The organism is Cryobacterium sp. TmT2-59 (genome assembly GCF_004403545.1).
Taxonomy (GTDB): Bacteria; Actinomycetota; Actinomycetes; order Actinomycetales; family Microbacteriaceae; genus Cryobacterium; species Cryobacterium shii.
On record NZ_SOGM01000005.1, the window covers coordinates 1 to 43,983 of the forward strand.

Here is a 43,983-nt window from a genome sequence, read left to right on the forward strand (position 1 = left end):
CCTTGAACTCCTGGGTAAATTTCCGACGTGATGCGGTCATGCTGATCTCTACTTTCAGTAGTCCCTCATTTTAAGAGGGCCCACTGTCCGAGAACTCCGCGGCAGGTCAGCCGCACCCGCCACGCGCCCCGCCCGCCCGCCACGCCGAACGCGCCCCGCGCGCCACATCCGCGCCCGGCAGGCCGTTAGCAATGATAACGATTTGCCATCTCCTCGTAAGATGGAATCGCGCAGTCAACGCCCCGAACAGTGCATGGAGGCACCCAATGGTTGAATCGTCCGGTAAACCCTTTGTCTGGCCAGTCAGCTCACCGCATCCGCTCAGCGCCGAAGCGCTGGAAAGCGTCGATGCATGGTGGCGGGCGGCCAATTATCTTTCCGTCGGGCAGATCTATCTGCTGGACAACCCGTTATTGCGCGAGCCGCTGACGCGGGAACACATTAAACCTCGACTGTTGGGCCACTGGGGAACGACCCCGGGGCTCAATTTTCTTTATGCCCACCTGAACCGCGTCATCCAGGAACGCAAAATCAGCACCCTGTACGTCACCGGCCCCGGCCACGGCGGTCCCGGCATGGTCGCCAACGCCTACCTCGACGGCACCTATACCGAGATCTACTCCGGCATCGAACAGTCCGAGCAGGGCGTCAAGGCACTGTTCCGCCAGTTCTCGTTCCCGGGCGGCATCCCCAGCCACGCCTCACCCGAGACCCCCGGCTCCATCCACGAGGGCGGTGAGCTCGGCTACGCGCTCAGCCACGCCTATGGCGCCGCCTTCGACAACCCCGATCTGCTCGTGGCCGCGGTCGTCGGCGACGGCGAGGCCGAGACCGGCCCGCTGGCCACCAGCTGGCACTCGAACAAGTTCATCGACCCGCTGCAGGATGGCGTCGTGCTGCCGATCCTGCACCTCAACGGGTACAAGATCGCCAACCCCACCGTGCTCGCCCGCATCCCCGAAGAGGAACTACTCGACCTGATGCGCGGCTACGGCCACACGCCCCACATCGTCGCCGGCGGTTTCGACGGCGAAGACCCGCTCCTGGTGCACCAGCGGATGGCCGAAACGCTCGACGTCGTGCTCAACGAGATCGCCGAGATCAAGGCCCGCGCCCTCGCCGGCGACACCGAGCGGCCCCGCTGGCCGATGATCATCCTGCGCACGCCGAAGGGCTGGACCTGCCCGGCCGTCATCGACGGCGTGCAGGTCGTGGACTCCTGGCGTTCGCACCAGGTGCCGCTCAGCAACGCCCGCGACACCGAGGCGCACACCCGCGTGCTCGAGCAGTGGCTCGCGTCCTACAAACCAGAGGAACTCTTCGACGAGTCCGGGGCCCCGATGCGGAGCATCACCGCGCTCGTCCCCGACGGCGACCTGCGGATGAGCGCCAACCCGATCTCCAACGGCGGGCTGCTCCGGCGGGCGCTGAAGCTGCCCGACTTCCGCGACTACGCGGTCGAGGTCCCCTCCCCGGGCGCCACCACCGATGAGGCCACCAAGGTGCTCGGCACCTGGCTGGCCGACGTCATCCGTGACAACCCCGACAACTTCCGCATCTTCGGGCCCGACGAGACGGCATCCAACCGCCTCGCCCCGGCCGTCTACGAGGCCACCGACAAGCAGTGGAACGCCGAGTACCACGAGGGCGACACCAACCTCGCGCGCGCCGGCCGGGTGATGGAGATGCTCTCCGAGCACCAGTGCCAGGGCTGGCTGGAGGGCTACCTGCTCACCGGGCGCCACGGCCTCTTCAACTGCTACGAGGCCTTCATCCACATCGTGGACTCCATGTTCAACCAGCACGCCAAGTGGCTCAAGGTCACCCGCGAGATCCCGTGGCGCCGCTCCATCTCGAGCCTGAACTACCTGCTCAGCTCGCACGTCTGGCGCCAGGACCACAACGGGTTCTCGCACCAGGACCCCGGCTTCATCGACCACGTCGTCAACAAGAGCGCGGATGTCGTGCGCGTCTACCTGCCGTTCGACGCCAACACCCTGCTCGCCACCTACAACCACTGCCTGCGCAGCGTGGACTACGTCAACGTGGTCGTCGCGGGCAAGCAGCCGGCCCCGAACTGGCTGAACATGGACCAGGCCGTCGCGCACTGCAAGCGCGGCCTCGGCATCTTCGACTGGGCGGGCACCGAGAAGTTCGGCACCTCACCCGACGTCGTGCTCGCCGCCGCCGGCGAGGTGCCCACGCTCGAGGTGCTGGCCGCGGCCTCCATCCTGCGGGAATGGCTGCCCGACCTCGCCGTGCGCGTCGTGAACGTCGTCGACCTGATGCGCCTGCAGTCCGAGGCCGACCACCCGCACGGTCTCAGCGACCAGGAGTTCGACGCGATCTTCACGGCCGACAAGCCGATCGTGTTCGCCTACCACGGGTATCCGTGGCTGATCCATCGCCTGACCTACAAGCGCAACGGGCACGGCAACCTGCACGCCCGCGGCTATAAGGAGAACGGCACGACCACCACGCCGTTCGACATGGTCATGCTCAACGACCTCGACCGGTACCACCTGGTCATGGACGTCATCGACCGCGTTCCCGGACTCGGCGCCCGCGCCGGCCTGTTGCGCCAGGAGATGCAGGATGCCCGCTTGCGGGCCCGCTCGTACACCAGAGACCACGGGGAAGACATCCCCGCCGTCACCGAATGGGTCTGGGACGCCACTGGCGTCGGCGTGACCCCCAACAATGCCGGTGTGTCTACCGGTGGAGACAACGTATAACCGTGGCTGACAGCATTTACATCACCTCTCCCGAGGGAAATACCGGAAAATCCACCATCGCGCTCGGCGTGCTCGACACCCTGCTCCGCTCGGTCGAGCGGGTCGGCGTGTTCCGGCCCATCGCCCGGTCGGTGCACCACCCCGACTACGTGCTCGAGCTGCTGCTCTCGCACCTGTCCTCCGGGGCCGCCCCCAGCCCGCTGCCTCCGCTCAGCTACGAGGAGTGCGTCGGCGTCACCTACGAAGAGGTGCACCTCGACCCCGATGCCGCCCTTGGCAAGATCGTGCAGCGGTACAAGGCCGTCGAGGCCCAGTGTGACGCCGTCGTCGTGGTCGGTTCCGACTACACGGATGTCGGCAGTCCCACCGAACTTGCGTTCAACCTGCGCATCGCCGCCAACCTGGGGGTGCCGGTTCTGCTGGTGCTCGGCGGCCGGGTCGGTCCCGGCCAGGGCGACGGGCGCGACCAGGGTGCAGCGATCGCCCCGGGCGACCGCAACGACCGTCAGCTCGGGCAGAGCGACCCGCGCACGCCGGAGGACATCCGTCAGCTGACCGACGTCACGCTGGCCGAACTGCGCGAGGAGCACGTGTCCCTGGTGGGCGTCATCGTCAACCGGGCCGACCCGGCCCGGCTGGACGAGCTCATCGCCGCCGTGCGCGGTGTCATCGACGCCGGCATGTTGCCCGGCAAGGGGCTGAACGCGGTGCCGGTCTGGGCGCTGCCCGAGGACCCGTTCCTCGTGGCGCCGAGCATGAAGAGCATCCTCAAGGCCACCAGCGGCACCCTCGTCAAGGGTGACCAGGCCCTGCTCAGCCGCGAGGCGCTCGGTGTGGTGGTCGCGGCCATGTCGATGGTCAACGTGCTGCCGCGCCTGTTCGAGGGCGCCGTGGTCGTGGTTCCCAGCGACCGACCGCAGGTGCTGCTCGCCGTGCTGATGGCGAACTCCTCCGCGACGTTCCCGTCGATCGCGGGCATCGTGCTGGTCGGCGGGTTCGCCCTGCCCGAGGAGATCGAACGGCTCGTCGAGGGCCTCGCACCGTCGGTGCCGATCATCCGCACCGAGCTCGGCTCGTACGACGCGGCGCTGCGCATCACGCACACGCCGGGCCGGATGGCCGCGGATTCCCAGCGCAAGCGCGACACCGCGCTGGCCCTGTTCGAAGGCCACGTGGACGCATCCGTTCTGCTGGACCGGCTCGAAGTGAGCCGCGCCGACGTGGTGACCCCGCTGATGTTCGAGTACACGCTGCTCGAGCGCGCGCGCACCAACCGCAAGCGGATCGTGCTGCCGGAAGGGGACGACGACCGCGTGCTGCGCGCCGCCGCGACCCTGCTGGCCCGCGACGTGGCCGACATCATCATCCTGGGTGAGGAGTTCGAGGTGCGCTCGCGCGCGATCGGCCTCGGGCTCGACATCTCCCGGGCCCAGGTCGTGAGCCCCTTCGACGACGTGCTGCGGCACAAGTTCGCTGAGGCCTACGCGAAGCTGCGCGCCCACAAGGGCGTCACGGTCGAGCAGGCCATGGAGCAGGTCACCGACGTGTCCTACTTCGGCACGATGATGGTGCAGCTCGGCCTGGCCGACGGCATGGTCTCCGGCGCCACCCACACGACGGCGCACACCATCCGGCCCAGCTTCGAGATCATCAAGACCCGGCCGAACGTCTCGGTCGTGTCGAGCGTGTTCCTGATGGCGCTCGCCGACAAGGTGCTCGTCTACGGCGACTGCGCGGTGAACCCTGACCCCACCGCGGAGCAGCTCGCCGACATCGCCATCTCCGCGTCGGAGACGGCCGTGGAGTTCGGCATCGAGCCGCGAATCGCGATGCTCTCGTACTCGACCGGCGAGTCCGGCCAGGGTGCGGACGTCGACAAGGTTCGCGCCGCGACCGCCCTCGTGCGGGAGCGTCGCCCCGACCTGTTGATCGAGGGACCGATCCAGTACGACGCGGCAGCGGATGCCGCCGTCGCCGCCACGAAGATGCCCGGTTCCGCCGTCGCCGGCCGCGCCACCGTCTTCATCTTCCCCGACCTGAATACGGGCAACAACACGTACAAGGCCGTGCAGCGAAGCGCAGGTGCCGTCGCCATCGGCCCCGTGCTGCAGGGGCTGCGTAAACCCATTAATGACCTTTCTCGAGGAGCACTTGTGCAGGACATCGTCAACACCGTAGCCATCACCGCCATCCAGGCCGCGACGCTGTCCGCAGCTGCCGCTGCGACTGCTGTTCCGGCGACTGCCGCGGCGGTGTCCGCATGACCGCCGTCCTGGTCGTCAACTCGGGCTCGTCCTCGTTCAAGTACCAGCTGCTCGACATGGACACCGAAACCGAGCTCGCCAGCGGCCTCGTCGAGCGCATCGGTGAGCCGATCGGTCACGCACGGCACAACGTGGGCACGTCCAAGGACGGCCGCACCGAACGCGACCTGCCGATCGCGGACCACACCGCCGGCTTCGCCGTGATGCTCGAGGCCTTCGCCGAGCACGGACCCCAGCTCTCCGAAGCCGACCTGATCGCCGTGGGCCACCGCGTCGTGCAGGGCGGGAACCGGTTCTTCGAGCCGACCGAGGTCACCCACCTGGTCGAGCTGAACATCGAGGACCTGTCCGAGATCGCGCCGCTGCACAACCCGGGCGCCGTTCAGGGCATCCGTGCCGCTCGTGCCAGCTTCGCAAACGTGCCTCACGTTGCCGTCTTCGACACCGCGTTCCACCAGACGCTGCCGCCGGCGGCCTACACCTACGCCATCGACAAGGATCTGGCGACGCGCTACCGCGTGCGCAAGTACGGCTTCCACGGCACCTCGCACAAGTTCGTGTCGGAGGCCGTGGCCACCTTCCTCGACCGGCCGCTGGCCGAGCTGAAGACGATCGTGCTGCACCTGGGCAACGGGGCATCCGTGTGTGCCGTCGACGGTGGAAACTCGATCGACACCTCCATGGGCATGACCCCGCTGCAGGGGCTCGTCATGGGCACCCGCTCGGGCGACATCGACCCGGCCGTGATCTTCCACCTGCGCCGCCGGGCCGGGATGACCACCGCCGAGCTCGACGACCTGCTGAACCGCCGCGGCGGCATGCTGGCGCTGGCCGGCAACGGCGACATGCGCGACGTGGAGAACGCCGCGGTCGCGGGCGACCCGGTGGCCCAGGCCGCCCTCGACGTGTACTTCCACCGGATCAAGGGGTATGTCGGCAACTACTACGCCCAGCTGGGCGCGGTCGACGTGATCGTCTTCACCGCGGGCGTCGGCGAGAACTCGCCGATTGTGCGCGCGGGCGCGCTGGCCGGACTCGAGGGCATGGGGATCGAAATCGACCCCGAGCGCAACGAGGCGAAGTCGCGCAAGCCGCGCGTGATCTCCACGGACAACTCGCGCGTGACCGTGCTCGTCATCCCGACGAACGAGGAGCTGGAGATCGCCCGCCAAACGCTGGCGACGATCAGCCGCACGCATCCGTCGCTGTAGTCAGGTTCCGGTGATCGCCCTCCGGTGATCGCCTGCCGGTGATCGCCCTCCGGTGATCCCGCTGTACTGATCGGATCGGCCGCTCCCGCGCTGGGGGCGGCCGATTTGCGTGTGTGCCGTCCAGCTCCGTCGAGCCGCGCCGATTGTGCCGAGAGTCGCCGTTCCACTGGCGAGTCTCGGCGCATTCGGCGATTCTCGGCGCCGAGTTCGTCACTTGCGGTCGAGTTCGCCGGGCACAGATGGCGAACTCGACCGGAACTGCCGAAGAGGGTGCACCATCCGGTGGCGACGGATGCGGCGTGTTGCGAAATCGTCCGATGTTACGTCGGTCCCGAGCGACCGGAAAGCACGCGCCACGCCATGGCACTTCTCCCGGAAGCCCGCGGGCGGACTGCTAGTGTTTCGCCCACGGCGCGTATGCCGACAGTAATGGGGCTGTTGTACGCAGCTCCCCACGAGGGGGAACACATGAGCTGGCTCGACCGCGAACGCACGATTGCACCTCCTGGATTCAACCGCTGGCTCATTCCGCCATCCGCCCTCGCCCTGCACCTGTGCATCGGTCAGGCGTACGCGACCAGCGTGTACAAGACCGCCCTCGTCGCCCACTTCGGTGTCAGCCTGACCCAGATCGGCCTGATCTTCTCGATCGCCATCGTCATGCTCGGACTGTCCGCCGCGCTGATGGGAACGTGGGTCGACACACAGGGCCCGCGCAAGGCGATGTTCGTGTCGGCGCTGTTCTGGTCCGGCGGATTCCTCGTGGGCTCGCTCGGCATCTTCTCCGGCCAGCTCTGGCTGGTCTACCTCGGCTACGGCTTCATCGGCGGGATCGGCCTGGGCATCGGCTACATCTCCCCGGTTTCGACCTTGATCAAGTGGTTCCCTGACCGTCCCGGGCTGGCCACCGGCATGGCGATCATGGGATTCGGCGGCGGCGCCCTGATCGCCAGCCCGGTCTCCACGGCGCTGCTCGCACTCTATGACCCCAACTCGGGTGCGGAGGGCTGGGTGGCCAGCGGAGACGCGGTCGGCAAACTCTTCCTCACCCTCGCCGTCGTGTACCTCGCGTACATGATGTTCGGCGCGTTCACGATCCGCGTTCCCGCCGCCGGCTGGAAGCCGGACGACTTCGACCCGGCCACGATCAAGGCGAGGCCGCTCGTGACGGACAAGAACGTGTCGGCGGCCAACGCCATCAAGACCCGCCAGTTCTGGCTAGTCTGGGTCGTACTCTTCTGCAACGTCACGGCCGGCATCGGCATCCTCGAGCAGGCGGCGCCGATGATCCAGGACTTCTTCCGCCAGCCCGACGGCACCTCCACCGTGTCGGTCGTCGTGGCCGGCGGCTTCGTCGGCCTGCTGTCCATCGCCAACATGGGCGGCCGATTTGTCTGGTCCGCGACATCCGACAAGACGGGGCGCCGGAACATCTACATGGTCTATCTGGGCGTCGGCTCCGTTCTCTACCTCCTCCTCGCCCTGTTCGGGTCCAGCACAACCGCGCTCTACGTTCTGCTGGCCTTCGTCATCATCTCGTTCTACGGCGGGGGTTTCGCGACCGTGCCCGCCTACCTGCGGGACCTCTTCGGCACCTTCCAGGTCGGCGCCATCCACGGCCGGCTGCTGACCGCCTGGTCCGCGGCCGGGATCGCCGGACCGCTGATCGTCAACGGTTTCCTCGACGCCCAGGGCACCCCGGGCGCGCTCACCGCCCAGGCCTACCAGCCGGCACTGCTCACCATGGTGGGACTGCTGGTGATCGGCTTCCTGGCGAACCTGATGGTGCGGCCGGTCCAGGCCACATTCCACGAAACGGTCACCGCTCGCCCGGTGGTCGGCCAACCAGCGATGGAGTCCTGACATGAAGAGCGCACAACTCACAATCGCCTGGGCGCTGGTCGGGATCCCGCTGGCCTACGGCGTGTTCATGACCCTGACCAGGGTCGCCGCGCTCTTCGGGTAGTCGGCACGGCGCGGTTCGGCGCGGTCCGTGCCGTCCGTGCGGTTCGTGCCGTCCAGCACCTGTGCCGTCCAGCACCTGTGCCGTCCAGCACCTGTGCCATCCAGCACCTGTGCCGTCCAGCACCATCCGTACCGTCCAGCACCTGTGCCGTCCAGCACCATCCGTGCCGTCCGCACGCGGGCCGTGGCATCCCCTCGCCGTCCAGCACCGTCCACTTGCGCCAATTGCGCCGAGAGTCGCCGTTCCACCGGCGATTCTCGGCGCATTCGGCGATTCTCGGCGCCGAGTTCGCCACTTCCGGTCGAGTTCGCCGGGCAAACCAGGCGAACTCGACCGCAACTGACGAAGTGGGCGCACCGACCGGGCCCGCCCGGCGCGACAACGGATGCCCGCCCGGCGCGACAACGGATGCCCGCCCGGCGCGACAACGGATGCCCGTTGCCGCCCTTCGAATCGCCGAGTACGCCACTTCAGGTCGAGTTCGCCCGGCACACCAGGCGAACTCGACCGCAACTGACGAAGTGGGCGCGCCGACCGGGCACGCACGGCCCGCCACCGGATGCCCGCCCCCGGCGCCAACGGATGCCCGGCCCACCACCCCGGACCCCACTGTCAGTGGCTCCGACTACGATTGACCCCGTGGTTACCGCCCTGTATCGCCGCTACCGGCCCGAGACCTTTGCCGAAATGATCGGTCAGTCTCAGGTGACGGATCCCCTGATGACTGCCCTGCGCACGAACCGGGTGAACCATGCCTATCTGTTCAGCGGCCCCCGCGGCTGCGGCAAGACGACATCCGCCCGTATTCTCGCGCGCTGCCTGAACTGCGCCGAAGGTCCGACCGACACTCCGTGCGGGGTCTGCCCGAGCTGCGTGGAACTGTCCCGCGACGGCGGCGGCTCCCTCGACGTGGTCGAGATCGACGCGGCCAGTCACAACGGCGTCGACGATGCCCGCGACATCCGTGAGCGCGCGATCTTCGCGCCGGCCCGCGACCGCTACAAGATCTTCATCCTCGACGAGGCGCACATGGTGACGCCGCAGGGGTTCAACGCCCTGCTGAAGATCGTCGAAGAGCCGCCCGAACACGTCAAGTTCATCTTCGCGACGACGGAACCCGAAAAGGTGATCGGCACCATCCGTTCGCGCACGCATCACTACCCGTTCCGGCTCGTGCCGCCGGGGCCGATGCTCGAATACGTGCAGCAGATGTGCGAGACCGAGAAGATGACCGTGGCGCCCGGCGTGCTGCCGCTGGTCGTGCGGGCCGGCGGCGGGTCGCCGCGCGACACCCTGTCCCTGCTCGACCAGCTGATGGCCGGCTCCGACGGGCACTCGGTCGAGTACGAGCGGGCCGTGGCGCTGCTCGGCTACACGAACGCGTCCCTGCTCGACGAGTCGATCGACGCGATCGCCGACCGCGACCCGTCCGCCGCGTTCGACGCGGTCGACCGGGTCATCCAGACCGGCCAGGACCCGCGCCGCTTCGTTGAAGACCTGCTCGAGCGCCTCCGCGACCTGATCATCGTGGGCGCCACGTCCGCGGCCGGGGCCGCCGCCGTGCTCCGCGGCGTGCCGCAGGATGAACTCGACCGCATGGCCGTGCAGGCCGCCAAGTTCGGCCCGGCCGAGCTGTCCCGCACCGCCGACGTGATCAACGCCGCCCTCACCGAGATGACTGGCGCCACCTCGCCGCGCCTCCACCTCGAACTCATGATCGCCCGCGTGCTCATCCCCGCCAGCGACGACTCCACCCGCGGCGCGCTCGCCCGCGTCGAGCGCCTCGAGCGGCGCATCGGCGTGGGTGCCGTCAACAGCGTTGGTGCCGTCAACAGCGTTGGCGCTGGCAACGCTGACGTCGCCGATTCCCGGGTGACGGATGCCCCGGCCCCGCCCGCCGGGTCGGCCTCGCCGCCCGCCCGTGGTGCCGACGTCGCCTCGTCCGTTCCGACTTCCACTGCGCCGGGTTCAGCTGCACCCGTTTCTGCCGCGACGACTTCTGCGGCGTCGTCTTCGACCGCACGTTCCGCTGGTGCGTCGCCTTCTGGCGCGCCGACGCCGGTCCCCGCCCAGGCCTCCGCTTCGACCCCGGCCTCCGCGCCGACCCCTGATCCGGTCGCAGCCGAGAAGCCGCGCCCGGTCGGACCGGTGACCTTCCAACAGGTCAAGGATGCCTGGCCCGAGATCCTCGAGGCGGTCAAGGTCGCCAAGTTCAACGCCTGGCTGGTGCTCTACACGGCACGGGCCATCGAGCTCCGCGACGGCGACCTGCTCGTGCTCTCGTTCCCCAGCCAGAAAGACGTCGAGGGACTCAGGCCGTCCACCGCACCCGGACCGGGCGTCGGCGACCACCTCAAGAAGGCCGTCAACGACGTGCTCGGATTCACGCCGAGGCTCACCGCGAAGGTGGATGCGCCCCCGATCTCCGGCGGCCGCGAAGCCCCGGCGGGCGTCGCGGCGACTCCGCCGGCGCCGTCCGCGGTGGCGCCCACGGTGACAACGCCAACGTCAGCTCCGACATCTGCGGCCCCAAGCGCTGCAGCCCCGTCGCCTGCAGCCCCGTCATCTGCTGCCGCGCCGCTCACCTCGACCCCGACGGTCGGCCGAACCGGATCAACATCCTCCGAGACCAGGACAGCCCCCGAGAGTCCGGCATCGACACCGACCGAGGCCGACACCGACGCGGAACCCGACCCGGCCGGAGTTTCCGTCGCCGCAGAAGTCGAAGTCGGTGCCAACGGCGCGGGTGCTTCCGAAAACACCTCGGCCTCCGCGAGTATCTCCGCGCCCCTGAACACGACCGCGTCCGCAACCACGGGGGCACCCGCTGAAGCCCCCGCCTCCGCGCCCGCAGCCACTTCGGCACCTACCTCTACCTCCGCACCCGTGCCCGCCTCCGCACCGGCGAAGGCCGCGGCACGGGCATCCGTCGCACCGGAACCCTCCCCCGGGGGATGGGTGACGGCCACGATTCCCAGCTCCCCGGCGGCAGACAGCGGCTGGGCCACGGTGGTCATCCCCGGATCCGGCGGTGCGGCCGCGCAGGCGACGCCGGCGCAAGCTCCGGCGGCCCTCCGTCCGGCCGACGCGTCCCGCCCCGCGCCGACCGTTGTGCGCACGCCCGAACGCGCATCCGAGCAGGAGCCGCCCTTCGACGAAGAGCCCCCGCCGTTCGACGACGAATTCCCGCCGGACGTCCACGCCGAACGCGCTCAGTCCGCGCGCTTCCAGGCCGCGGGGCCGACCTCGGGCGCACGTGCCGCGGCGCCCACTGCCACCGCCCCTCCCGCCGCCCCTCCCACCGCCCCGCCCGCGCCCACCGCCCCGACCCAGGCCACGGGCGGAGCGGCATCCGTTGCCCGTCGTGGTCCCGCCTTCGCCGAGAAGCAGCGTTACGGTGAGTCGGTGGTGCGTGAGATCCTCGGGGCAACGTTCCTCGAAGAACAGCCGCACGAGCCGGCCTCGCGCCAGAGAGGCGAGTAACCCATGTATGAAGGCATCGTTCAGGAACTGATCGACGAGCTCAACCGCCTGCCCGGAATCGGGCCCAAGTCGGCTCAGCGCATCGCGTTCCACATTCTGCAGACCGAGGCGTTCGACGTGACCCGCCTCGCGAACGTGCTCCTCGAGGTGCGCGACAAGGTTCGTTTCTGCGAGATCTGCGGCAACGTCTCCGAGCAACAGACCTGCCTGATCTGCCGTGACCCGCGCCGCAACCCCGCGATGATCTGCGTGGTCGAAGAGGCCAAGGACGTCGTCGCCGTCGAGCGCACCCGCGAATTCAAGGGGCTCTATCACGTGCTCGGCGGGGCGATCAGCCCCATCGACGGGATCGGACCCGACGACCTGCGCATCCGTCAGCTGATGCAGCGCCTCGCCGACAACACCGTGCAGGAAGTCATCATCGCCACCGACCCGAACCTCGAGGGGGAGGCGACCGCCACGTACCTCTCGCGCCTGCTGACCACCCTCGAGATCAAGGTCACCCGGCTCGCGTCCGGGCTGCCGGTCGGCGGCGACCTGGAGTACGCCGACGAGGTCACCCTCGGTCGCGCCTTCGAGGGCCGCCGCACCGTCACGAACTGAGGCGCGCCGGCCATACTCGCGGCTCTGGCCCAAACGGTGACCCCTGCGCCCAAACGTCACATGGCCGGTGCCGAATACATCTGCATTTATGATGGAATCTTAGCTGTGCCCGCGTTTCCGAACCCCAGGAGTGCCACGTGAGCTTGATCGTGCAGAAGTTCGGCGGATCATCCGTCGCCGACGCTGAAAGTATCAAGCGCGTGGCCAAGCGCATCGTCGACACCCGCAAGGCCGGCAACGAGGTCGTCGTCGCCGTCTCCGCGATGGGCGACTCCACCGACGAGCTCCTCGACCTGGCGCACCAGGTCACCCCGATCCCCGCGCCGCGCGAGCTCGACATGCTGCTCACGGCCGGCGAACGCATCTCCATGGCCCTCCTCGCGATGGCGATCAAGAGCATGGGCTACGACGCCCGCTCCTTCACCGGCAGCCAGGCGGGCATGATCACGGATGCCCACCACGGCTCCGCGCGCATCGTCGACGTCACCCCCGGGCGCCTCCGCGACGCCCTCGACGAGGGTGCCGTCGCAATCGTCGCCGGCTTCCAGGGCTTCAACCGCGACACCAAAGACATCACCACCCTCGGCCGCGGCGGCTCCGACACCACCGCGGTGGCCCTCGCCGCCGCGCTGAACGCCGACATCTGCGAGATCTACACGGATGTCGACGGCGTCTTCACCGCGGACCCGCGCGTCGTCCCCCGCGCCCACAAACTCGACCGCATCTCCAGCGAGGAAATGCTCGAGCTGGCCGCGTCCGGCGCCAAGGTGCTCTACATTCGGGCAGTGGAATATGCCCGCCGGCACGGTGTGACGCTGCACGTGCGCTCCTCGTTCAACAACAACGTGGGCACCATCGTGTACAACCCGGATACCACCAGCCCGCACATCGCGATCCCGAACTCCTCGATCGCCGAGCACACGCATCCCAATAACGCACTCGCGAATGGAGAGACAGTGGAAGAGCCAATCATCGCCGGGGTCGCCGCCGACCTGAGCGAAGCCAAGGTCACGGTCGTCGGCGTTCCCGACATTCCCGGCAAGGCCGCGCAGATCTTCAAGATCGTCGCCAAGACCAACGCCAACGTGGACATGATCGTGCAGAACGTCTCGGCCGCGGCCACGGGCCTGACCGACATCTCCTTCACCCTGCCCAAGTCGGAGGGCCAGCAGGTGCTGACCGCGCTGACGAATGAGCAGGCCAACGTCGGTTTCGCCGGACTTCAGTACGACGACCAGATCGGCAAGCTCGCGCTGGTCGGCGCCGGGATGCGCACCAACACGGGCGTCTCCGCCAAGCTGTTCGAGGCCCTCTACGAGGCTGGGATCAACATCGAGATGATTTCCACCAGCGAGATCCGCATCTCGGTGGTCACCCGGGCCGACACGATCAACGAGGCGCTGCGGGTGGTGCACACGGCTTTCGGGCTCGATTCCACCGACGAGGCCGTCGTGCACGGCGGCACCGGCCGCTAGCCGCATCCGTCGCGCCTGCCCCGCCGTCCCCACCCATCCCCACCAGCCCAGCCCCAGCCCAGGCCAGGCCCGGTCCCCACCCGCCCGTCCCCCGCCCGTCCCCACCCCCAACCACGCAACTGTCACCTGGTGCTTCTGTGGCTAATTCAGGAAAACCGGCCACGGATGCCCCAATCCGGCCCGATTTCAGGCTAAACCGGAAGAATCTCCTGAGTTAGCCACCAGGGCCGGAGCAGACACGGCGTCGAACTGGCACCGGCACCGGAACACCGACCACATCAGTCCCATGAGCATCACAAGCACCACCCGCGAGCAGCAGAGGAACACACAGTGACCAGCACCGCAGCCACCAGCACCGCAGGAATCCAGATCGGCGTCGTCGGCGCCACCGGCCAGGTCGGGGCCGTCGTTCGCCGCCTGCTCGAGGAGCGCGACTTCCCGGTCGCCGGCATCCGTTTCTTCGCGTCATCCCGGTCCGCCGGCACCACTCTGTTGTTCAAGGGCAAGAAGATCGTCGTCGAAGACGCCGCCACCGCCGACCCAAGAGGCCTCGACGTGGCCATCTTCTCCGCCGGCGCCACGCTGTCCAAGGTGCAGGCGCCCCGCTTCGCCGCTGCCGGCGTCACCGTGATCGACAACTCGTCCGGCTGGCGGATGGACCCCGACGTGCCCCTCGTCGTCAGCGAGGTCAACCCGGAGGCCATCAAGCTCGCCACCAAGGGCATCATCGCAAACCCGAACTGCACCACCATGGCGGCCATGCCCGTACTCAAGGTGTTGCACGATGAGGCCGGCCTCGAGCGCCTGATCGTGAGCACCTACCAGGCCGTCTCCGGCAGCGGACTCGCCGGCGCCCGCGAGCTGGCCAGCCAGGTGCGCGCCGCCGCGGCCAGCGACAACCTGCTGCAGCTGGTGCACGACGGTTCCGCCGTGCCGATGCCCGACCCGATCGTCTACGTTCGCCCGATCGCCTTCGACGTCATCCCGCTGGCCGGCTCCATCGTCGACGACGGCGAGTTCGAGACCGACGAGGAGAAGAAGCTCCGCAACGAGAGCCGCAAGATCCTCGACCTGCCCGAACTCCGCGTCTCCGGCACCTGCGTGCGCGTCCCCGTCTTCACCGGCCACGCCCTGTCGATCAACGCCGAATTCGCCAACCCGCTGTCGGTCGCCCGCGCGCTCGAGCTGCTGGCCACCGCGCCCGGCGTGGTGCTGACGGATGTCCCCACCCCCCTCCAGGCGGCCGGCCAGGACCCGAGCTTCGTCGGCCGGGTACGTCAGGACAGCGGTGTGCCGAACGGGCGCGGCCTCGCCCTCTTCATCACCAACGACAACCTGCGCAAGGGCGCCGCGCTCAACGCCGTGCAGATCGCGGAACTCGTCGCCGCCGATCTGCTCGCGCTGCAGCCCTGACCCGCCGCCGCGGATCCGGTCCTCGCAGAGCATCACGGCCAGCAAAAGTACTGATCAGAGTGTAAGGACCGGCATTCACGGCCGGCGGAGGTGACACCCGCCGGCCGTCCCCCCGCGGCCCGCGCACCCGCCGGCCGGGGGTCCGCGGCACCAGCCTTCGCGGGATGGTGAACGTTCGACCGCTCTCTCCGCTAGTGTCAGACCTCGTGGGCGGGATTCGGAATTCAGCAGCCGTGCGACGGGCCGCTTTTGTGTTGTTCGCCGGCATCGCTCTGGCCAGCATCGCCACGTCCCTGGCGCTGCTCGTCGGTGCCCCCGCCGAGCACTGGCTGATCGCCGCGGCGGGCGTGCTCTGCGCGGCCGTCCTGGAACTCACCTGGGTGCGGGTGGGCGCCGTGGAGCACCGCAGCCCGGTGATCAGCCTTCCCATGCTGGCCCTGCCTGCGCTCGCCCCGACCCTGTCGGCGGAAGCCGCGATCGGCCTGATCTCGCTCGGCGTCCTGCTGGCCATCCTGATCGAGGCCGGCCGCGCGTCCGTCGCCTTCTACAGTGCCGGGTTGCAGGCTGCCGGCGGCATCGTCTCCGCCCTGATCTACGCCGCACTCCGCGACGGCGGGCTGCCCGTGCTGCCGGCGGTGGCCGCGGCATCCGTGGGCTACGTCGCCTTCGTCGTCCTGGTCGAAGTGCTGCGACACCGCCTGGCGAACGCCTCGGTCGAGCGCGGGGGTCGCCCGCTCCTCTCGCCGGTGCGGCTCTTCGTCGCCCTGGTCGGCTGCGCCCTGATCTCCGTGATCGCCCGAGTCTGGACTGTCGAGGGCGTGCCGGTGATGGTCGTGGTGGGCACCACCCTCGAAGCAGCCAGGGTGCTGGTCGCCCTGGTGATCGTCGCCACCATCGTCAAGGTGTCAACCACGGTCTCGGTCATGCGCCGCCGGCTCGCCGGGATGGTCAGCGGCGCGAGCGCGCTGAGCACCGACCCGGGCGCCGACGCGCAGTCCGGCGCCACCGCCACCATCGTCGAGGTGCTCCGGCAGGCGGTTGAAGAGACCATCGGGGCCGAATCCGTCTCCGTGCGGGCGGAGCCGGCCCGCCCCGGGGAGATCAGCATGGCCCTGCCGCTGGGCGCCGTTCCCGGCAAGGACATGTACATCGTCGCCCGCCGCGACCCCATGGACGGTGCCTTCACCGGAAACGACCGCCGGGCGCTCCAGGCCCTCGCGACCACGGCGGGGATGGTGGTCAAGGCACGCGCGAACATCGCCGGCCTGACCCTCCGGGCCAACACCGACCCGCTGACGAGCCTGCCGAACTACGGCGCGTTCCAGGAGGCCCTGGCCAACATCAACGACCACCGGGACTACTCCGAGGCGCTCGCGGTGCTGTTCATCGACATTGACGACTTCAAGCGCCTCAACGACCGGTTCGGCCACCAGGTGGGCGACGAGATGCTCAAGGAACTCGGCCGCCGACTCAGCGCGGTCGTGCGGCCGAACGACGTGGTGGCCCGCGTCGGCGGCGACGAATTCGTGGTCATCCTCACCCACCTCACGTCGCTCGCCGAGGCCAAGATCATCGCCGAGCGCATCCTGGTGGAGACCGGCAAGCCGGTGACCATCGGTCAGAACACCCACAACCCGGTGATCAGCGTGGGGCTGGCCTACTCCGCGCACCGGGAAACCGACGTCAACCAGCTCGTGCAGGACGCCGACCGCTCCATGCTCGCGATCAAGAAGTCCCGCCGGCGCGGCGGCCCGGCGAACGAGAGCAGCATCAACATCTCCAGCCACCGGTCCTCGCAGATGAACGACATCATCGCCCATGCCATCGACGAGGACCTGCTCGAACTCGCGTTCCAGCCCATCGTCAGCCTCGTCACCGGGCAGATCTGGGCGTTCGAGGCGCTCGTGCGCTACACCCACCCCGACCTGGGTCCGCTGTCCCCGCCGTCGATCGTGGAGAAGGCCAAGGGCCTCGGCCGGCTCGACGCGATGACCCGCCAGGTGGCCGTCAAGGCGATGAAGGCGGCCGCCGACTTCCGTCTGGTCGAGCCACGCGTGGTCTGCATGACCATCAACGTGGAGGCCGGGCAGATCCTGCCCGAACGCGTCGGCACGTACATCGAAGACCTCGCCGGACGCTACCCCGGCATCTCGCTCTGCCTCGAACTCAACGAACGGTCGATGACCAAGGTGACGCCCGCCATCCGTGCCCAGGCCGACCGCCTACGCGACCTCGGCCTGATGATCGCGCTGGACGACTACGGTTCCCAGGACTCCTCGGTCGACGCCCTGGTACGGATGCCGATGGACATCCTCAAAATCGACCGCAGCCTTGTCGACGACCTCGACGACGTCCGCCAGCGCGAGGTGCTCACCGCCCTGCAGGGCTTCGGCGACAACCTCGAGTATTCGATGATCGTCGAAGGCGTGGAGAACGACGCCATGGCCGACCACCTGATCAGACTCGGCATCCGCAGCGCGCAGGGGTTCCACTACGGCGTGCCGGAGAACTTCGAGAACACCCTCACCCGGCTGGAATTGCACGGGGCCCGGGCCGTCGTGCCGCGCGGCGCGCCGGTCGGCGCCGGCCGTCCCGCCACGGCCGCGGTCGACGTCGTGTTGTCGGACGTCGTGCCGGACGCGGTCCCACAGCCCTAGCGGGCCGCTGTCTCGAGAGTCGGAACCGATATCCTTGACTCCATGAGTGCAGAGCCGATTCCGTTCGAGGTGGAGACGCTCGTTCTCGACCTCGAACCCGAACGCCGTGCCGTGCTCTACCCGGTGCTCGACACCGTGCGCGACGCCATGCCGAAGGGCTACCGGCTCGGCGTGTACGGCGGCATCCTCGGCTGGGTGGTTCCGCTGGAGACGTACCCCGACACGTACAACAAGCAGCCGCTCGCCTACGTCAGCCTGGCCGCGCAGAAGAACTACAACTCGCTCTACCTGATGGCCCTCTACAGCTTTCCCGAGAAAGATGCCGCGTTCCGCGCCGAGTGGGCCGCCACCGGCCGCACTCTGAACATGGGCAAGAGCTGCGTGCGCTTCAAGACGCTGGCCGACCTGGATCTCGATCTTGTCGCCCGAGTCATCGCCAAAGTGTCCGTTGAGGAATTCATTGCCAACTACGAGCGCGTGAAGTCCAGCGCCTGAGCCGTTTCGGCCCGAGTCGCGGGCCAACCGTTACCTGTGGTGCCCGCGTTCCGGCGGGAGGAATCCGTTACCGGCGTTACACTCGAAAGTGTGAATCCAATGGCGAATGTCGATGTCGTTCTTATTGGTGGCGGCATAATGAGCGCCACCCTCGGTACCTTGATCAAGCAGTTGCAGCCCGACTGGAGCATCGAGATCTACGAGCGACTGGGGGAAGTCGCGCAGGAAAGCTCGAACCCGTGGAACAACGCGGGCACCGGCCACGCCGCTCTGTGTGAGCTGAACTACATGCCGGAGGCGAAGGACGGAACCGTCACCGCCGAGAAGGCCGTGGCGATCAACGAGCAGTTCCAGATCAGCCGCCAGCTGTGGGCGCACCTGGTCGAGACGGGCGCGCTGCCGGAGCCGAAGAACTTCATCAACTCCACCCCGCACATGACGTTCGTGCACGGAAAGTCCAGCATCGAATACCTGCGCAAGCGGTTCGCGGTGCTCAAGGACCAGCCCCTGTTCCAGGGCATGGAGTACAGCGAGGACCCGGCCGTGATCGGCACCTGGACCCCGCTCCTGACCAGGAAGCGCCCGAAGAACGACAAGATCGCGGCGACCCGGATCGTGTCCGGCACCGACGTCGACTTCGGCGCCCTCACCCGTTACCTCTTCGATTCCCTCGCCGCCGCGGGCGCGGGCGTGCACGTGAACCAGCAGGTCACGGGCGTCAAGCAGCTTCCGGATGGCACGTGGAACCTGAACCTGCGCCGCCTGGTCGGCAACCACCCGAGTGCGGTGAACGCCCGGTTCGTCTTCGTCGGCGCGGGTGGCGGCGCCCTGGCGCTGCTGCAGCAGAGCGGCATCCCCGAGATCAAGGGTTTCGGCGGCTTCCCGATCAGCGGCCAGTTCCTGCGCACCACGAACCCGAAGCTGGTCAGCCAGCACCACGCCAAGGTCTACGGCAAGGCCGCCGTGGGCGCCCCGCCGATGTCGGTGCCGCACCTCGACACCCGCGTGGTCGAGGGGGAGACCTCGCTATTGTTCGGGCCCTACGCCGGCTTCACGCCCAAGTTCCTCAAGTCGAGCACCTGGTTCGACCTGCCGTTCTCGATCCGCACGCACAACATCGGGCCGATGCTCGGTGTCGCCGCGCACAACTTCGGCCTGATGAAGTACCTGATTGGCGAGGTTTTCGCCTCGAAGAAGACGAAGCTCAAGGCGCTGCAGGAGTTCATCCCCACGGCCAAGATAGAGGACTGGGAACTCATCACCGCCGGCCAGCGCGTGCAGGTGATGAAGAAGGACCCGAAGCTCGGCGGGGTGCTGCAGTTCGGCACCGAGGTCATCACCTCGGCCGACGGCACCATCGCGGGCCTGCTCGGCGCGTCCCCGGGTGCGTCCACGGCGGCCCCGATCATGGTGGACCTGATCAAGCGCTGCTTCCCCGACCAGTACCCGGCCTGGGAGCCCAAGCTGCGCGAGATGATCCCGAGCCTCGGCACGAAGCTGTCCGACGACCCGGCCGCCGCGGCCGCGTCCCTGGCCGCCACCGCGAAGACCCTGAACCTCACCGCGTAGTCCTTCCGCCCGTCCCGCCCGTCCCGCCCGTCCCGCCCGTCCCGCCCGTCCCGCCCGTCCCGCCCGTCCCGCCCGTCCCGCCCGCGGTCCGCGGGCGCGGGCGGCGGTGCTCCTGCTGCTACCCACCGAAGTGCAGTCGGAGACGAGGCCCCCTGTGGCCAACTCAGGAGATCCGCGACGCCTCGCCCCGACTCCGGCACTGGTCCGCGGCCGCGGCGGCGCCAGTGCACCAATTCTCCTGAGTTGGCCACGACCGCAGGCCGGCCCCGCCGCAGCCGATCACCAGTCGAGCACGCACGCGGATAGCCGCAGCATCCGCTTGCATCTCTCTAGAACGTGTGTTCGAATAGGTGCATGCGGTGGAGCGGACAGGAACTCACGACGGAGCAGGCGGGCGCCCTGCCCGGACTCGCCCGCCTGAACAACCTGGTGCGCAGCGTGCGCACGCCCGAATTCGCCGGGATCACGTTCCACGAGGTGCTGGCGAAGTCGGCCCTGAACCGCGTGCCGGGCCAGAGCGCGATGCCCTTTGGCTGGACCATCAACCCCTACCGCGGCTGCTCCCACGCCTGCACCTACTGTTTCGCCCGGCCCACCCACACCTACCTCGACCTCGACGCGGGCACAGACTTCGACAACGAGATCATCGTCAAGGTGAACGTGGCCGAGGTGCTGCAGCGGGAGCTGAAGAAGCCAACCTGGGGCCGGCATCCGGTGGCGCTCGGCACCAACACCGACCCGTACCAGCGCGCCGAGGGCCGCTACCGGCTGATGCCCGGCGTGATCGCCGCGCTCGCGCAGTCCGGCACGCCGCTCTCCATCCTGACCAAGGGCACGCTGCTCCGCCGCGACCTCGACCTGCTCGTCGAGGCGAGCGAACTCGTCCCCGTCGACCTGGCCCTGTCGATCGCCATCTACGACGACGAGCTGCAGCAGGCGGTCGAGCCGGGCACCCCGTCCACGGTCGCGCGCCTGGCCACGGTGACGGCGGTGCGCGAGCGCGGACTCGACTGCTCGGTCTTCATGATGCCGATCCTGCCCTTCCTCACCGACACGAAGGCCCACCTCGACGAGGCGCTGCGCCAGGCGAAGGATGCCGGTGCGTCGAGCATCATGTACACCGCGCTCCATCTACGCCCGGGCGTGCGGGACTGGTACCTGCAGTGGCTGGCCCGCGACCACCCGGAGCTGCTGCCGCGCTACCTCGAGCTCTACGCCAAGGGCGCCTATGCGCCCAAGGACTACCGGGTCTGGCTGGCCGCCCGAATCAAACCCCTGATCAAGGCGCACGGACTGCAGCGTGGGCTGGAGGATCCGTCCACCGGCGGCGTGCGCTCGACGGCGCTCGGCCGTCCCGCCACGCCCGGCAGGGGTACTGGCCTGGCGGGCAGCGGCGCCGGTGCCGGCCGCGGTACCCGGAGCGGCGCCGGCCGCGACTCGGCGAATACCGCCGTGCGGCGCTCACTGATCGCCGAGGAGCTCCCGCCCGAGTTGAGCCCGACTCTCTTCTGACCGACCGCCCCGACTCCGGCGAACAGGCCGCGAACGAATGCCCCGCCCCGAACGAATTCGGCGGCGACCGGCCCAGATCGGCGCGGCGTCAGACCTGGGGAATCCGGCACGTTTCCGTGCCGCCCGGCAGACGGTGGCGGTTTCGGTAGAACACCGATTGGACCCGGTTGAGCAGCAAGGAAGCGACCGGGGTCATCATTACGCGTCCGAAGAACGGATACGGGTTGCGAGCCGTGAGCAGCATCCCGGCCATCGCGCCCACACCGACCACGTGACTGCCATCGGCCCGCACGAGCACGGGGCCTTCGAGGCAGGTCGCCAGGGTCACGCCGAGCGCGTCCAGGTCGACCGACTGGTACGTTGCGAAAACAATCTGCGGCGCGATCCGGCGCTTCATGCGGTCGACTGCGTTTTGGCACAGGCCGCAGTCACCATCGAATAGAAAAAGCGCTGTCGTCAAGGTGGAACCCTTCGTCGTCGGTACTCCAGCGGCACGCTGCCGCGCCAACCTTCACCAAGTATACCCCTGGGGGTATGCTCGGAAGCCGCCTGCGCCCGGATGCCTCAACCCGGCCATCACCCTTCGAGCGGATGCCCCGGCCCCGAACGAATTCGACGGAGATTTTGCCCAAATCAGGCGCACAGCAGGCGAGAACGCATGTTTTCGCCAAAATCTCCGTCGAATTGGTTAGAACGACGGGCAGCTTGCGCCCCGAACGGGGAACACGGCCGCCGAAATGGGATACTCGACCGATACACACCCGCACGAACGCGCCGCAGAACGTACCGCAGATCGCGGTGCAGCACACGTGCGACCACACCAACACACACGCACCACACGCACCACACGCACCACACGCACCACACGCACCACACGCACCAACACGAACGGAACAGTAATGACGCTTGGCTTGCCAGACCACCTGGTGGCGAGAACCATCAGTCACGCCCTCGCGCGTGCCTCGCACTGGTTCGGACTCACCTGCCTCGCCGGCGCACTGCTCGCCCTGCTGGCCCTGAACTTCGCCCACCGCCCCACCGCCGCCACCGCCGCCGCCTCCACCATCTCCACCACAACCTCCGCCGCCCTCTGGCTCACCATCCTCGCCCTCCTCGCCATGGCCGGCTTCCTGATCGAGCTCTCCCTGCGCCGCACGGTCACCCTGACCATCGCCTACCTGATTGTCGGCAGCGGCTGCATCTACCTCTTCACGGTCACCATCCTCGGCATGCCCGACGTGTTCCCGTTCTCGAACCTGTTCCTGGTGGCCCTGCCCAAGCTGGCCCTGATCATGGTCGGCGGCGCCGGCACCGGCGCCCTTGCCGGCGTGCTCTGGAGCACCCTCGGCTTCGTGCTGGCCGAAGCCGTCACGGTGCTCGCCGCCCTCCAGACGCAGGTGCCCTACAGCCCCGACCCCTTCACCATCTCCACCTACCTGTTCCTCGTCGGCGTGCTCCTCTTCGCCCATTTCGCCCGCCGCCAGGCCGCGGCCCAGACCGCCCTGCACCGGGCCGTCCTCGCCGATCGGGCCCGCCTGCTGCGCCACGACCTCGACCAGCGCGCCCTGGCCCGCACCCAGGACACCACCCTCACCGAGCTCGTCGCGCTCGCCCGCGCGCACGCCGGCCCGCTCAGCCCGAACCTGGCCGGCAGCATCCGTGCCACCCTGCAGACCCTGCGCGGCACCGACTGGCTGACCGACGCCGACCAGCGCAGCGTTGAGCCGTCCGCGGGCACGGATGCCTGGCTCACCAGCGAGGTCTACGCCGCCATCGAGCGCAGTCGCGATCGCGGCCTCGTGGTCGAAGTCACGGGGGAGCGCGCCGCCCTCGGCCGCCTCGACCCGGTCAGCGACCGCGAGCTCGGCCTCGCCGTGCAGCAGTGCCTGACCAACGTGATCCTGCACTCGGGCATCGTGGCCGCCGAGGTCGTGATCGAGAGCGAACTCGACAGCATCTCCCTGATGGTGATGGACGCCGGCCGCGGCTTCACCGAATCCGAAACCGGCTCCGACCGCCTCGGCCTGCGCCAGGCCGTGCGCCACCGCATCGAACGCCTGGGTGGTTCGGTGAGCATCCTCACCCGCCCCGGCGCGGGCACATCCGTACTTCTGAACGTGCCGGTCCCCATCTCAGACCCGATCACGACGGATGCCGCAACCCTCGGCGAGCAGGCCCCCCGATGACCGCCGCCACCCCCGGCGCCAGCACCGCCCCCGAAACCGCTCCCATCCCCACCACCGCGGCCACCCCCACCCCGCTCGCCCCCGCGACGCCCACCCCGCGCACCCTCACCCAGCAGCGGCTCGACCCGCTGGGCACCCTCGCCACCTGGCCGCTCGCTCCGGTCATCGCTACGGTCGTTTTCGGCTACGCGGCGCTGGCCACGTCGTGGCAGGCCGACCAGTCGCGGTATCCGGTGCTCGTCGGGCTGGCCCTGCTGGCCATCGCCGGCGCGGCCGCCACCCTCGTCATCGGCACCCGGCCGTCCGAGCCGCCGTTCCGGCTCGGCTCTCACCTGGCCATGATCGGCCTCGCCGTCAGCGCCTACCTGCTCGACCAGGCGTCCCGCTGGGGCGCGAACACCCTCCTGCAAGACGACTTCGGACCCGTCGCCATCGGCCTCCTCCTGCTTGCCCTCGCCCCGTACCGCCCGTGGCGGGAGATCACCCTGTCGGCGGTGGCGGCATCCGTCATCGTCGCCGCCGTCACCGTGCCGCAGGCCCCGTTCCTCGCCATCACCGTGCCGCCGGCCGTCTACGCGGTCGTGTCGGTCACCCCGGTTTTGGCCCTCGGCCTGGCCGCGGCCGCCTACTCCCGCCGCATGGTGCGCCTGCTGCTGGCTTGGCAGACGGATGCCCGCCGCGCCATCGCCGAACGCACCGAGGAGTCGCGCGGCCGAGTCGTGCGTGCCGTGGTCGGGCAGCAGCTCGCCGACCTCGAAACCGGCGTCTTCCCCCTCTTCACCGACGTGCTCGAACGCGGCGAGGTCACCAAGGCCGACATCGCCCGGGCCAACGAGCTGGCCGCCCGCGTGCGCCGTTCACTCGTGCAGGACATCGACCTGACCTGGCTGGACGCCGTCATCGCCCGGGAGCGCGCCCGGCTGGTCGAGCGCGGCCTGGATCCGCTCTTCGTGGTCGCCGACCCCGAGCACCGCGCCCTGCGCTTCGGACCCGACCAGCGCGCCGCCACCGCCGCCCTGATCAGCCTGCTCTGCGCCGCCCCCGGCTTCGACCCGCGCAGCCTCGTGGTGCAGGTCGCCGACGGGGCCCGGCCGGCCGCTCCCGGGCACGCCGGGCAGAGCGAGCAACCCGCCGAACCCGAGCAACCCGCCGAACCCGAGCAACCCGCCGAACCCGAGCAACCCGCCGAACCCGAGCAGCCCGCCGAGCAGCCCGAGCCCACCCAGCCCGAGCCCGCCGAGCAGCCCCAGCCCGTGCCCGCCGGCATCGTCGACACCGTCACGATCCAGGCCGGACTCGACCTGCCCGCCGGCCAGGCCCGCGCCCTGCTCCGCCCCTACCTGGCCGTGTTCCGGGTCGTGTTCCCGCGGGTGCGGGTCACGATCAGCCGCCCGCTGGTGATGCTCGACTTCGGCGACCGCCGCCCGGCGTCGAGGGCCCGCCTCCGCAACCGCCCAGTACGCTGAAGTAGGTTTTCACCAGCGACCCAGCACGACCCGAGCACGAGCAGCCGAGGGGGCACCCACCGCATGGCCAAACTGTATTTCCGCTACGGAGCCATGAACAGCGGCAAGAGCACGTCCATGCTCCAGGCGGCCTACAACTATGAGGAACGCGGCCACAAGGTGCTGCTGACCAAGCCGTCGGTCGACACCAAGGGCGACCGCGGCATCCTCTCGCGCCTGGGCGTCACCCGGGGAGTCGACTACCTGCTCACCCCCGAGACGGATGCCTACGCCTCCTTCCAGCAGCACCGCGCCGAGGTGCTCGCCGCGACCGGCCTCGACGTGAGCTGCCTGCTCGTGGACGAGGCCCAGTTTCTGACCGAGTCGCAGGTCGACGACCTGCTGCGGATCGCGATTCTTCAGAACATCCCGGTGCTGGCGTACGGCATCCGCACCGATTTTCAGACCGTGGCCTTTCCCGGCAGCCGCCGGTTGCTCGAGGTGGCGCACAGCCTCGAGGAGCTCAAGACGATCTGCCGCTGCGGCCGGAAGGCCGTGTTCAACGGGCGCCAGATCGACGGCGTCTTCGTCTTCGACGGCGCCCAGGTGGCGATCGACGGCGAGCAGGTCACCTACGAGTCCCTCTGCGGCTCGTGCTACCTCGAGGAGAGCGGCGGCGTGCTCAACAACCGCCGGCGTTCCGTGCAGGCCTGACCTGGCCTGGGGAGACCGTCAGGCCTCGGGCCGGCAGTCGATGATGAAGGCCATCAGCGTGGTGGCGTCCCCGGTGTCGAAGAGGGTGCTGAGGTGCTCGTTGTATTCGAGTCTGCGTCGAGCAGACACCGAGATGGCGTCGAATCCCGACGCCATGAGGTGGCCGGCCATCATCAGCCGGGACGTGCGTTTGTTGCCGTCGAAGTAGAACTGGGCCCGGGTGGCGGCACAGAAGTACGTGATGGCTTGCTCGCGCGCGTCCGGCAGGGTGTAGAGGTAACGGAGGAGGCGGTCGTGCTCGTCAATCAGAGTCTCCCCGTGCTCTCCAGGAGGGGACGCCTGGTAGGTTCCCAAATCACCCAGCCCGACAAGGCCTCCGCCGGTGACGTTGCCCTCTCCTCGAAAATGGCCTGACTCGATTTCTTCATGCACGGCCACGCGGCGGTGCACTTCGTCGCTCACGTCTTTGGTGAGGGCGAAAGTACCGTCGCCGACGAGCGTGTCAACATAGTTGAACGCCTCCTGGAGGGCGAGGATCTGGTTCTGGTCATAGACCCGGTGCCCGCTCACCGTGACGCCTTCGAGGAGGGTCTGCACCTCGGGCAGGGTGTACGGGTTGCCTTCCAGCGACGCCGCATCCCAGATGTACTCCGGGAGGGCGGCCCGAAACCGGGCGCGGGCGCGGTCGGTGGCCGACTGTGGGAGCAGGTCCCAGGCAACGGATGCGGAGTCCCACACGATTCCTGTCGCCGCGCGCTGCTGATTGACCACGCTGCGGGGCAGGGAGCTCCCCGGCAGCTCAGGTCGTGGCTGCTGCGGCTTCGAACGCTTCTGGTACTGGTTGGACCCTCGGGCCCAGTGGTTGGGTGTGTCGGTCATGGTTCACCAGCTCCGTGCGATGGTTTCGGCTTTGTCTGCGAGCGCACCGCCGATGCCGAATGCGTCCACCAGGGTCTGGATGGGGGCGACCACCCGGATGCCGTCGTCGAGGAACGCGTCCACGTCCAAGTCGGCCGTGTACGGGACGACGATGAGGTCGGCCTCCTCCGGTCGGCACAGTGCCATGTGGGCCAGGCGCCGAACCAGGCGATGCGGGTCAGCGGTGTAGACCACGGACGGTCCGGCCGCGGGGCCGTCCGTGTCGGGGTTCAGCCTTCTGATGCCGCTGACCCCCGACAAGATCCAAGACGTCTCGCCGGCGCTTGCGGCCGCCGCGATCTTGAGCTCGTCCACGCTACCGCACAGATATGTTGCGCCGGCGCGTTTCAACAGGGAGGAGCTCACGCCGGCAGTGCGAGCGATTTCGACGGGGTCACCGTTTGGCACCCAGCGGTGCAATCGGGCCTCCCAGTCGGCGACGGCCTTGTCCTTTTCGCCGGTCGCCGGCCCAGCCAGGATTTCCCGGGCAGCCCGCGCGGCGTTGACGTCCGAGAGCGGAGCGAGACTGATGTCCAGGTCGAAACCGGCGGCCAGGGCGAGTTCTCGGAGCGTGCCGACGGAGGGGTCGACTTGCGCGCCTTCGATGCGGTAGATCGTGGATTTGGACACGCCGGAGCGTAGTGCGAGCGCCCGCCGGTCAAGGCCGACGCTGGCTCGGATGTCGTCCAGCAGCTGTCGCATATCCGGTACTCTACCTGAGTCATTCCCGTATATGGGACCTTGAATCGATATGTCCCATATTTGGGTCAGAACCTGATGCGGACAAATCAAACCAAGGAAAACAAGGGAGAGGGGGCGCTCAAACGACACTGAGTCGCGAGCGCCCCACCAACCCCCCAGTTGATTTCCCAACTACAACGTAGGCGCGTTTTTCCCGCCTCACCAGCCGTCACTTTCTGTGGCACCCCAACGGGGGTACTGCGCGGGGCACCCGAATCCTGTGCAAAACTGGCAGCGAAACCGCACCAGAACCGCAGCAAGCCGCACCAGAACAGCCGGTCCTACGGCTCAACAAGACAACCAAACCCGCCATCGCCGAGCACCACCCATGCAAGGAACCTGATGTCCCGCTTCCGAGTCGCCCTGATCGATGACCACGAGATCGTCGCCCGCGGCTTCGCAAACCTCTTCTCCACCATCCCCGAAATCGAGGTCGTCGGCACCGTCGCGACCGTGACCGAGCTGCTCGAATCCGCTGCCTCGCAGGACCAGCAGGTCGACCTGGTCATCCTCGACCTGCGGTTGTCCGACGGATCCCTGGTGGGCAGCAACGTGGATCGGCTGCGCGCCGCGGGGGCCGCCGTGCTCGCTTTCACCGGCGGTGATGACGAGGTGCTGATGCGGCACGCCGCGCGCAGCGGCGTGCTCGGCGTGGTGCGCAAGTCCGAGCCGACCGCGGTGCTGCTCGACGCGGTCACGCGCGCGGCGGCGGGGGAGACGATCGCGTCCACGGAATGGGCAGCGGCCCTCGACGGTGACCCTGACCTGGCCGATGCCGGGCTGAGCAACCGGGAGCGCGAGGCGCTCTCCCTCTACGCGGCGGGTGCGAAGGCGCCCCTGGTGGCGTCGCGGATGGGACTGTCCGAGGCCACGGTGATCGACTACATCCGTCGGGTGCGCACCAAGTATGAGCGGGTGGGCCGCCCCGCCAACACGAAGATCGACCTCTACAAGCGCGCGCTGGAAGACGGCATCCTGCCCATCCCCGGCCAGTCGTGACCGCTCGCACGCGCAAGGTGCCGCCAGCTCCGACCGCGGTCGAGCGGCACGCGCGCGTGCTCTACGGCGCCATGGGTGTCGCCGCCCTGGCCTTCGGTCTGCTCTGCCTGGGCACCTACCTCGAACAGGCCTGGCGCCCCGCGCCGACCCTGTCGCTGCTGGCCTTCCTGCTGGTCTTCGGTCTCCCGCTGCTGATCGGCGTGCTCTCCAAATGGGCGTCGCTGCGCCTGCTGCGCTCGCTCGCCCTGGCCGACGGGGTCGTATTCCTGGCCATCCTCGCATTCTGGCTGGTCGTGCGCGCCGAACCCCTCACCACCGGGGCCTCCGACATCCCCTGGGTGATCTCCTTCACCGGAATCCCCGCCATGGCCGTGGCGGTGGCCACCCGCGACCGGATCGGCTGGGCCTACACGGCCCTGGTCTGCACGGCGAGCGGACTGCTGCGGGCCGCCACCACGACCGATCCGCAACCGCTCCTCGTGGGCGTCGAAGACGGCCTCTACTCGCTGCTCATGATCACGGTCTTCGTCGGCCTGACCGGGCTCACCCGGCGCCGCGCCGCCCAGGTCGACGCCGCCGCCCTGTTCGTGGGCGCCGATCAGGCCGCCCGGGCCGCCCAGGTGGCCCGCCAGCGGGTGCGGCTGAGCATCGACGCGCTCGTGCACGACAGCGTCATCTCCAGCCTGCTGATGGCCGGCCGCGGCGGCATCCCCGCTCCCACCATCGCCCGTCACGCCCAGACCACGCTGGCCCGTCTCGACGCTGTCCGCACCCCAGCGCTGAACCCGGGTTTCCGCGCCACCGGCCACGAACTGGTCGACGCGCTCGAGCAGCTGGCGGCAGACCTGGCACCGGATGCCGCGGTGCACTCCGACCTGTCCGACAACCTCCGCATACCCGCGGTGGCAGTGACCGCCCTGCTCGACGCCGTCGGCGAGGCGCTGCGCAATTCGGTCGCCGCGGCCGGACGCGGGCAGGGCCGCCAGGTGGTCCGCACCGTCACCGTGCAGGGTCGACGCGGCGGCATCCGGGTGCTCGTGCACGACGACGGCGCCGGCTTCGACCCGGCCAGGGTGCCCGCCGAGCGCCTCGGCATCACGCAGAGCATCATCGGCCGGATGGAGCGCTTGACCGGCGGCGCGGCCGCGGTGCGCTCCCGCCCGGGGGCCGGCACCGAGGTGGAGGTGTCTTGGACGCCCGAGCCGAGCCCCGCGGCAGCCCCGGCCCCGGCCGCATCCGCCGCCCTGGCGACCCTGGCCCGCACCGCCCCCGCTGCTGTCCTGACTCGCCCGGAACCGACCACCCCGCCCGCCCCCACACGCCTGCGCCCGCCGACCCCGGTGAGCCTCGCCATTATCGCGCTGTTCATCCTCGTGCACGCGCTGCTCGCCTTCGGTGACGATGAGCCGGGCGCGACCCTGCCGGGTGAGGTCCTCGGCTTCCTCGCCCTGGTGCTCGCGGCCCTCATCATGGCCCGCCCCGACAACAACCGGATGACCCGCGTCCGGGCCGGGGTCGTGGTCGCCCTGTGCGCTCTGGCGGGGGCGCTGGTCGCGTTCCCGATGACGCCGGCGAACCCCACCCCGTTCGGGCACTGGTACCTGGGCGCGATCACCCTGCTCCTGGTCGTCCTCGCCGTGCGAGGCCGCTCCGATCTGGCCTGGCTCGGCTATGCGCTGATGACCGTGGTCGCCATCGTCTGGTGCCTTGTCAACGGCCTTCCCGGGGTGAACGGTCTTGAGATGGTCAGCCGCCATGCCGGCACGCTGCTCGCCGGCAGTCTCTTTGCCCTGGGCATGGCGCGGTCGACCCAGGCCCTGTCCGTGCTGAATGGCGAGCGCGCCCTGCATAGTGCCGCGGCGGCCACCACTGTTGCCGCCATCGAGGAGCGCGAGTCGCAGCTCGCCCGGGTGAACGTGCTCTCCCGTCCCATCCTCGACCTGCTCGCACAGAGCACCGAGCTCGGTCCCGAGCTGCGCGCGGAATGTCTGTTGGTCGAGGCGACCCTCCGCGACGCCATGCGGGCGCGCGCCCTGTTCGTCGAGCCGCTCGTGTCCGCCACCCGTGCCGCGCGGCTGCGCGGGGTCGAAGTGACCCTGCTCGACGACAGCGGCGACCACCAGCCCGTTCAGATGTCGGCCGTGGTGGCCGCGGTCGCGGACGAATTGAACGTGCTGGTGTCGGGCCGCCTCACCGCCCGGGTGCTCCCTGCCGACCGGCCCTTCATCGCCTCGATCGTGATCGGCGCCGCCACGCCTCAGATGCTCATGGTCACACCGGAGGGTCTCCTCCAGGAGGCCTGACTGCCTCCACGAAACACCCCAATTGGGGGGATGGCCATTGCAAATAACCGTGCCTTCGTCGGCGCTGAGGTCGGCGGCGTCCCCGGCGAAGCAGTTCTCAGCGCCATTTTTCGCCGTCCTGGATCGAGCGGCGCATTAGTCGAGAAAGCGTCACTCCCCGACGCGGGAAGGCCCCTTACCCTCATGTGAGAGGATGAACAAGGGGAAAAGGCGATTCGAGCGGTTCCTCTCTGTCAAGTGCTACCGGAGGAACGCGCGTGGAGCTCAAGGACTACCTCAGGATCTTCCATAAAAGTTGGATCCTGATTCTCGCTTGCACCCTGTTCGGTATTGCCGCAGCAGCAGGTGCGGCCATTGCCACCACCCCGAAGTACATCGCCAACACCCAGCTCTACGTCTCGGTGCAGGCCTCCGCCGGCGCGGTGACCGGGGATCTGGTTCAGGGAACCAGCTTTGCCCGGCAGGCCGTCACGTCGTACGTCGACGTGGTCAACAGCGCCATTGTTCTCGACGAGGTCATCACAGAACTGAACCTCGACGCAACCGCGGCGCAGCTCGCCTCCACTATCACCTCCACATCCCCGCTGAACACCGTGCTGATCGACGTCTCCGTCACCAACAGTGACCCAGAGCTCGCGGCGCAGATCGCCAACTCCGTCGGGCAGAACTTCAGCAAGATCGTCGTCGACCGCCTCGAGAAGCCCGATGGCGACGCAGCCAGCCCTGTGAAGATCGAAACGATCCAGCCGGCCATCGTGCCGACCACGCCCGCCAGCCCCAACGTTCCGCTGAACATCGCCCTCGGCCTGCTCGTGGGTCTCGCGGTCGGCATCGGGCTCGCCGTGCTGCGCAGCGTGCTCGACACCCGCATCCACAGCCTGCACGACATCGAGCTGGTCACCGATTCACCGATGCTCGGTGGCATCACCAACGATCCCGGTGCGAGCCTTCGCCCCCTGGTCGTGCACACCGACCCGAAGAACCCGCGGGCCGAGGCATTCCGCAGCCTCCGCACCAACCTCCAGTTCGTCAACATCGAGGGTGGCCCGCGAAGCTTCGTGGTCACCAGCTCGGTGCCCGGCGAGGGCAAGAGCACGACCACGGCGAACCTCGCGATCGCCCTCGCCGAGACCGGCGCCCGCGTTGCGCTGATCGACGGCGACCTGCGCCTGCCGCGCGTGGCCGAGTACATGGGCATCGAGGGTGGTGTCGGTCTCACCGACGTGCTCATCGGTCGCGCCGAGCTCGCCGACGTGCTGCAGAAGTGGGGCAAGAACAAGCTGTTCGTTCTGCCCAGCGGCCGCGTTCCCCCGAACCCGAGCGAACTGCTCGGCTCCGCTGCGATGGCCCGCATGCTCGGCGCGCTCACCGAGGAGTTCGACGTGGTGCTGATCGACGCCCCGCCGCTGCTGCTGGTGACGGATGCCGCCGTGCTGAGCAAGCTCTGCGGCGGCGCCATCATGGTGGTGGCCTCCGGGCGCACGAAGCGCAACGAGCTGATTAGCGCCGTCAAGGCCTTGGAACGCGCCGGCAGCCGCCTCGTCGGCATGGTCATCACCATGCTGCCCACGAGGGGGCCCGACTCCTACGGCTACGGCCAGTACAGCTACGGCACGATCCACGAAGAAGAGAAGGCCACTGTCGGGGCCGCAGCGCCGGCGACGCGGGGCATCCGCAAGGCCCGCCGGAGAACTGCGTGATGCAGACCTTCTCCATTTTGACGGTCTGCTCCGGCAATATCTGCCGCTCACCGCTGGCCGAGCAACTTCTGCGTGTCGGCCTCGCGTCGTGGCCACAAATTCAGGTGGCCAGCGCGGGAACGATCGGCCTGACCGGTCAGGGTATGCCCGCGCAAGCCGCGGACCTGTCGCGCCACTTCGGCGGCGACCCGAGTACCCACGTGGCCCAGGAACTCACCGCGCAGCACGTGCAGACCGCCGACCTGGTGTTCGCGATGTCCCGCGAACACCGGCGCGCCATCGTCGAGTTGGTGCCACGCGCCATCCGTTACACGTTCACGATCCGCGAATTCGCGCGTCTCGTTGCAGACCTCACCGATGACGACCTCGACGAGGCTGCCGCGCTGCCCCTCGAAGACCTTGTGGGGCGCCTCTCCACTCTGATCGGGTTGGCAGCCTCTCAGCGCGGCGCTGTCGCGCCCCTGGCATCGGCCGATGACGATGACGTCGTTGACCCCTATCGCCGTAGCGACGAGGTCTATGTGGAGTCCGCCCAGCAGCTCGTGCCGGCCATAAATGCTGTCACCGCCCTGTTCCACAGAGCCGCAACGGTGAAGCCGAAACAGTGAAAGCCGTGGGGGGAAACAAGCCTAAGAGTCGCAAGAACCGTAACAGCGTGTTGCGCCACCGCCTGCTCATTGCAGGTCTGGCCGTGTTCTTGCTGTTCGACGTTGCGCTGGTGTCCTTTGCGCTCACCGCGTCGAAGCCGTCCGCCAATGCGGGCACGGCGGTCAAGCCAGCCGAGACCACGACCGCCGAGCCGTCGACAACGGAGCAGCCGGTAGTCGAGCCTGTCGAGACCCCGGCAATCACTTCCCCGCCCCCCACCCGCATCCTCACCGCCCTCGACGCGTCCACACTCTGGCGTGCCACGACCGGTGACTGCCCCGCCGCCACCGCGACCCCGGAGCTCTCCACTGACGCCGGTGAAACCTGGAGAGCTTTCGACGCGTCGAAAGGCACCGATGCCTCCTCCATTCTCTCGATCTACGTTTCCAGCAAGTCCGAGGCCTCCCTGGTCACACTCACGGCAGGGGACTGCACGCCACAGCGCGTGACCACCTTCGTGGCAGGCGCTCAGTGGCAGGAATACCCCGATCGGGTTGGGTCGAACTGGTACGTTGACCCGACAGACCGGGCCCGCGTGCACAGCCCGTCAGGTTCATTTTCCGCACCCTGTTCCGCGGTGATCGCCCTCGCCCCGCGCACCGACTCGACGGCCGCCCTGCTCTGCTCAGACGGCACCCTCTTTCGCACCGGCGATGGCGCCGCGACCTACGGGCCCGCGGTCGCCCTTCCCGGTGCCGCGAATCTGACCGTCAGTGACAACGGCTACATCATCGTGGCCACCGATCAGGCCGACTGCGCGGGCGCACAGCTCCTCGCGACGTCTGAAGAGCCCGACGGGGCGCTGACCCCGACCGGATGCCGTGAGGAGGCGGTCACGCCGGGCACCCTGGCTCTGGCGGGTGCGGACGGAATTGTCTGGCTGTGGGCGGGGGACGTAGTGAGTAGTTCGATTGATGGGGGCACGACATGGCAGTAAGCGACTTTGCGACGACGAGAATGAAGGAGCTGCACAGTTCAGTGCCTCTCATCCGCTTCGGTACTCAATTTGCGTTCGATGCGGGAGCTTGGGTTGTCGCCCTGTTTTTGGCCGAGATCCTTCGCTATGAGTTTGACTTGGGGCTGATGGGACTGCGGCCGTTGGTGGCGCTGTGCGCGGCTGCATGCCTGGTGCAGTTTCTCGCGGGCGGTGCCAACCACCTTTACCAGGGCCGCCACATCTACGGGAGTTTTTCTGAGATTAGGGCGCTGCTCGGAGTTGTTATCGCCTCGACCGTCATTCTGGGCATCCCGGTTGCAATTGCGGGCACAGTGGTCGGCATTCCCCGCAGCACGGTCTTCATCGCCCTGCCCATGGCCTTCGTCTTGATGGGCGGCGTGCGTTACGTCAAGCGGCTCCTGGTGGAACGGTCGGTAGTTCCAAAAGACGACATTCAGAAGGCCCTGATCTTCGGTGCCGGATACATGGGGGCGTCGCTTGCTCGGCGCATGACCACCGACCGAAACTCGCCATTTTTGCCGGTGGGGCTCATCGACGACGACCCTCGCAAGCGCAATCTCTGGCTCCATGGCGTTCGCGTCGTCGGTTCGCGCGCGTCCCTTTCCGCCGCAGCTGCAGCCACTGGAGCAACTGCGCTGGTCGTGGCCATCGCCAAGGCCGATGCAGCCTTGTTGCGTGAGATCACCGATGCCGCCAAGGCCGCGCATCTCCAGGTCTTGGTTCTTCCTCCCCTTGAAGAACTGCTCAACGGCAAGTCCCGCCTCAACGACCTGCGCGATATTTCGATCGAAGACCTGATCGGTCGTCACCCCGTTGACACCCACGTTGAGTCGATCGCTGGTTATCTCGCGGGCAAACGCGTGCTGGTCACGGGTGCGGGCGGTTCCATCGGCTCCGAACTGTGCCGTCAGATCACCAAGTTCGGCCCGAGCGAACTCATCATGCTCGATCGCGACGAAACCGGCCTTCAGATCACCCAGATCTCGATCCTCGGTCACGGCCTCCTCGACACCAAAGACGTGGTGCTCGCGGACATCCGCGATGCCGAGGCATTGAAGGCCATCTTTACCGAGCGGCGACCCGAGGTTGTTTTCCACGCCGCTGCCCTCAAACACCTCCCGATGCTGGAGCAGTACCCCGACGAGGCATGGAAGACTAATGTGCTCGGCACACTCAATGTGCTCGAAGCCGGCCAGGCGGTCGGGGTGACTACGTTCGTGAACATCTCCACCGACAAGGCCGCGAACCCCACGAGTGTGCTCGGTCATTCCAAGCGCGTTGCTGAGAAGCTCACGGCGTGGGCCGCCCAGGAATCCAAGCAGGCGTATCTTTCGGTTCGTTTTGGCAACGTCATTGGCAGCCGTGGCTCGATGCTGCCCACCTTCACCACCCTCATCGAGGCTGGTGGACCGCTGACGATCACCCATCCCGACGTCACCCGCTTCTTCATGACCATCCCGGAGGCGTGCCAGCTGGTCATCCAGGCCGGCGGTATCGGTGGTCCCGCCGAGGTTCTCATTCTCGACATGGGCGAGCCTGTGAGAATTCTCGACGTGGCCGAGCGAATGATTGGAATGTCGGGCAAGGATATCGAGATCATCTACACGGGCCTGCGCCCCGGCGAGAAGCTGCACGAAGAACTCATCGGCGACCATGAAACGGATCAGCGGCCGATCCATCCGAAAATCACCCATACGACCATATCGTCCATCCGCCCCGAGAATCTGAACAAACCGGGTTGGGATGAACGTTGTCGACACGATCCAACGAATCGGCCGGGCGAAATTGAGTCAGCGCTGGCCGGAACAGGAATAGCCCTATGAGTGAACGTATCTATATGTCGTCTCCCGACGTCGGTGACCTCGAAGAACAGTACATGGTGGCCGCGATCCGGTCTGGTTGGATCGCCCCGCTGGGACCCGACGTCGATGCTTTCGAGGTGGAGATGGCGGAACGCGTCGGCGTTGAACAGGCCGTGGCACTGAGCTCCGGCACAGCAGCACTGCACCTCGGGCTGCTTGGGCTCGGAATCGGCCCGGGTGACACTGTGCTCACGTCGACAATGACGTTCGCTGCGACGGCTAACGCCATCGTATATACGGGGGCCGAACCGTTCTTCATTGACTGTGAACTCGAGAGCGGGAACATAGATCCAGCTTTGCTCCGACAAACAATTGAGCAGCTCCGCGGCAGTGGAGAAAAGGCCGCCGCAATTGTTCCCGTTGACTTGCTGGGTAAGGCAGCCAATTACACAGAGATTTGCGCCATTGCAGATGAGTACGAGATACCTGTCCTGGCGGATGCAGCCGAGTCCCTCGGAGCGAGCCACGAAGGTCGGCCCGCCGGATCGTTTGGGCGCGCCTCCATCCTGTCTTTTAACGGGAATAAGGTCATGACGACCTCGGGGGGAGGAATGCTGTTAACAGACGACCTGGCGCTCGCGGCTCACACTCGATATTTGGCCACGCAAGCTCGACAGCCGGTTACGCACTATGAGCACACTGAAATTGGTTACAACTATCGCCTCAGCAACATCTTGGCTGCTCTCGGAAGAGCGCAGTTATCTCGACTCGATGAAATGATCGCGCGTCGTCGCGAAATGCGTGAACGATATCGGGAGCTGTTCGCACGGATGGATGGGGTGGAAATCTTCGGGGGCGCGTCAGACGACGATGACAACTGTTGGCTCACATCAATCGTTATAGATTCGGCAGTCACTGGATGGTCTCCCGCCGACCTCAGTGCCGACTTGATGGCCGTGAATATCGAGAGCCGCCCGCTGTGGAAACCCATGCACATGCAACCCGTCTTCTCTGCTTCCCGAGCAGTGACGAACGGCAACTCCCAGCGCCTCTTTGAGACCGGCCTCACTTTGCCGAGCGGATCTGCTCTCGGCCGATCTGAGATAGACCGAGTTACGTCACGGCTTCGTGCTTTTAACGGAGTCACCGTATGACGCCACATGCGTCCTTGACTCGTTTCGACACGACGAAGCGAGCTATTGATTGTGTCGTAGCAATCCTCGGCTTAGCTGTCGCGTCACCCGTGCTCATGATCGTTGGCGGATTGGTTGCCGCGAAACTAGGCCGTCCCGTGCTGTTCAAGCAGGATCGCCCCGGCAAGAACGGTCGAGTATTCCGCCTTTACAAGTTTCGCACAATGAAGAACGTGGATTTGAAGAAAGGGCTGATCTCAGACGAGCAGCGCCTCAGCCCATTCGGTCGGGCGCTGAGATCCACGAGTTTGGATGAACTCCCCACGCTGTACAACGTTCTGAAGGGTGACATGAGTCTCGTTGGACCGCGGCCTTTGCTGGTCCGGTACCTCAACCGCTATACGCCGGAACAGGCCCGGCGACATGACGTCCGCCCGGGAATCACCGGTCTGGCTCAGGTGAGTGGCCGCAATAGGCTGACATGGGAAGACAAGTTCGCCTTGGACGTGAAGTACGTCGGCGAACGAGGTTTCGGCATGGACCTCTGGATACTCGCGAAGACGGTGATGACGGTTGCCAAGCGCGACGGCGTTTCTGCAGAAGGACATGTCACGGTAGCGGAATTCGTTGGTGGTCCGTTTGGGAAGGAAGCGGAGCGATGAGTATCCCACTGGTCGTCGTCGGAGCCGGCGGGTTCGGTCGGGAGGCCCTGGACGTGGTGGAAGCCATGAACAAGGCGGAAGCCGTGCCTGTCTTTCAAATTCTTGGCGTCCTGGATGCGGATCCGAGTATAAGGAATCTGGAACGGCTAGCCGCTCGCGGTGTGGCCTACTTGGGAACAGATTCGGCGTGGCGGGAAGCAGGCATCCAAGCCCAATATCTAGTCGGCATTGGCGACCCCCAAGCTCGTCAGAGGGTTGCGGAAGCGTTCTCCCGTGATGGCTTTGAGGCTGCAACTGCGATACACCCTGCTGCGTCAATTGGGTCCAGAGTGACCATCGGCGGAGGCTCAGTAGTTTGCGGGGGGGCGCAGCTGTCAACGAATGTCTCCTTGGGGCAGCACGTGCAGATCAACCCGAACGCCACGATCGGACACGACGCAGTCTTGCACGACTTCGTTTCGATCAATCCGGCTGCGACGATCTCGGGTGAAGTGATTGTTGAAGCACGGGCTCTCATTGGCGCCGCTGCGGTCATCCTGCAAGGAATCGCAGTTGGTGAAGATTCCCTGGTAGGCGCCAGCGCATGCGTTGTACGCCGTGTAAAACCGAAGTCCGTTGTGAAGGGCGTGCCTGCCAGGTGAAACGCGTACGAGCCTTGATATCGCATATTGGATTTGAACTGTGGTGCGGTCTGGAATGTCGTATCGGGCGTACGGGACCCCGATCAGGATTTGACCGCTGCAGAGTGCAAATGATTTTTACTCGTTGCCCCTTCGGGCGATGTGGACGGCAGTGTTAGGGATGGGTATTTCAGCATGAAGGTATTGATTACAGGCGGAGCGGGATTCATCGGGTCGAATCTAGTGCGGTTCTTCAACGGGCACTCTCCAGCGACTGAAGTTCGTGTACTAGATGATCTGAGCACCGGAAGCATTCAGAATCTGGCAGGCTTAGACGTTCAATTCACCCACGGTTCTATCCTCGATTACGATTTGTTGAAGGAAACGGCGCGCGGCGTTGATGCAATTGTGCATCTGGCGGCGATTCCAAGCGTTCCACGTTCTGTCGCGGCCCCGCGCCCGTCGCACGATGCAAATTCAACTGGAACGCTCAATGTGCTTGAAGCTGCACGCGAACTCGGTGTCGGACACGTATCGGTAGCGTCCTCTAGCTCCGTCTACGGGAGCAATCCCGTTCTTCCCAAAAGCGAATATGACTGGACTCGCCCGATGAGTCCCTATGGAGTCAGTAAACTCGCGACCGAGGGATATTGCATTGCTTACAACTTCTCCTATGGGATGAAGACTCTGGCCTTCCGCTTTTTCAACGTCTACGGTCCCGGACAGGCGGCGGGTCATTCTTATGCCGCCGTGATCCCGAAATTCCTCGAAGCCGCGTTGGCGGGGGAGGACCTGTCCGTTCATGGAGACGGCTTACAGTCGCGCGACTTCACCTACGTCGAGACCGTATGCGCAGTCATCCTTGACGCCGTGCAAAATAAGACAAGTTCAACTGATCCCATCAATCTTGCTTTCGGCACGAACACGACTCTGCTTGAACTTATTGAGTCGATGGAACTGCATCTGAACGAACCGTTGAAGGTTATTCACGCCGAGCAGCGTGTTGGTGATGTCAGGGCATCCCAGTCTGATGGCCGGCGGGTCCGAGAGTTTTTCCCCTCGGTCGTGCCTGTGTCACTGGACGAGGGTTTGGCGAAAACCATTGAATGGTTTCAGTCAGAACTTCGAATGAAATCGGGAAATTGACTGACAAGCCCAAGATCCTCCTTGGTGTGACAGCGGACGAGTCGATCGTGTTGATGCGCGGATTCGCAGAGCATCTCTCGGGGACTGGGTGGGACGTGCACGTCGTCAGCTCACCGGGGCCTCGATCTGAATCCCTCTCCAAGTCGGCGGGTCTGACTGTACACACAATTCCGATGAACCGTAATCCGTCGCCATTTGCTGACGCAAAGGCGCTGCTGGCCTGGATCTGTCTATTGCGGGCCGTTTCGCCAGATGTTATTTCTGTTGGTACGCCCAAAGCAGGGCTACTCGGCGGGATTGCCGGATTGATTGCTCGGGTGCCAACCCGCATCTATCTCCTCCGGGGGCTCCGTCTGGAGACCGCTTACGGTCTTCAACGCTTGGTTCTGACCATCGTCGAAATGTGTTCTATGGCGGTATCTCACCGGGTGCTAGCCGTCAGTTCGAGTCTGCGTCAGCGCGCCATCGATTTGCGCTTGGTTGGGCAGGCCAAGGTCATTGTCCTCGGTGTGGGGAGTTCCAACGGTGTGGATATGGGTGCTCACGAGAGGTCCAATTTCTCTGAGGAAGAGCTACACACGCTGTCGCGTAGCCTGGGCTTACTGACGAACATTCCCGTCGTCGGGTTCGTAGGCCGGCTCACAAAGGACAAAGGACTAGATGTGCTCACGGCCGCGCGATTGATTATGGCGACCAAGGGTGAGAGGTTTCAGCTATTGGTGGTCGGTGAAGTAGACGACAAGGGTGGTGCTGATGTGCTCAGCGAGCTGAGCCAGAGCACTTTGCCGTCGATAGTCACGGGGTACGTTTCACATCCCGCGATCTACTTCCAACTGATGGATGTGCTCTGCCTGCCGACTCTGCGTGAGGGCTTCCCAAACGTGGTTCTGGAAGCAGCGGCCTCCGGAGTCCCGTCCGTGACGACTAGTGCGACCGGGGCTATCGACTCCGTCATCGACGGCGAGACGGGCCTGATCGCACGTGTTTCTTCTGCACCAGACCTCGCAGACTGCCTGACCAGAATGATCTCAGATAGTACTCGTTGCAAAGATATGGGGGCCCGAGCGCGCGCGCATGTGTCGGCGAACTATGCACGACCTCTGGTCTGGGCGAACACGCAGCGGTTCTATATGGATTACCACCTCGAAAGAAAAAGGATCGATCGTTGAATGCACGGTCCGCACGAGACCTCTCAGGTATCGTGTCCGTCTCGAGATATGGTGCAGCCGGTGCCAGTACGCGTGTCCGAATGTACGACTGGTTCGACAAGCTTGGGATCCAAGCGGATCGCTTTGAGTACTTGGGCACACCTGACACGCGTCCTTCGAGGTTGATTCGAGCCGCGCCGCGAATCTTGCTGGCTGAACTTGAACTTCGAAAACTCCCGCCAATGCTAGAGAACCAAACCGTGCTGATGAGCCGATCGGCGTCCCCGTTCAGCTCGGGCCGGATCGAGTCACTGTTACTCGAAAGTGCTCATCATTCTGTCTACGACTTTGACGACGCCATCTACCTCGGGAGTCGGTCTTGGCATGAGCGCATCTGGTCCGGTAAGAAAGCTTGGAAGAGGTCTGTTGAGTCCGCCGATGTCGTTATCGCTGGCAGCGATGTCCTTGGGGAAGCGGCGTCCAGATTACGCAGTGATGTCCGGATCATTCCGAGTTGCGTTGAGCCCTCAAATTACTTGCAGAAAACTTCCTATAAAATCCAAGATCAACCGCGTGCAATCTGGATAGGGTCCCCTGCAACGGAACGATTCTTGACGGATTTGACTGACGTGCTCCTTGCGCTGAATCTTCGTCACGGTCTGCGACTTAGTGTTATAAGTTCGGGAAATGCCGACTTGGGTGCGCTCAACGCGATAGTTGACCGATCCGACTGGGATCCCAAGGCCTATGCCGGCCAACTCGCGTCGGCGGACGTCGGGCTCATGCCCTTGCCCGATAATGACTTCACCCGCGGCAAGTGTTCTTACAAGCTTCTCCAATATGGCGCGGCCGGACTTCCTGTAGTTGGTACGCCCGTGGGGGGCAATGAAGTTGCTATCCGGCGCCTCGGGGGATTGGCACCGACCACTCGTGGGGAATGGCGGGAAGCGCTCGAGTCTATTATCGAAATGAGTGCGCTGGAGCGCCTCGCCTTGGGGAACAGTGGGCGAGCCGGCGTGGAAAGGCACTACAGTTTCGATGCGTGGAGAACGGAATGGCTTCGTGCCATGAACCTGTCACCAAGCCGAGTAATGAACGTTTCCCAGGGGGAGCAAGAGACATGTGTGGAATAGCGGGCTGCGTCAATTTGACCACGAAGTCGAGTACATTCGCCGAAGATGTCACTCAGATGACAGACGCGATTGTTCATCGGGGGCCTGACAGTGGCGGCCAGTGGCTGGATGAATCGTTTGGGCTCGCCTTGGGGCATCGCCGACTCGCCGTGCTGGACGTTTCCTCGGCGGGCAGCCAACCGATGGTGTCAGCAGACGGTCGCTACGTAATCTCTTTCAATGGTGAGATTTACAATCACCCTGACTTGCGATCGCAATTGCATAAACAGGGACTAGCCCCTTCGTGGAGAAGCCACACAGACACTGAAACGCTCCTCGCTTGCTTCAACGCGTGGGGTATCGGAGGCACCCTAAAGGCCACCGTTGGGATGTTCTCTCTCGCTCTGTGGGACCGGGAATCGAGCACCCTTACCTTGGCCAGGGACCGAATGGGAGAGAAACCCTTATACTACGGCTGGCAGAGAGATACCTTTCTGTTTGGTTCTGAGTTGAAATCGCTCAGGGCGCACCCTGCCTTCGTTGGCGAAATCGACCGCGGAGCTCTTGCCCTTCTTCTGCGGCACAATTGCATCCCGGCTCCACACAGCATCTACCGTGGGATTCATAAGCTGCTCCCCGGTCACTACCTGAGTCTCCCCGTTGTCGGAGGCAAGGCCCCAAACGAAGTTCAGTCCCACCCATATTGGCAAATGAATGATGTGGTCACAGCAGGAATCGCCAACCCGTTCGCCGGCTCCGAAGCTGAAGCCATCGACGCTGTCGAGGGGGCCGTTTCCGCGAGCATCAGAGGTCAGATGCTGTCGGATGTTCCCGTTGGGGCTTTTCTCAGCGGCGGAATTGACAGCAGTACCGTCGTCGCTCTGATGCAAGCACAAAGTTCGCAAAAGGTGCGTACCTACACAATCGGCTCAGCCAGTGCTGCGTATGATGAGTCCCCTCAAGCGCGAGCCATTGCGCGGCACTTGGGCACTGATCACACCGAGGTTGTCGTCCAGCCGGAGGACGCACTCGCCGTGATCCCGAAACTCGCGTCGATGTTTTGTGAGCCGTTCGGTGACAGCTCTCAGATTCCAACGTTCCTGGTGAGCCAGCTCGCGAAGCGAGAAGTCACCGTCGCACTATCAGGCGACGGGGGCGACGAGATCTTCGGTGGCTACAACCGCTATCTCAGCGCACGCAAGGTATGGAGTCGAATGGCTAAACTCCCCATTCCTGCGAGGGCTGGAGCGGCCCGGGCACTGCAGACGCTTTCGCCGCCAATGTGGGACAGCCTGTTCCGACAAGCACGCGTGCTCCTGCCAGACAAGTACCAAATTGCCTACCCAGGGGATAAGGCCCACAAACTGGCAGGGGTTCTGACCGCCCCAGACAATGCAACGTTTTATCGTCGCTTGACGAGTCATTGGCAGGATCCGGCCAGTGTTGTCGTTGACGCTGTTGAGCCACCCACGGCATTTACTCAATCCGAATCTTGGCCTGCTACGGATTCATTCGAGCACTGGATGATGGCAATGGATTCGAAGACTTACTTGCCCGATGACATCTTGGTCAAGGTGGATCGAGCAGCTATGGCGAACAGCCTCGAGACGCGAGTGCCCTTGCTGGATCACAGGGTCGTCGAGCTCGCATGGCGCATGCCGCTGGCCCTCAAAATCCGTAATGGAGAGGGCAAATGGCTCTTGCGTCAGGTGCTCTATCGTCACGTCCCTGAGGAACTGTTTGACCAGCCCAAAATGGGATTCGGCATTCCTTTGGGCGATTGGTTGCGCGGTCCGCTGCGCGAGTGGGCAGAGAACCTGCTTGGAGAGTCCCGACTGACGAGTGAAGGTTTCTTTCATCCTCAGCTGGTCCGGACCCTTTGGGCAGAACACTTGAGCGGGAGACATAATCGCGAACATCAACTGTGGACCATTCTGATGTTTCAAGCCTGGCTGGACGAGCAGCGGGTCGCGCCCCAACGCCGGGAGCCCTTGTGTGAGGCGGAAGATCAACTCGTCTGACGTGCGCTCAGATTTGCACGTCATCGGTTTTTATGAGTGGCGGTGATGTCTAGGCAGCAACTCATAAGTGGGTTTCGTGCGTCACGTTTGTCTGTGTTAACGCCGACTGAAAACAGGGCCAGTATCGCCGATTGAAAATAAGGCCACCCAGTACTACCCTACGTGTCAGGGTTGGGTGAGGCCAGCAGCTAACAGCAAGTCCGCCGCATGACGTAGGGCGAGAACCAGGAACCGGTCCACCATGCCCAGCCCATCTTTGATCGCCGTGCGCGACGATAGTCCAATGAATACCAGCAGTCCCGGACCCAGATCCGGAGGTCCGACGCCGAGGCGCTCGTTCACCC

Annotated in this window: 31 protein-coding genes; 28 read left to right on the plus strand and 3 right to left on the minus strand. The window is 66.3% G+C overall.

Annotation, left to right across the window (positions count from 1 at the left end):
- Positions 1–266: 266 nt before the first annotated feature.
- From E3T24_RS00300 to E3T24_RS00360, 12 genes are all read left to right on the plus strand, one after another.
- Complete coding sequence (locus E3T24_RS00300) at positions 267–2,735, plus strand: phosphoketolase family protein (protein WP_134365910.1); 2,469 nt, start codon at positions 267–269, stop codon at positions 2,733–2,735.
- Between the two features lie 2 nt (positions 2,736–2,737).
- Positions 2,738–4,999: a phosphate acetyltransferase gene (gene pta, locus E3T24_RS00305; RefSeq protein WP_134365911.1), complete on the plus strand. Its 2,262-nt coding sequence runs from the start codon at positions 2,738–2,740 to the stop codon at positions 4,997–4,999.
- Positions 4,996–6,210: an acetate kinase gene (locus E3T24_RS00310; protein ID WP_134365912.1), complete on the plus strand. Its 1,215-nt coding sequence runs from the start codon at positions 4,996–4,998 to the stop codon at positions 6,208–6,210. Before pta ends, E3T24_RS00310 begins: the two co-directional genes overlap by 4 nt.
- 468 nt (positions 6,211–6,678) lie before the next feature.
- A complete protein-coding gene (locus E3T24_RS00315) occupies positions 6,679–8,073 on the plus strand; it encodes an OFA family MFS transporter (RefSeq protein WP_134434143.1) in 1,395 nt (464 codons plus the stop codon).
- 742 nt (positions 8,074–8,815) lie between these two features.
- Positions 8,816–11,659 carry a DNA polymerase III subunit gamma and tau gene (locus E3T24_RS00320; RefSeq protein WP_134434144.1) on the plus strand — a complete coding sequence of 948 codons (2,844 nt, stop codon included), beginning with the start codon at positions 8,816–8,818 and terminating at the stop codon, positions 11,657–11,659.
- 3 nt (positions 11,660–11,662) lie between these two features.
- A complete protein-coding gene (gene recR / locus E3T24_RS00325; protein ID WP_134365915.1) occupies positions 11,663–12,262 on the plus strand; it encodes a recombination mediator RecR in 600 nt (199 codons plus the stop codon).
- A 137-nt stretch (positions 12,263–12,399) separates the two neighbouring features.
- The gene (locus tag E3T24_RS00330; RefSeq protein WP_134365916.1) at positions 12,400–13,737 is read left to right on the plus strand and encodes an aspartate kinase; all 1,338 of its coding nucleotides are present in this window, start codon (positions 12,400–12,402) and stop codon (positions 13,735–13,737) included.
- A 330-nt stretch (positions 13,738–14,067) separates the two neighbouring features.
- Entirely contained in the window at positions 14,068–15,150 is a 1,083-nt protein-coding gene (locus E3T24_RS00335; protein WP_134402897.1) for an aspartate-semialdehyde dehydrogenase, read from the plus strand.
- Positions 15,151–15,383: 233 nt separating this feature from the next.
- Entirely contained in the window at positions 15,384–17,807 is a 2,424-nt protein-coding gene (locus E3T24_RS00340; RefSeq protein WP_134434145.1) for an EAL domain-containing protein, read from the plus strand.
- 42 nt (positions 17,808–17,849) lie between these two features.
- Positions 17,850–18,302, plus strand: coding sequence for a DUF1801 domain-containing protein (locus E3T24_RS00345; RefSeq protein WP_134365919.1), 453 nt, complete (start codon positions 17,850–17,852; stop codon positions 18,300–18,302).
- Positions 18,303–18,392: 90 nt separating this feature from the next.
- Complete coding sequence (locus tag E3T24_RS00350) at positions 18,393–19,871, plus strand: malate:quinone oxidoreductase (RefSeq protein WP_255572717.1); 1,479 nt, start codon at positions 18,393–18,395, stop codon at positions 19,869–19,871.
- Positions 19,872–20,225: 354 nt separating this feature from the next.
- Positions 20,226–21,383: an Rv2578c family radical SAM protein gene (locus E3T24_RS00360; protein WP_134365921.1), complete on the plus strand. Its 1,158-nt coding sequence runs from the start codon at positions 20,226–20,228 to the stop codon at positions 21,381–21,383.
- Between the two features lie 88 nt (positions 21,384–21,471).
- On the opposite strand, the gene E3T24_RS00365 is transcribed toward E3T24_RS00360, so the two are convergent.
- Positions 21,472–21,891 carry a DCC1-like thiol-disulfide oxidoreductase family protein gene (locus tag E3T24_RS00365; protein ID WP_166789140.1) on the minus strand — a complete coding sequence of 140 codons (420 nt, stop codon included), beginning with the start codon at positions 21,889–21,891 and terminating at the stop codon, positions 21,472–21,474.
- A gap of 391 nt (positions 21,892–22,282) precedes the next feature.
- On the opposite strand from E3T24_RS00365, the gene E3T24_RS17110 reads away from it, so the two are divergent.
- From E3T24_RS17110 to E3T24_RS00380, 3 genes are all read left to right on the plus strand, one after another.
- Entirely contained in the window at positions 22,283–23,569 is a 1,287-nt protein-coding gene (locus tag E3T24_RS17110) for an ATP-binding protein (RefSeq protein WP_166789141.1), read from the plus strand.
- Positions 23,566–25,035 carry a hypothetical protein gene (locus E3T24_RS17115; RefSeq protein WP_166789139.1) on the plus strand — a complete coding sequence of 490 codons (1,470 nt, stop codon included), beginning with the start codon at positions 23,566–23,568 and terminating at the stop codon, positions 25,033–25,035. Before E3T24_RS17110 ends, E3T24_RS17115 begins: the two co-directional genes overlap by 4 nt.
- A 63-nt stretch (positions 25,036–25,098) precedes the next feature.
- Positions 25,099–25,728 (plus strand): thymidine kinase, encoded by a 630-nt coding sequence (locus E3T24_RS00380; protein WP_134434146.1) that lies wholly within the window; start codon positions 25,099–25,101, stop codon positions 25,726–25,728.
- 18 nt (positions 25,729–25,746) lie between these two features.
- Here the strand turns inward: E3T24_RS00380 and E3T24_RS00385 are convergent, their stop codons facing one another.
- Both E3T24_RS00385 and E3T24_RS00390 read right to left on the minus strand, forming a co-directional pair.
- Positions 25,747–26,607, minus strand: coding sequence for a hypothetical protein (locus E3T24_RS00385; protein WP_198417476.1), 861 nt, complete (start codon positions 26,605–26,607; stop codon positions 25,747–25,749).
- Between the two features lie 3 nt (positions 26,608–26,610).
- Positions 26,611–27,348: a helix-turn-helix domain-containing protein gene (locus E3T24_RS00390; protein WP_134434147.1), complete on the minus strand. Its 738-nt coding sequence runs from the start codon at positions 27,346–27,348 to the stop codon at positions 26,611–26,613.
- Positions 27,349–27,729: 381 nt separating this feature from the next.
- Between E3T24_RS00390 and E3T24_RS00395 the strand changes: the two genes are divergently transcribed.
- The 13 genes from E3T24_RS00395 (at position 27,730) to asnB (ending at position 43,639) form a co-directional block, all read left to right on the plus strand.
- Positions 27,730–28,386 carry a response regulator transcription factor gene (locus tag E3T24_RS00395; RefSeq protein ID WP_134405727.1) on the plus strand — a complete coding sequence of 219 codons (657 nt, stop codon included), beginning with the start codon at positions 27,730–27,732 and terminating at the stop codon, positions 28,384–28,386.
- Positions 28,383–30,689, plus strand: coding sequence for an ATP-binding protein (locus E3T24_RS00400; RefSeq protein WP_134365927.1), 2,307 nt, complete (start codon positions 28,383–28,385; stop codon positions 30,687–30,689). The genes E3T24_RS00395 and E3T24_RS00400 overlap by 4 nt, the downstream gene beginning before the upstream one ends.
- A gap of 257 nt (positions 30,690–30,946) precedes the next feature.
- On the plus strand, positions 30,947–32,389 hold the full coding sequence (locus tag E3T24_RS00405; protein ID WP_134434148.1) for a polysaccharide biosynthesis tyrosine autokinase: 1,443 nt from the start codon (positions 30,947–30,949) through the stop codon (positions 32,387–32,389).
- Complete coding sequence (locus E3T24_RS00410; RefSeq protein ID WP_134434156.1) at positions 32,389–32,997, plus strand: low molecular weight phosphatase family protein; 609 nt, start codon at positions 32,389–32,391, stop codon at positions 32,995–32,997. The genes E3T24_RS00405 and E3T24_RS00410 overlap by 1 nt, the downstream gene beginning before the upstream one ends.
- Positions 32,998–33,044: 47 nt before the next feature.
- Entirely contained in the window at positions 33,045–33,974 is a 930-nt protein-coding gene (locus tag E3T24_RS00415; RefSeq protein ID WP_134434149.1) for a hypothetical protein, read from the plus strand.
- Positions 33,965–35,818 carry a nucleoside-diphosphate sugar epimerase/dehydratase gene (locus E3T24_RS00420; protein ID WP_241978576.1) on the plus strand — a complete coding sequence of 618 codons (1,854 nt, stop codon included), beginning with the start codon at positions 33,965–33,967 and terminating at the stop codon, positions 35,816–35,818. Before E3T24_RS00415 ends, E3T24_RS00420 begins: the two co-directional genes overlap by 10 nt.
- Positions 35,815–36,951, plus strand: a complete 1,137-nt coding sequence (locus E3T24_RS00425) for an aminotransferase class I/II-fold pyridoxal phosphate-dependent enzyme (protein ID WP_134434150.1) — start codon at positions 35,815–35,817, stop codon at positions 36,949–36,951. Before E3T24_RS00420 ends, E3T24_RS00425 begins: the two co-directional genes overlap by 4 nt.
- Positions 36,948–37,592, plus strand: a complete 645-nt coding sequence (locus E3T24_RS00430; protein ID WP_134434151.1) for a sugar transferase — start codon at positions 36,948–36,950, stop codon at positions 37,590–37,592. Before E3T24_RS00425 ends, E3T24_RS00430 begins: the two co-directional genes overlap by 4 nt.
- A complete protein-coding gene (locus tag E3T24_RS00435; protein WP_134434152.1) occupies positions 37,589–38,233 on the plus strand; it encodes an acetyltransferase in 645 nt (214 codons plus the stop codon). The genes E3T24_RS00430 and E3T24_RS00435 overlap by 4 nt, the downstream gene beginning before the upstream one ends.
- A 174-nt stretch (positions 38,234–38,407) precedes the next feature.
- Positions 38,408–39,358 carry an NAD-dependent epimerase/dehydratase family protein gene (locus E3T24_RS00440; protein WP_134434153.1) on the plus strand — a complete coding sequence of 317 codons (951 nt, stop codon included), beginning with the start codon at positions 38,408–38,410 and terminating at the stop codon, positions 39,356–39,358.
- Positions 39,319–40,527: a glycosyltransferase family 4 protein gene (locus E3T24_RS00445; protein ID WP_134434154.1), complete on the plus strand. Its 1,209-nt coding sequence runs from the start codon at positions 39,319–39,321 to the stop codon at positions 40,525–40,527. Before E3T24_RS00440 ends, E3T24_RS00445 begins: the two co-directional genes overlap by 40 nt.
- An 80-nt stretch (positions 40,528–40,607) precedes the next feature.
- A complete protein-coding gene (locus E3T24_RS00450; RefSeq protein WP_134434155.1) occupies positions 40,608–41,639 on the plus strand; it encodes a glycosyltransferase in 1,032 nt (343 codons plus the stop codon).
- On the plus strand, positions 41,627–43,639 hold the full coding sequence (gene asnB / locus E3T24_RS00455) for an asparagine synthase (glutamine-hydrolyzing) (RefSeq protein ID WP_134434158.1): 2,013 nt from the start codon (positions 41,627–41,629) through the stop codon (positions 43,637–43,639). Before E3T24_RS00450 ends, asnB begins: the two co-directional genes overlap by 13 nt.
- The last annotated feature ends 344 nt before the right edge of the window (positions 43,640–43,983 follow it).

Coding starts and splice junctions, on each gene's coding strand:
- E3T24_RS00300 (WP_134365910.1), top strand. CDS start 267: ATGGTTGAATCGTCCGGTAAACCCTTTGTCTGGCCAGTCAGCTCACCG.
- E3T24_RS00310 (WP_134365912.1), top strand. CDS start 4,996: ATGACCGCCGTCCTGGTCGTCAACTCGGGCTCGTCCTCGTTCAAGTAC.
- E3T24_RS00315 (WP_134434143.1), top strand. CDS start 6,679: ATGAGCTGGCTCGACCGCGAACGCACGATTGCACCTCCTGGATTCAAC.
- recR (WP_134365915.1), top strand. CDS start 11,663: ATGTATGAAGGCATCGTTCAGGAACTGATCGACGAGCTCAACCGCCTG.
- E3T24_RS00345 (WP_134365919.1), top strand. CDS start 17,850: ATGAGTGCAGAGCCGATTCCGTTCGAGGTGGAGACGCTCGTTCTCGAC.
- E3T24_RS00360 (WP_134365921.1), top strand. CDS start 20,226: ATGCGGTGGAGCGGACAGGAACTCACGACGGAGCAGGCGGGCGCCCTG.
- E3T24_RS17110 (WP_166789141.1), top strand. CDS start 22,283: ATGACGCTTGGCTTGCCAGACCACCTGGTGGCGAGAACCATCAGTCAC.
- E3T24_RS17115 (WP_166789139.1), top strand. CDS start 23,566: ATGACCGCCGCCACCCCCGGCGCCAGCACCGCCCCCGAAACCGCTCCC.
- E3T24_RS00380 (WP_134434146.1), top strand. CDS start 25,099: ATGGCCAAACTGTATTTCCGCTACGGAGCCATGAACAGCGGCAAGAGC.
- E3T24_RS00385 (WP_198417476.1), bottom strand. CDS start 26,607: ATGACCGACACACCCAACCACTGGGCCCGAGGGTCCAACCAGTACCAG.
- E3T24_RS00390 (WP_134434147.1), bottom strand. CDS start 27,348: ATGCGACAGCTGCTGGACGACATCCGAGCCAGCGTCGGCCTTGACCGG.
- E3T24_RS00395 (WP_134405727.1), top strand. CDS start 27,730: ATGTCCCGCTTCCGAGTCGCCCTGATCGATGACCACGAGATCGTCGCC.
- E3T24_RS00410 (WP_134434156.1), top strand. CDS start 32,389: ATGCAGACCTTCTCCATTTTGACGGTCTGCTCCGGCAATATCTGCCGC.
- E3T24_RS00420 (WP_241978576.1), top strand. CDS start 33,965: ATGGCAGTAAGCGACTTTGCGACGACGAGAATGAAGGAGCTGCACAGT.
- E3T24_RS00425 (WP_134434150.1), top strand. CDS start 35,815: ATGAGTGAACGTATCTATATGTCGTCTCCCGACGTCGGTGACCTCGAA.
- E3T24_RS00430 (WP_134434151.1), top strand. CDS start 36,948: ATGACGCCACATGCGTCCTTGACTCGTTTCGACACGACGAAGCGAGCT.
- E3T24_RS00435 (WP_134434152.1), top strand. CDS start 37,589: ATGAGTATCCCACTGGTCGTCGTCGGAGCCGGCGGGTTCGGTCGGGAG.
- E3T24_RS00440 (WP_134434153.1), top strand. CDS start 38,408: ATGAAGGTATTGATTACAGGCGGAGCGGGATTCATCGGGTCGAATCTA.
- E3T24_RS00445 (WP_134434154.1), top strand. CDS start 39,319: ATGGTTTCAGTCAGAACTTCGAATGAAATCGGGAAATTGACTGACAAG.
- E3T24_RS00450 (WP_134434155.1), top strand. CDS start 40,608: ATGTACGACTGGTTCGACAAGCTTGGGATCCAAGCGGATCGCTTTGAG.
- asnB (WP_134434158.1), top strand. CDS start 41,627: ATGTGTGGAATAGCGGGCTGCGTCAATTTGACCACGAAGTCGAGTACA.